This is a genomic window from Streptomyces sp. NPDC038135 (assembly GCF_055601245.1).
This window is the reverse complement of the sequence record NZ_JBVJXS010000012.1, coordinates 276,608-317,534: the sequence shown is the minus strand read 5'-3', so window position 1 is coordinate 317,534 and position 40,927 is coordinate 276,608. Positions and strand designations below refer to the sequence as shown.

Annotated in this window: 40 protein-coding genes and 1 pseudogene (1 of these 41 only partly in view); 19 read left to right on the top strand and 22 right to left on the bottom strand. The window is 70.9% G+C overall.

Annotated elements, in window-relative coordinates; translation table 11 throughout:
* Window positions 1-1,051: 1,051 nt before the first annotated feature.
* The 12 genes from ACZ7JA_RS32070 to ACZ7JA_RS32015 form a co-directional block, all read right to left on the bottom strand.
* Window positions 1,052-1,777: an alpha/beta fold hydrolase gene (locus ACZ7JA_RS32070; RefSeq protein ID WP_470811864.1), complete on the bottom strand. Its 726-nt coding sequence runs from the start codon at window positions 1,775-1,777 to the stop codon at window positions 1,052-1,054.
* Between the two features lie 42 nt (window positions 1,778-1,819).
* Window positions 1,820-2,353, bottom strand: coding sequence for a hypothetical protein (locus ACZ7JA_RS32065; RefSeq protein ID WP_470811862.1), 534 nt, complete (start codon window positions 2,351-2,353; stop codon window positions 1,820-1,822).
* Window positions 2,354-2,567: 214 nt separating this feature from the next.
* Window positions 2,568-4,379 (bottom strand): FAD-dependent oxidoreductase, encoded by a 1,812-nt coding sequence (locus tag ACZ7JA_RS32060; protein ID WP_470811860.1) that lies wholly within the window; start codon window positions 4,377-4,379, stop codon window positions 2,568-2,570.
* A complete protein-coding gene (locus ACZ7JA_RS32055; protein ID WP_351669387.1) occupies window positions 4,379-4,642 on the bottom strand; it encodes a UBP-type zinc finger domain-containing protein in 264 nt (87 codons plus the stop codon). The genes ACZ7JA_RS32060 and ACZ7JA_RS32055 overlap by 1 nt, the downstream gene beginning before the upstream one ends.
* Window positions 4,643-4,647: 5 nt before the next feature.
* Window positions 4,648-5,094 carry a thioredoxin gene (gene trxA, locus ACZ7JA_RS32050; RefSeq protein WP_389298356.1) on the bottom strand — a complete coding sequence of 149 codons (447 nt, stop codon included), beginning with the start codon at window positions 5,092-5,094 and terminating at the stop codon, window positions 4,648-4,650.
* On the bottom strand, window positions 5,091-7,730 hold the full coding sequence (gene clpB / locus ACZ7JA_RS32045; protein ID WP_389298354.1) for an ATP-dependent chaperone ClpB: 2,640 nt from the start codon (window positions 7,728-7,730) through the stop codon (window positions 5,091-5,093). Before clpB ends, trxA begins: the two co-directional genes overlap by 4 nt.
* A complete protein-coding gene (locus tag ACZ7JA_RS32040; RefSeq protein ID WP_389450630.1) occupies window positions 7,721-8,095 on the bottom strand; it encodes a chaperone modulator CbpM in 375 nt (124 codons plus the stop codon). Before ACZ7JA_RS32040 ends, clpB begins: the two co-directional genes overlap by 10 nt.
* Window positions 8,092-9,030 carry a DnaJ C-terminal domain-containing protein gene (locus ACZ7JA_RS32035; protein ID WP_470811857.1) on the bottom strand — a complete coding sequence of 313 codons (939 nt, stop codon included), beginning with the start codon at window positions 9,028-9,030 and terminating at the stop codon, window positions 8,092-8,094. The genes ACZ7JA_RS32040 and ACZ7JA_RS32035 overlap by 4 nt, the downstream gene beginning before the upstream one ends.
* Before the next feature lie 6 nt (window positions 9,031-9,036).
* Window positions 9,037-9,621, bottom strand: a complete 585-nt coding sequence (locus ACZ7JA_RS32030) for a nucleotide exchange factor GrpE (protein WP_470811855.1) — start codon at window positions 9,619-9,621, stop codon at window positions 9,037-9,039.
* 10 nt (window positions 9,622-9,631) lie between these two features.
* Window positions 9,632-11,536 (bottom strand): molecular chaperone DnaK, encoded by a 1,905-nt coding sequence (dnaK, locus tag ACZ7JA_RS32025; RefSeq protein WP_470811853.1) that lies wholly within the window; start codon window positions 11,534-11,536, stop codon window positions 9,632-9,634.
* A 507-nt stretch (window positions 11,537-12,043) separates the two neighbouring features.
* The gene (locus tag ACZ7JA_RS32020) at window positions 12,044-12,610 is read right to left on the bottom strand and encodes a type 1 glutamine amidotransferase domain-containing protein (RefSeq protein ID WP_389450621.1); all 567 of its coding nucleotides are present in this window, start codon (window positions 12,608-12,610) and stop codon (window positions 12,044-12,046) included.
* A 208-nt stretch (window positions 12,611-12,818) separates the two neighbouring features.
* Entirely contained in the window at window positions 12,819-13,268 is a 450-nt protein-coding gene (locus tag ACZ7JA_RS32015) for a DUF1931 family protein (protein ID WP_389298345.1), read from the bottom strand.
* A 715-nt stretch (window positions 13,269-13,983) separates the two neighbouring features.
* Here ACZ7JA_RS32015 and ACZ7JA_RS32010 point away from each other — a divergent pair.
* From ACZ7JA_RS32010 to ACZ7JA_RS32000, 3 genes are all read left to right on the top strand, one after another.
* Entirely contained in the window at window positions 13,984-14,361 is a 378-nt protein-coding gene (locus tag ACZ7JA_RS32010) for a DUF2267 domain-containing protein (RefSeq protein ID WP_389298343.1), read from the top strand.
* 213 nt (window positions 14,362-14,574) lie between these two features.
* Window positions 14,575-15,165, top strand: coding sequence for a DsbA family protein (locus ACZ7JA_RS32005; protein ID WP_470811850.1), 591 nt, complete (start codon window positions 14,575-14,577; stop codon window positions 15,163-15,165).
* 44 nt (window positions 15,166-15,209) lie between these two features.
* Entirely contained in the window at window positions 15,210-16,265 is a 1,056-nt protein-coding gene (locus ACZ7JA_RS32000) for an LLM class oxidoreductase (RefSeq protein WP_389450618.1), read from the top strand.
* A gap of 29 nt (window positions 16,266-16,294) precedes the next feature.
* On the opposite strand, the gene ACZ7JA_RS31995 is transcribed toward ACZ7JA_RS32000, so the two are convergent.
* The 3 genes from ACZ7JA_RS31995 to ACZ7JA_RS31985 all read right to left on the bottom strand — a co-directional run bounded on the left by ACZ7JA_RS31995 (window position 16,295) and on the right by ACZ7JA_RS31985 (window position 19,183).
* Window positions 16,295-16,903: an NADPH-dependent FMN reductase gene (locus ACZ7JA_RS31995; protein ID WP_389450615.1), complete on the bottom strand. Its 609-nt coding sequence runs from the start codon at window positions 16,901-16,903 to the stop codon at window positions 16,295-16,297.
* 13 nt (window positions 16,904-16,916) lie between these two features.
* Complete coding sequence (locus ACZ7JA_RS31990) at window positions 16,917-17,762, bottom strand: aldo/keto reductase (RefSeq protein ID WP_470811847.1); 846 nt, start codon at window positions 17,760-17,762, stop codon at window positions 16,917-16,919.
* A gap of 101 nt (window positions 17,763-17,863) precedes the next feature.
* The gene (locus tag ACZ7JA_RS31985; protein ID WP_389298336.1) at window positions 17,864-19,183 is read right to left on the bottom strand and encodes an MFS transporter; all 1,320 of its coding nucleotides are present in this window, start codon (window positions 19,181-19,183) and stop codon (window positions 17,864-17,866) included.
* Window positions 19,184-19,318: 135 nt separating this feature from the next.
* On the opposite strand from ACZ7JA_RS31985, the gene ACZ7JA_RS31980 reads away from it, so the two are divergent.
* Window positions 19,319-20,209, top strand: coding sequence for a LysR family transcriptional regulator (locus ACZ7JA_RS31980; protein ID WP_470811845.1), 891 nt, complete (start codon window positions 19,319-19,321; stop codon window positions 20,207-20,209).
* A gap of 127 nt (window positions 20,210-20,336) precedes the next feature.
* Here ACZ7JA_RS31980 and ACZ7JA_RS31975 read toward each other — a convergent pair whose 3' ends face one another.
* Together ACZ7JA_RS31975 and ACZ7JA_RS31970 are read right to left on the bottom strand one after the other, a co-directional pair.
* Window positions 20,337-20,717, bottom strand: a complete 381-nt coding sequence (locus ACZ7JA_RS31975) for a DUF2267 domain-containing protein (protein ID WP_389450606.1) — start codon at window positions 20,715-20,717, stop codon at window positions 20,337-20,339.
* 51 nt (window positions 20,718-20,768) lie between these two features.
* Window positions 20,769-21,173, bottom strand: a pseudogene (locus tag ACZ7JA_RS31970) (PucR family transcriptional regulator); the annotation flags it as partial.
* Window positions 21,174-21,186: 13 nt separating this feature from the next.
* Here ACZ7JA_RS31970 and ACZ7JA_RS31965 point away from each other — a divergent pair.
* Together ACZ7JA_RS31965 and ACZ7JA_RS31960 are read left to right on the top strand one after the other, a co-directional pair.
* Entirely contained in the window at window positions 21,187-22,971 is a 1,785-nt protein-coding gene (locus ACZ7JA_RS31965; RefSeq protein ID WP_470811843.1) for an FUSC family protein, read from the top strand.
* Between the two features lie 314 nt (window positions 22,972-23,285).
* On the top strand, window positions 23,286-23,819 hold the full coding sequence (locus tag ACZ7JA_RS31960; protein ID WP_470811841.1) for a GNAT family N-acetyltransferase: 534 nt from the start codon (window positions 23,286-23,288) through the stop codon (window positions 23,817-23,819).
* A gap of 432 nt (window positions 23,820-24,251) precedes the next feature.
* Here ACZ7JA_RS31960 and ACZ7JA_RS31955 read toward each other — a convergent pair whose 3' ends face one another.
* Window positions 24,252-24,848: an NADPH-dependent F420 reductase gene (locus ACZ7JA_RS31955; RefSeq protein WP_470811839.1), complete on the bottom strand. Its 597-nt coding sequence runs from the start codon at window positions 24,846-24,848 to the stop codon at window positions 24,252-24,254.
* 38 nt (window positions 24,849-24,886) lie between these two features.
* On the bottom strand, window positions 24,887-25,705 hold the full coding sequence (locus ACZ7JA_RS31950; RefSeq protein WP_470811837.1) for an inositol monophosphatase family protein: 819 nt from the start codon (window positions 25,703-25,705) through the stop codon (window positions 24,887-24,889).
* 137 nt (window positions 25,706-25,842) lie between these two features.
* Here ACZ7JA_RS31950 and ACZ7JA_RS31945 point away from each other — a divergent pair, with 137 nt between their 5' ends.
* The 4 genes from ACZ7JA_RS31945 to ACZ7JA_RS31930 all read left to right on the top strand — a co-directional run bounded on the left by ACZ7JA_RS31945 (window position 25,843) and on the right by ACZ7JA_RS31930 (window position 30,536).
* Window positions 25,843-26,748 carry a LysR family transcriptional regulator gene (locus ACZ7JA_RS31945; protein WP_470811835.1) on the top strand — a complete coding sequence of 302 codons (906 nt, stop codon included), beginning with the start codon at window positions 25,843-25,845 and terminating at the stop codon, window positions 26,746-26,748.
* Between the two features lie 298 nt (window positions 26,749-27,046).
* Window positions 27,047-29,248: a telomere-associated protein Tap gene (gene tap / locus ACZ7JA_RS31940; protein ID WP_389298313.1), complete on the top strand. Its 2,202-nt coding sequence runs from the start codon at window positions 27,047-27,049 to the stop codon at window positions 29,246-29,248.
* 13 nt (window positions 29,249-29,261) lie between these two features.
* Complete coding sequence (tpg, locus tag ACZ7JA_RS31935; RefSeq protein WP_470811833.1) at window positions 29,262-29,819, top strand: telomere-protecting terminal protein Tpg; 558 nt, start codon at window positions 29,262-29,264, stop codon at window positions 29,817-29,819.
* 144 nt (window positions 29,820-29,963) lie between these two features.
* A complete protein-coding gene (locus tag ACZ7JA_RS31930; protein ID WP_351669370.1) occupies window positions 29,964-30,536 on the top strand; it encodes a hypothetical protein in 573 nt (190 codons plus the stop codon).
* A 498-nt stretch (window positions 30,537-31,034) separates the two neighbouring features.
* Here ACZ7JA_RS31930 and ACZ7JA_RS31925 read toward each other — a convergent pair whose 3' ends face one another.
* Window positions 31,035-32,078, bottom strand: coding sequence for a hypothetical protein (locus tag ACZ7JA_RS31925; protein WP_470811831.1), 1,044 nt, complete (start codon window positions 32,076-32,078; stop codon window positions 31,035-31,037).
* A 102-nt stretch (window positions 32,079-32,180) separates the two neighbouring features.
* Between ACZ7JA_RS31925 and ACZ7JA_RS31920 the strand changes: the two genes are divergently transcribed.
* Complete coding sequence (locus tag ACZ7JA_RS31920) at window positions 32,181-33,170, top strand: magnesium and cobalt transport protein CorA (RefSeq protein WP_470811829.1); 990 nt, start codon at window positions 32,181-32,183, stop codon at window positions 33,168-33,170.
* A gap of 56 nt (window positions 33,171-33,226) precedes the next feature.
* Here the strand turns inward: ACZ7JA_RS31920 and ACZ7JA_RS31915 are convergent, their stop codons facing one another.
* Window positions 33,227-33,715: an ATP-binding protein gene (locus ACZ7JA_RS31915; RefSeq protein ID WP_470811887.1), complete on the bottom strand. Its 489-nt coding sequence runs from the start codon at window positions 33,713-33,715 to the stop codon at window positions 33,227-33,229.
* Window positions 33,716-33,907: 192 nt separating this feature from the next.
* Between ACZ7JA_RS31915 and ACZ7JA_RS31910 the strand changes: the two genes are divergently transcribed.
* The 6 genes from ACZ7JA_RS31910 to ACZ7JA_RS31885 all read left to right on the top strand — a co-directional run bounded on the left by ACZ7JA_RS31910 (window position 33,908) and on the right by ACZ7JA_RS31885 (window position 38,122).
* The gene (locus ACZ7JA_RS31910; protein ID WP_470811827.1) at window positions 33,908-34,339 is read left to right on the top strand and encodes a phage holin family protein; all 432 of its coding nucleotides are present in this window, start codon (window positions 33,908-33,910) and stop codon (window positions 34,337-34,339) included.
* A complete protein-coding gene (locus ACZ7JA_RS31905; RefSeq protein WP_351669364.1) occupies window positions 34,336-34,794 on the top strand; it encodes a DUF3618 domain-containing protein in 459 nt (152 codons plus the stop codon). Before ACZ7JA_RS31910 ends, ACZ7JA_RS31905 begins: the two co-directional genes overlap by 4 nt.
* 194 nt (window positions 34,795-34,988) lie before the next feature.
* Complete coding sequence (locus ACZ7JA_RS31900) at window positions 34,989-35,213, top strand: hypothetical protein (protein WP_351669363.1); 225 nt, start codon at window positions 34,989-34,991, stop codon at window positions 35,211-35,213.
* Between the two features lie 1,125 nt (window positions 35,214-36,338).
* A complete protein-coding gene (locus ACZ7JA_RS31895; RefSeq protein ID WP_450752883.1) occupies window positions 36,339-36,653 on the top strand; it encodes a hypothetical protein in 315 nt (104 codons plus the stop codon).
* Window positions 36,654-37,419: 766 nt separating this feature from the next.
* Window positions 37,420-37,683 (top strand): HU family DNA-binding protein, encoded by a 264-nt coding sequence (locus ACZ7JA_RS31890; RefSeq protein ID WP_470811824.1) that lies wholly within the window; start codon window positions 37,420-37,422, stop codon window positions 37,681-37,683.
* Window positions 37,684-37,735: 52 nt separating this feature from the next.
* Window positions 37,736-38,122 (top strand): SRPBCC family protein, encoded by a 387-nt coding sequence (locus ACZ7JA_RS31885; RefSeq protein ID WP_389298302.1) that lies wholly within the window; start codon window positions 37,736-37,738, stop codon window positions 38,120-38,122.
* A gap of 205 nt (window positions 38,123-38,327) precedes the next feature.
* Here ACZ7JA_RS31885 and ACZ7JA_RS31880 read toward each other — a convergent pair whose 3' ends face one another.
* Entirely contained in the window at window positions 38,328-38,657 is a 330-nt protein-coding gene (locus tag ACZ7JA_RS31880; RefSeq protein ID WP_351669360.1) for a WhiB family transcriptional regulator, read from the bottom strand.
* 282 nt (window positions 38,658-38,939) lie between these two features.
* Here ACZ7JA_RS31880 and ACZ7JA_RS31875 point away from each other — a divergent pair, with 282 nt between their 5' ends.
* On the top strand, window positions 38,940-39,866 hold the full coding sequence (locus tag ACZ7JA_RS31875) for an SDR family oxidoreductase (protein ID WP_351669520.1): 927 nt from the start codon (window positions 38,940-38,942) through the stop codon (window positions 39,864-39,866).
* Between the two features lie 156 nt (window positions 39,867-40,022).
* Window positions 40,023-40,927, top strand: partial view of a RecQ family ATP-dependent DNA helicase gene (locus tag ACZ7JA_RS31870; RefSeq protein ID WP_470811822.1) — the 5' portion only. The gene runs 790 nt beyond the window's last position; only the first 905 of its 1,695 coding nucleotides appear in the window; it begins with the start codon at window positions 40,023-40,025; the stop codon falls past the right edge of the window.

Genomic DNA, 40,927 nt, shown 5'->3' with positions numbered 1-40,927 from the left:
CACCGACCACATCCCGCTCGTCGACGCGGCCAACGCGGTCAGCCGGCTGGAGAACAAGATCGGCGACCCGATCCGCCTCATCCTCGTCCCCTGACACCCGTCAGCAGGACGACAAGCCACCCTGGGCAAGGGTGAATGGGCGCCGGTGCGTGAGGGCGCACCGGCGCCCACGCTTCCCGTAACCGTGGAGAGAAAGAACCATGCAGACGCCCGACATCCCGGGCATATAGTGCAGCGCAAGGATGCTCACTCCAACCGCCGACGGATCCTCGCGACCGCCCAGCAGAAACTGCGGGAGGACCCCGACGCGGAGACACCGGCCTCACGGCGGCGAACGAGCGCAGGCGGGAGGAGGAGCCTGGACGACCGGGGCCTCTCGGCCAGTAGCTCCAGTACGCGCCGGTAGGTCTCCTCCGGTGGCCGGTCGGGCAGTGCACGGGAGACCACCGCTAGTGACTGACGTGGGGGCCGGTCGGGCTCAAGGCGGTTGTCTTCAAGAGGCCGGACAGTGATTACCGACCGTCGGTGCGTGGGTGGCGGAAGTACGAAGTGCGCGAGACCGAGGAGGCGATCGTGACACGGCGCCGGGCACAGGCGTTCGTGCTTGGGTTGCTGTCTTACCTCCTACGCAGAACTGCTGGACGCTCGCCACGCACCGTGCTGGCGGAGGGGCAGCAGTAGGATCTGATCGCCTTCCTCGACCGCGGCCTGCTCATCGCCCAGTGGCCCATTCTGCGGACGTTGATCAGCCGTCCCCTTCGCGACGCGTGGGAGAACCGCTTCCCGGAGTTGCCCACGGACAAGGCCGCCACCACCGCGTGAGCCTCTCCGACCTGCTGCTTGCGCCCGGCCCCGGTGGCACGGCGCCGCTCGCTGCCCCGACGCTCACGCAGTGCGGACCCCGACGGGCCCGCCAGGCAGGAGCCAACTCCTCGAACCGCCGGGATGTGCACGGGAGATGCCGGTGAAGACAGGATGGGACAAGGCCGCACGGGCCCACTTGGTACTCACACCCGAAGAACCCGTGCGGGTGTCTCCACGTCACGGCCTGTCACTGTGCGTCCTTGGTCGGCGGGCATGGGCGGCGTTCCTGCTCCGTCAGCAGGAACGCTGAAATCGCTTCCAAGAACGCCTCCGGCGCCGCGCGGTGGATCAGGTGGCCAACCGGGATGGTGACCGTTTGCCCGCCGGGGATACGCCGGGCCAGCTCGGCGATACCGTCCTGGGGCACATGGCTGCGTGGGCCGCCGGCCACCACCAGGGTCTCGGCGGTGATTTCGCTGAGTCGCTCCAGCCACCTGGGGTCAGGCATGTCGATTTGGCGCCTGATGGCCAGCACCATCTCCCAGTCGAAGGTCAGGTCCCCGTCCGGCCTGGTCGGGGTGGTCTGCTCCCGGGGGCGCGGGATCGGAACGTCCTCCAGGACGAGCCGGCTCACCCGCTGCGGGTGGTCCTCCGCGAGCATGTAGGCCACGATCCCGCCCATGGAGTGCCCGATCAGTTCCACTTGGCCAAGCCCCAACGTGTCGAGGAACCGAAGCACGTCGGCCAGCATGAGTTCGAGCGAGTAGTCCCCCGGCCAGTCGCTTCGGCCATGACCGCGAAGATCGAGGGCGTACACCCGTCGGCTGCGGGCGAGGACGGGCACCACCGTCTCCCAGTCGGTGGCATCCTCGCCCAGCGCGTGCAACAGGACGAGCGGCGGAACATCCGACGGACCCGACACCTGATAGGCCAGCCGGACCCCTCCCACGTCAACCGAGCGTTGATCAACCATGTTCCGGACGATATGCGGAACAGTCCTGCCGGAGTCCGACGTTCACCAACGGCCGAAAAACACCAACCACGGTGAGACCTCGGGGGACTGAGCCGCACGGCCCGGCCCCCGGTCTTCAATAGGGTCGCGCCGGAACTCCTCGGCGATCGGGGCCGGCAGCTCCAACACCCGCTCGCCGCATCCCTGGCCCCCGGTCATGTCCACCAGGGGCCCCATCACGCGCCCGCCGCGCAGGTGCGGGCCGAGTACGCCGAGCGCGACGTCCACCCGCCCCGCCCGAACCAGCGCCTCGGCGTAGTCCCGCCACGCTTCGACCACGTTCTCCTGCGACCCCTTCGGGTGCGCCAGCTCCAGCGCCTGGTCGACGCGGCCCCACCGCAACAGGACGTCGGCACCCGCCCGCAACGCCGGCTGCCAACCAGTAGCCGCGAACGACTCCACCACCGTCCAGGCCCGTCCGAACTCCCCCACCGCACACGACCCCCGCACCGCACCCGCAGCACAGAACCAGTCCCCACGCTCCCGTGCCGCCTCCACCAGGGCCTCCAGGCCGCCGCGTTCGAGGATCTCGTCCACGTGCTCCGGAGTGGTCAGGCGCCACCGTCACCCCGCTGCTCGCCGCTGGGCAGCTCGCTGCTGCACGCTGCTCGGCATCAGCGCCTACGCCGCCACGGTGGCCACCCACGCAACTCGACACGCAGCCCCGGGCATGAAACGTCCGCGGAGTGTCCACCCGGCAGCGCGCCACCCCCGTGGCGCCGGACGGGCGCCATGCGTCATGCGTCATGCGTCATGCGAGCCATGCGGACTCCTTGTGACGTATCCGTGGGGAGACGTCCGAGTGGCCCGCGACAGCGGACGTGCCCGTGGTGCCGGGTACGGCCGAGTGCCCCAGGTGCCGGTGCACGAAGTGGATGGCCATCGCGCCCTCACCGGCCGCGGAGGCCACCCGCTTCACCGAGCCGCTACGGACGTCCCCTACCGCGAAGACCCCGGGCAGGCTGGTCTCCAGGGTCATGCACGAGCGCCCACGGCCGTGCCACACCTCGGGGTGGGCGCAGGCTTCCTGGGCCTCCGGCCCGGTGAGGACGAAGCCGCGGGAGTCGAGAGCGATGGTGCCGGCGAGCCACTCGGTGTGAGGTTCGGCGCCGGTGAAGACGAACAGGCTCCGTACCGCGAGCCGGCGGTGCCCGCCCGTGCGGTTGTCGACCACGTCGAGCTCCTCCAGCACTTCCTGGCCGATGACCTCGGTGACCTCGGTGTGCAGCATGACCTCCACCCGCGGGTGGCGCTCGACCTGGTCGACCAGGTAGCGGGACATGTTGGCCTCGAGGCTGGCTCCTCGGACCAGCAGGTGGACCTTCGGCGCGTACCCGGCGAGGAACAGCACCGCCTGGCCCGCGGAGTTGCCTCCGCCGACGACGGCCACCGGATCGGCGCCGCACTGCTGGGCCTCGTAGACGGTCGCCGAGTAGTGCACGCTCGTTCCCTCCAGGCGTTCGATGCCGGGCACCTGGAGCCGGCGGTAGCGGGCGCCCATGGCCAGGACGACCGCGCGGGCGGCGATCTCGCCGCCGTCGGCGAACGCCACGACGTAGTGGTCGTCGTCCTTGCGATGCAGACCGGTCGCCTCCAGTGGAAGGCTGATCCCGGCGCCGAACTTCTCAGCCTGGAGCACAGCGCGTTCGGTGAGTTCGGCACCGGAGATGCCGGAGGGGAAGCCGAGCAGATTCTCGATGCGGGACGACGTGCCGGCCTGGCCTCCGGTGGCCATCGCCTCCGCCACCGTGGTGCTCAGGCCCTCGGAGGCGGCGTACACCGCGGCGGCGAGGCCGGCGGGTCCGGAGCCCACGATGAGGACGTCGCCGTGTCGGTTTCCGGCGGGCAGTGACGGCAGGCCGATGAGCCGGGCCAGTTCCGCGTTGTTGGGATTGCGCAACAGGGTGGTGTCCCGCCAGATGACGAGTGGTGTCTCCGCCGGGCCGACGCCGAAGCGGCGCAGCAGCTCCTCGGCCTCCTCGTCGGTCTCCAGGTCGATCCAGCGGTGCGGCAGCCGGTTGCGGACGGCGAACTCGCGCAGCCGTCTGGTGTCGGGCGAGTAGCGCGAGCCGATGATGCGGAAGCCGGCGCCCTGGCCGACGAGCAGCGCGCGACGGCACAGACAGGCGCGCAGCACGATGTCCCCGATGGCGGAGTCCTGGGACACCAGGTGGCGCAACTGGTCCAAGGAGACGACGAGGACCTCGCCCGGGTCCCTGGCGACAGCGGTGTAGAAGGCCACTTGTCCGTACAGCAGGCCGAGTTCGCCGATGAAGCGACCGGGGCCGTGCACGCGCAGCACGTGCTCCTCGGGAGTGCCGTGGTCCTCGACGACGGCGACGGTACCGCTGAGGACGACGAAGAACGTCTCGCAGCGCTCCCCCTCCCGGATCAGCACGTCGTTCGGAGCCATGGTCCGGCGTTGCCCGTGCTCCGCCAGACGTGCTATCTGGTCCTCCGTGAGGCGCGGGTACGCGCCGTTGATGTCCGGGGTCTCCCAGAAGGCGGCCTCGTCCGCTTCCGGCACCGGTTCTTCGCCCGGCAGCGACTGGTCGCCGGGCATCAGACGAACGCCTCGTGAACGAAGCACCAGCGCCATTCCTCGCCGGGCTGGAACGACTGCACGACCGGATGGGCGACGGCAGCCGCGTGCTTGCGCGCGTGCTTGTTCGGCGAGGAGTCGCAGCAGCCGACGTGCCCGCAGGTCAGGCAGAGCCTCAGGTGGACCCACGGGGCGCCGATCATCAGACACTCCTGACACCCTTCTGGGGTCAGCGGCTGGACCGGCCGGACAAGCGCGAGGTGGGGGTCTGCATGCAGGGTCATCCGGATCACCCTTTCCGGGCGGTGATCGACTGTTCCACCCAGTGGCGCAGAGCGGGGGCGGGCGCCGCCCCCGCCTGCCGGGCGACTGTCTCGCCCTGGTCGAGGATCAACAGTGTCGGTACGGCCTGGACCTCGAAACGCTGCGACAGCCGCGGGTTCTTGTCGACGTCGACCTTGACGAGTTTGATTCGGCCGGCGAGATCGGTGGCGACCTTCTCCAGTGCGGGGCTGACCATGCGGCAGGGGCCGCACCAGGTGGCCCACAGATCAACCACGACGGGGATGTCGGCCCGCTCGGCGACCTCGGTGAAGTCGTCGTCGCCCGCGTCCACCATCCACGGTAGGTGCTGCTTGCAGTGGCCGCACTTAGGGCGGCCCTCCGCAGCCACGGGCACCCGGTTGGTGCGCCCGCAGTGGGGACATTTGACGGTCGTCGCCTGCATCGTGCTCATGCCGCCTGCGCTCCCTTCACGTCTTCGGGCTGGTCGTAGGTGACTACCAGCTCTCCGTGTTCGGCGTCGACGCGGACCGTCGCGCCGTCCTGGACGTCACCGCGCAGAAGGGCGCGCCCGATCATCGTCTCGACCTCGTGGGAGATGTAGCGGCGCAGCGGCCGGGCCCCGTACACCGGGTCGTATCCCTGGTGGGCGATCAACTCACGCGCCGCTTGGGTGAGTTCAACGGCAATGCGGCGTTCGGCGAGTCGGCGGCGCAGCTCGTCGAACTGCAGCTCCACGATCCGCTCGATCTGCCGCTCACCGAGCGGCCTGAACAGCACGATGTCGTCGACGCGGTTGAGGAACTCCGGGCGGAAGTGCCCGCGCAGCTCGCCCATCACCAGGGCGCGGGCGTCCGGTTTGATCTCGCCCTCGGCGGTGGCGCCGTCGAGGAGGTGCTCGGAGCCGATGTTGGACGTCATGATGATCACGGTGTTGCGGAAGTCGACGGTGCGGCCCTGGGAGTCGGTGATGCGGCCGTCGTCGAGGACCTGCAGCAGGGTGTTGAAGACATCGGTGTGCGCCTTCTCGATCTCGTCGAACAGCACGACCGAGTACGGCTTGCGGCGTACGGCCTCGGTGAGCTGGCCCCCTTCCTCATAGCCGACGTATCCGGGTGGCGCGCCCATGAGCCGGCTGACGGTGTGCCGCTCCTGGTACTCACTCATGTCGAGGCGAACCATGTTCTCCTCGGAGTCGAACAGGGCCGCCGCAAGGGTCTTGGCCAGCTCGGTCTTCCCCACGCCGGTGGGACCGAGGAAGATGAACGAGCCGATGGGGCGGCGCGGGTCGCGGATGCCGGAGCGGGCGCGGATGATGGCGTCGGCGACGAGTTTGACGGCCTCGTCCTGGCCGATGACGCGCTCGCGCAGGATCTCGTCGAGGCGCAGCAGTTTCTCGCGTTCGCCCTCCTGGAGACGGGCGACGGGGACGCCGGTCCAGGCTGCGACGATCTCGGCTATCTCCTCCTCGGTGACGACCTCGCGCAGCAGCCGGTTCTGCCCTTGTTTGGCGGCCAGTTGCTCCTCCTCGGCCTTCAGCCGGCGCTCCAGGTCCTGCAGGCGGCCGTAACGGAGTTCGGCGGCGCGGTTGAGGTCGTAGGCGCGTTCGGCCTCCTCCGCCTCGAGGCGGACCTGCTCCAGTTCCTGGCGCAGTTCCTGTACGCGGCGGATGGCCTGCCGTTCGGCCTCCCACTGGGCGCGCTTGGCGTCGGCCTCGCCGCGCAGGTCGGCCAGTTCCTTGCGCAGTTCCTCCAAGCGGTTCTTGCTGGCGGCGTCGGTCTCCTTGGACAGGGCCGCCTCCTCGATCTCCAGGCGGGTGACGCGGCGGGTGATCTCGTCGAGTTCGGCGGGCATCGAGTCGATCTCGGTGCGCAGCCGGGCGCACGCCTCGTCGACGAGGTCGATGGCCTTGTCGGGCAGGAACCGGTCGGTGATGTAGCGGTGGCTGAGGGTGGCCGCGGAGACCAGTGCGGTGTCCTGGATCTTCACGCCGTGGAAGACCTCCAGACGTTCGCGCAGTCCGCGCAGGATGGAGATGGTGTCCTCCACGCTCGGCTCGTCGACCAGGACCTGCTGGAAGCGGCGTTCGAGGGCGGCGTCCTTCTCGATGTGCTTGCGGAACTCGTCGAGGGTGGTGGCGCCGATCATGTGCAGTTCGCCGCGGGCGAGCATCGGCTTGAGCATGTTGCCCGCGTCCATGGCCCCTTCGGCGGCACCCGCGCCCACGACGGTGTGGAGTTCGTCGACGAAGAGCAGGATGCGCCCCTGGGCGGCCTTCACCTCGGACAGCACGGCCTTGAGGCGTTCCTCGAACTCGCCGCGGTACTTCGCGCCGGCGACCAGGGAGCCCATGTCGAGGGCGAACACCGTCTTGTCGCGCAGGCCCTCGGGGACGTCGCCGCGAACGATGCGCTGGGCCAGGCCCTCGACGATGGCGGTCTTACCGACGCCGGGATCGCCGATGAGGACGGGGTTGTTCTTGGTCTTACGGCTGAGGATCTGAGTCACGCGGCGGATCTCCGCATCACGGCCGATGACCGGGTCCAGCCGTCCGGACCGAGCCTCGAGGACGAGATCGCGGCCGTACTTCTCCAGGGCCTCGTAGGCCACTTCGGGGTTGGCGGAGGTGACGCGCTGGTTGCCGCGGACCTGGGTGAGCGCGCTCAGGAACGAATCCCGGGTCACGCCGTGCTCCTTGAGCAGGCGCCCGGCGGCGGTCGCCGAGCCCTCCTCGGCCAGGGCGAGCAGGAGGTGCTCCACGGACACGTACTCGTCCTTGAGGCGTTTGGCCTCCCGCTCGGCGGCGTCGAGCAGGCGGGACAGGCGCTGAGTGACGAAGACCTGGCCGGGTGCCGCGCCGGGACCGGTGACCTTCGGGCGGCGGGAGAGTTCCTCGCGCACGGCCGCGCGCAGCTCCTTCGGCTCGGTGCCGGCCTGTTGCAGCAGCCGTGGGATCAGACCGTCCTCCTGATCGAGCAGCGCGAGCAGCAGGTGTTCCCCGTCGACCTCGGTCTGCCCCATGCCGACGGCCGCGCTCTGGGCCTCCTGGAGGGCTTCCTGGGACTTCTGGGTGAGACGGTTCATGTCCATGGGGGTGTTTCACTCCTCGTACCGGCGCGGCGCAGGGCGGCTTCGAGCATGCTGATGCGGTCCAGCAGGTCGAGCACCAGGCCGATGGATGCGTAGTTGAGGCACAGCCCGGTGCGCAGCCGCTGGACGCGGGCGAGGACAGCCGGTGCCGTGGGTTCGAACACCAGCCCTCCGGAGCCGTCGCGCTCGGCCTCGACCAGGCCCAGAGCGACGAACCGACGTATGAGGTCGGGATGGACCCCGGAGAGGCGGGCCACGGTCTGCAGAGAGAGCCTGGGCACCGGCACGATCGCGTACCGGACGCGTGCCGACGCGGGAGCCGTCAGCCGAGACGCCTGGCGCGCCTCGGCGCGTGGGTCACTCATCGTGTCCTCCTGGGGTCGAACGAGGAGACGGCGGCGAGCTCCTCGAAGAGTGCGCGCTCCCGGTCGCCGAGCGTGGACGGCACCATGATCCGGAGTTCGGCGTAGAGGTTGCCGTTCGTGCCGCGCGGGTTCGGCATGCCCTCACCGCGCAGCCGCAGCCGCCGGCCGCTGGACGAGCCGGCGGGCACGTTCACCTTCGCCGTCTCCCCGCCCGGTGTGGGCACCGGAACCGTCGCACCCAGCGCGGCCTCCCAGGGGGTGACCGGAAGCTGCACATACACGTCCCGGCCGTCGAGGCGGAACTGGGGGTGCGGTTGGATCCGCACCCGCAGGTACAGGTCCCCGGCGGGGGCGTCACCGTTGCCCCGGCCGCCCTCGCCCGCCAGCCGGATACGCTGCCCGTCGACGACACCCGGTGGCACGTCGACCTCGTACCGCCGCGGCTGCCCTGTGGGACCGGCGAGCGTGACGGTGCGACGGCCACCCCGGTAGGCCTCCTCGACGGTGAGCGGCAGTTCGGCCTCCTGGTCCGCTCCGGGGACACGCACCCGTCCGGCGCCCCCGAAGAACGAGCCGAACAGGTCGTCGACGTCGACGCCCTCCGCACCGAAGCCGCTGGTGGCGTACCTGACCCGGGGGCCGTCCCCGGTGGACCAACGGAAGCCGCCGCCGGGCCCCGCACCGGCACCGACCCGCTCCTCCCAGTCCTCTGGAACCTTCCGGAAGTCCTCGCCGAAGCGGTCGTAACGGGCCCGCTGGTCGGGGTCGGACAGGACACTGAAGGCCTCATTGATCTCCTTGAACCGCTCCTCCGCCGCGGGGTCCTTGTTGACGTCTGGGTGGTACTTGCGGGCCAGCTTGCGATACGCCCGCTGGATCTCATCCTTGTCGGCGTCTCGCGGGACCCCGAGAACCTCGTAGAAGTCGCGTGCCATGGCCGCTCACTCCCGCTTGGCGACGGTCACGGCGGCCGGCCTCAGCTGCCGCTCGGCCTCGCCGTAGCCGGGGCGCAGCACCTGCGCCACGGTGTTCGGTTCGGCGTCGGGGTCCTGGACCACGCCGACGACCTCGTGCCGGGAGGGGTCGAACGGGACGCCGGTCTCGGCGTGACGCTCGAAACCGAGGCGTTCGAGGACGGACACGGCCTGGTCGCGCACGGCGCGCACCCCCTCGACGATCGCCCCGGAATCGGAGCCCGCGTGGGTCAAAGCGAGTTCCAGGTTGTCGATGACGGGAAGGAAGGCCGCGGCCGTGCGGGCGCGTTCGACCGCGCGCTCCCGGTCCAGTTCCCTGGCGTGTCGCTTGCGCAGGTTGTCCAGATCGGCGAGAGCACGCCGCCAGCGGTCCTCGACCTCTTTAAGCGCGGCCGCGTACTCGTCCTCGCCGCCGGCCGGACCGGTGGCCGCGTCGGGCCCCGGTTCGGCCTCCGTGGTCGGCGGCGCGGGCTCTGGCAGGTGGCCCTGCGGTGGTTGTGCGGCGCCTTCGGGCGGCAGGTCGGACGATCGGTCCTGGGGAGGGATCGGCATGGCGAGTACCTCAGCCCTTGTCGAACTCGGCGTCAACCACGTCTTCGTCGGCGCCGGCACCGCCCGGCCTGGAGGCGTCCGGCCCGGAGGCGTCCGAGGGACCACTCGCCGCCGCGGCTTCGGCCTGGTGGGCGGTGAGCCCGGCGTAGACCTGCTGGAGTTCGGAGATCAGCGGCCTGACCTTGTCCACTCCGGCCTCGTTCTTGACCGCGTCGCGGGCCTCTGCCACCAGCATCTCGGCACGCGCCTTTTCGTGCGCGGGCGCGGCGTCGGCCAGTTCGTTCAGACGCTTCTCGACCTGGTAGGCGATCGCGTCAAGTTCGTTTCGGGCGTCGACGGCCTCGCGGAGTGCCTGGTCCTGGCCCCGGTTGGTCTCAGCCTCCTGGACCATGCGTTCGACCTCGCTCCGGTCCAGGTTGGAGCTCTCGCTGATGGTGATGCCCTGTTCCTTACCGGTGTCCTTGTCGCGCGCGCTGACGTTGAGGATGCCGTTGGCGTCGATGTCGAAGGTGACCTCGATCTGCGGTTCGCCCCGCGGCGCCGGCCGGATGTCGGTGAGCTGGAACCGGCCGAGGACCCGGTTGTCAGCGGCCCGCTCGCGCTCGCCCTGCAGGACGACGATGTCGACGGCCGGCTGGTTGTCCTCGGCGGTGGAGAAGGTCTCGCTGCGGCGCACCGGGATGGTGGTGTTCCGCTCGATGATCTTCGTCATCACTCCGCCGCGCGTCTCCACGCCCAGCGACAGGGGGGTGACGTCGAGCAGCAGGACGTCCTTGACCTCGCCCTTGAGCACCCCGGCCTGGATCGCGGCGCCCAGGGCCACGACCTCATCGGGGTTCACGCTCATGTTGGGTTCCTTGCCGCCGGTCAGCCGGCGCACCAGTGCCTGGACGGCGGGGATGCGGGTGGAACCGCCGACAAGGATGACCTCGTCGATGTCGCCCTCGCCGACCTTGGCGTCGGCCATGGCCTGCTGGACCGGACCGAGGCAGCGCTCCACGAGGTCCCCGGTGATCTGCTCGAACGTGGACCGCATGATCGAGTCGGTGAGATGCTTGGGCCCGGAGGCGTCCGCGGTGATGAACGGCAGGCTGACCTGGGTCTGGGTGACGGAGCTGAGCTCGGTCTTGGCCTTCTCCGCCGCCTCGAACAGGCGTTGCAGCGCTTGCGGGTCCTTGCGCAAGTCGATGCCGTTCTCCTTCTGGAAGTCGTCCGCGAGGTAGTCGACCAGACGCCGGTCGAAGTCGTCGCCGCCCAGATGGCTGTCACCCGCCGTGGAACGCACCTCGACCACGCCGTCGCCGACATCGAGGATGCTCACGTCGAAGGTGCCGCCGCCCAGGTCGAAGACGAGGACGGTTTCGTGCTGCTTCTTGTCCATGCCGTACGCGAGGGCGGCCGCCGTCGGCTCGTTGATGATCCTCAGCACTTCCAGCCCCGCGATCCGTCCGGCATCCCGGGTCGCGGTGCGCTGGGCGTCGTTGAAGTAGGCGGGCACCGTGATGACCGCCTCCGTGACCCGCTCCCCCAGCTGCTTGGAGGCGTCGTCGGCGAGTTTGCGCAGCACCAGGGCGCTGATCTCCTCAGGCGCGTACAGCTTGTCACGCACCTTGAAGCGGGCCTCGCCGTTGTCTCCCGGGACGACGTCGTAGGTGACGGCCTTGGCCTCGTCGGGGATTTCGTCGAAATGCCGGCCGATGAACCGCTTGGCCGAGTAGATGGTGCCCTTGGGGTTGAGGATTGCCTGGCGCCGGGCCAGCTGGCCCACCAGGCGTTCCCCGGTGTCGGTGAAGGCCACCACGGACGGTGTCGTACGGTTGCCCTCGCTGTTGGGCACGACGGACGGCTCGCCGCCCTCCCACACGGCGATCACCGAGTTGGTGGTGCCCAGGTCGATGCCCACTGCCTTGGCCATGAGGAACTCCTTCCGCGGCGGTCGACGTCCGTCGGCGACCGTTCATCCGCCGGGCCCTGTCCGCCCGGCCTCGAAACTCGTTCAGCTGGGGGCGGGGACGCTGCGCGCGCGGCCACCCCTGGAGGAGGCTCTCTCCGTGTTCGCGGCGGCCCCGCTGTCCAGCCCAGCGACCAGCAGGACGGCCTCATCGGCGACGTCCTCGTCCACCACGGCGTCAGGGAAACCCTGGTCGGCGAGGTGATCGACGGCACGGACGGCTTCCTGGTGCGTCGAGTACGAGGCAACGGCCCTGCGGGGCTTGCTCGGTCATGGCCACTCCTTACGCCGACGGACCGCCGAGCGGTCCCGACAAGCCCCAGAATGGCTGTTCGCCCGGTCACCCCGCCTGCGCCCAGCGAGTCGAAAAGTGGCACCGGCGGTCGGTCTGCGAGGACAGGAGGCGGGAGGACGATTCGGGGTCGCGGTTCGGGAGAGGGGCTGCTCTTTCCGGTGCGACTGGCCCGTGGTTCAGCCGGGCATGGGATGGTGCGCCCGGGCGAACTGCTCCACCACGGCGGCGCAGAAGGCAGGCAGGTCGGCCGGACCGCGGCTGGTGACCAGCTGTCCGTCGACGACCACCTCCTGGTCGGCGACGACCTCCGCGCCGGCGTTGCGCAGATCGGTGCGGATGCTGGGCCAGGACGTCAGGCGGCGGCCGCGCACGGCGTCGGCTTCCGCCAACGTCCACGGACCGTGGCAGATCGATGCGACCGGTTTCCCGCTGGCCATGAAGTCCCTGACGAACTGCACCGCGTCGCGGTTCATGCGCAGCTGGTCGGGGTTCATGGTGCCGCCGGGCAGGAGCAGGGCGTGGTAGTCGTCGACGGAGGCGTCGGCGACCAGGCGGTCCACGGGGAAGGTTCCTGCCGCGTTGAGGTCAAACTGGCGGGCCTGGATCTCGCCGGGATGGAGCGAGACGATCTCGGTCTTCGCCCCTGCGCCCTGCAGCGCACCGCGCGGCTGGTCGAGTTCCACGCGCTCAACGCCGTCGGTGGCCAGAATCGCCACCCGCATCCCCTGCAGTTCCTGTGTCATTGTTACGGCTCCCTTCACGAGTCGCTGGTTGTACGACGCGAGCGGCAGGGACACCCGGCAGGGCCCGTCCGTCACCCGGACGGCAGCTCCGGCTGATACATGCTCAGGGCACCCTCGGCCGCGGCTCGCAGTCCCCGGTCCTTCGACACGCGCGCCGAGGACCTCGGCATGTCGGTTCGGACCGGTGACATGCACCGGGGCGCGACTGCTACAGCAGCCGGTCGAACACCGCGGTCACGCCGTCCCAGTGGCTGGCCTGCGGGTTCTTGACATCCGGGTACAGGATCTTGAACGTCTCGGCGAGGGCGACGCTGAGACCGCCGATGATCTCGGGGTAGCGCTCTTCGGTCTCCTGGGTGGGCGTCCTGTCGAGCGGAGGGTGCGCGGCGAGCTGGTCCAGGTTCGGCTTCAGATCGACCTCCTCGTCGAGCCGCCGGAACCGGTGGATGCTTTCCTGGAGGCCCTTGGTGATCGGTAGGTCCCACGGTTCGACGGTGTCCCGGCCGTTGGCCTGAGCCGAGGCCTGGCCGACGACCAAGAGGTCGTAGAGCTTGGCGTCGACGAAGTCGCCGTACCGCTTGAGGTCGTTCTTGTCCACGTCGAGCCCTGCGGCGGCGCGGAAGAACCTCTCGAACTTCGACACAGCCATCACGGTCATGCCTCTCGCCTCCTCACCGGGAACCGGACGGCGTCGTGCGCTCCGGCCGGCGCCGCCATCGGCTGTTACCGGTCGAGATTCGCAGAGCCCGCCTGCTGAGCGCCTCCGCATCCCAGGCCGAAAATGAACACCCCCTTCCACCCTGGCAGAGCAGCATGGCCGACTTGGCGAAGCGGGACCGTGTCGGGGCGCTCCGACGGGCAACGCACATCGGTCGACAGCCCGCCGTCGAACGCTCTCGACGCCGAGCGGGTCGGCCGGAAACGCGGCGAAGGGCTAGGCCGTGTCCGCAAAGTCGCGTCTGCGTCACGACGCCCGGCACGCACTCTCGCCGCACCGGCCGAAAGCCCGAGTACACCCAGTACGAGGGCATCCGGCCGGCACTCCCCCAGCCTTCGGCCGGGGGGACCCCCAGAGCACGCACCGGACGCCGCGACGCCCGCCCTACGGGCGAACGACGCGACTTTGCGGACACGACCTAGCCGACGCGCCTACACGTACGGTGCCCTGACACACATCCGGCAGACCGGCGCCGGTGTCCCCTTTGCCGCCGCGGAGGCCGTCTGCACTTGTGCTCGGAGGTCTATGGCTCCCGCGGCTTTTCCGCCCGCCGGGAGCAGGCATGGTGTGGCCCGTATCCGGAGCATGGAGACGGCCTCTGCTGAGGCGCCCGCACCATGGCGCGCATCAGCCCGCTTCAGGAAAAGGACCGCTCATGGACTACGACACCTTCCTCGACACCGTCACCCGGCGTGCCCCTGTCCCCTCGGAAAAGGCCGAGCCCCTCACTCGCGCCACCCTGGCAACACTGGCCGAGCGGCTCACCAGGGGTGAGGCGGAGGACCTCGCGTCCGAACTGCCCAAGCCGCTGAAGGAACCGCTGGTCTCTCCCACTCCGGAGGCCGAGGCCTTCGGACTCGACGAGTTCATCAATCGGGTGAGCAGGCGAGCAGAGGTGAGCCCGGACGAGGCCCGCGAGGGTGTACGTGCCGAGCTGAGCACCCTGAGGGACGCGGTCAGTGAGGGCGAGTTCCGCCAGGTGATGTCCCAGCTTCCCCGGGACTTCGAGGCTCTCGTCGGCGCCCCGGGCTAGGAGGAGCCAAGACCGACGAGGCCGGCGCCATCGGCGTAAGACGGAATCGGCCGTGCTCACGGAGGCCCGAAGCAGTGCCGCGGCACAGGCGTCTTCCCGGTGCCGCATGCGAGGGCCCGACGCATGCGGCGGGCTCTTGGCCCGTGGCCTGCTCGCCGTTCCCGTCGCGTGTCATGACACCCATTCCATCGACTTCACGACAGAGGATCCGGCATGAGTACTCAGACGCCCCGCATCAGCTCGCCCTCGCGCGTTCCGACCAGTTCCTCGCCGAGCGGGGACGGCATCGTCGTCGCAGCCGGCCCGGTACAGGTGGATGCCTTCATCGACTTTCTGTGCCCGTTCTGCAAGCAGTTCGAGGGTAAGAGCGGGCCGATCCTGGACGAGTTGGCGGCGAACGAGGCAATCCGTCTCGTCTACCACCCGATGGGTTTCCTCGACGGCCTGTCCACCACCCGCTACTCCTCCCGTGCCTCGGCGGCGTCGGGCTGCGCGGCCGATGGCGGCCACTTCATGGAGTACCTGTACGCGCTGTTCGCCAACCAGCCCCCCGAGGGCGGGCCGGGCCTGTCCGACGACGAACTGATCGAGCTCGGCCGCGCGGTGGGACTAGGGGACAGCTCGTTCGCCGCGTGCGTCCGGCAGGGCGTCTACCTCGACTGGAGCTCCTATGTGACGGAGACCGCCGTCCAGCGGGGCGTAGGGGGAACGCCGACCGTGGCGGTCCAAGGCGTACCGGTGCCGGCCAACCCGCACACCATCCTTGCCGCGGTGCGCGCCGCCCATGCCGGTGGCGGCGGATGAGGCGGGATAAGGACCCGGACACGGCCGATTCACCGGAGGTTCGCATGACAGAACCGACAGTTCCCTCAGCCAACGCACCCGTGGACGTCGAAGGCGCGACGCAGCGGCCGTTCTCCGAGCACGCAGCCATGGCCAGGGCGTATCCCGGCGGCAGGATGACCGTGGGCGCCATTACGCCCCTGGAGGGATTCGACGGGCCCGTGCCGTCCCTGGCCGGGCATATCGAGCGGATCCAGCAGGCCGAGCGGGCCGGCTTCGCGTCGGTGTGGGTTCGCGACGTGCCGCTGTTGGACCCGAGCTTCGGGGACGCCGGGCAGGTCTTCGACCCGTGGGTGTACCTGGGGCAGCTCAGTGCCCGCACCACCTCGATCACACTGGGGACCGCCAGCATCGTCATGCCGCTGCGGCATCCACTGCACACCGCGAAGGCGGCCGCCTCGGTGGACCAGCTGTCAGGCGGCCGGCTCCTGCTCGGGGTGGCCACCGGTGACCGACCCGTGGAGTTCCCGGCCGTCGGTCAGGACCTGGGCGACCGGGCCGAGAGGTTCCGGCGGTCGCTGGAGTACTTCCGTGTCGTCCTCGAGCACCGTTTCCCGCACGTGGAATCGCCGCTCGGCCGGATGCGCGGCACCGATCTGCTGCCCAAGCCGGTGTACCGGCGGATCCCCGTACTGATGACGGGACGCGGCAGGCAGGACGTCCGGTGGATCGCCGACAACACGGACGGCTGGCTGTACTACACCCCGCCGCTCCAGCAGCAGGCCGAGAACATCCAGCGGTGGCGAGAGCTGACCGAAGGCGACGGCGGTGGGTTCAAGCCGTACGCACAGGCCACCTATCTGGACCTGACCGAGGACCCGCTGACCCTGCCCCGGCGCATCCACCAGGGCTTTTCGGTGGGCCGGGTGTCGTTCCTGGCGATGATGCGGGCCTGGCAGGACATCGGCATCGACCAGCTGATGATCAATTTCAAGCACAGCCGACGTCCGGTCGCCGAAGTGATCGACGAACTGGCCGAACACGTGCTTCCGCACTTCCCGCCCGGGCATTTGGGCGCGCGCGGCGAGCACCGGCGGCCCGTGGAGCGAACCGGACCCTGAGCAAGCACGACCCCGGACCCCCTGTGTACTCAGTCCCGGACGGCCCCGGCCGGCCGCTCCTGCGCGTAGTCGCACGTGCCCTCCGCCCGGAACTGCAGGGCCGCGCTGGTCACCTCCGCGCCGAGGCCGCGCAATTGATCCGCGACCGCCTGGTCGGTGAGACGTCCGTCGCCGTCGAAGGCCCGGGAGGACCGCGGGACTGCGAACACCAGCGGCACGGCCCAGCCGCGCAGCGACCGCACGATGAACTCCATCGCGTTGATCGCCTGCAGGCCCTGCACTCCACCGGCGGTTGTCAGCATCCCCACAGGTTTGTTGCTGAGGTAGGGCGGGTCGTTGTCGGCCAGGAGGGCGAGCCAGTCCACCGCGTTCTTGAACGCGCCGCTGACCGACCCGTGGTAGGTCGGGCTGCTCCACAGCAGGGCGTCGGCGGCCTGAACGGTGTCCGCAAGCCGGCGGGCGGACGGAGGGATCCCGTGCTCGGACGTGTAGAACGGGACATTCAGCCGCTTGAGGTCGATCACCTGGGTGTCGGCGCCCGCATCGGCCGCCCCCTCGACCGCAACACACAGTGCGGTGAGGCTGGTCGACGGGGTACGCAACGAACCTCCCATTCCGACGACGAGTGGGCGCGCCATCCTGTCAACTCCTTCAGAGCATCTCCAGGGGCGTGGGCCCGCCGGGCGGCGGGAACGCCTCGTCGAGGGCGTCGAGCGCCTCGGTGGGAAGGTGGAGGTCCACCGCGCCGCGGTTCTCCCGAACGTGGCCGGGCGATCCGGAACGCGGGATCGCGGCCGCCCCCTGCTCCAGCACCCAGGCGAGTGCCACCTGGGCCGGCGTTGCTCCGAGGGCCCGGGCCACGGCACCCAGTGCCTCGACCTTCACGAGTCGGGCCTGCTCGATGGGAGAGTAGGCCATGACCGTCACCCCGGCCTCGCGGCACCAGGGAAGCAGATCCCACTCGATGCCGCGCCGGGAGAGGTTGTACAGCACCTGGTCGACGGCCGCGCCGTCCCCACCGGGGAGAGCGGTCAGCTCGACCATGTCGGCGACGTCCAGATTGCTCACGCCCCAGGAACGGATCTTCCCCTCCTCCATCAGGTCGGTGAATCCCGCAAGGGTCTCCTCGAGCGGCCACCGTCCCCGCCAGTGCAGCAGGTACAGATCCAGCCGTTCCGTACGGAGCCGCCGCAGGCTGCGCTCGCAGGCGGCGACGGTGCCCTTCCGGTCGGCGTGGCCGGGCAGCACCTTGCTGATGAGGAAGACCTCTTCCCGGTGTCCCCCGAGGGCTTCCCCGACAAGCTCCTCGGCTGCGCCGTCGCCGTACATCTCAGCCGTGTCGACGACGGTCATGCCCAGGTCCACGCCCAGCCGCAGCGCGGCGATCTCCTGTTCACGCCGGGCCGGGTCCTCGCCCAGGTACCAGGTGCCCTGCCCGAGCGCCGCGATCTCCTCACCGGAGGGGAGCGCAATCGTTCTGGCCGATTCCGCAGACATCCCGGGCCTCCCGTCCGCCGCGGATGCGTGTCACGCGCACCCGCACCGAGTGCCCAGGTCCGCGCCTCCCAGACAGCCGTGCCGCATCCGCCACACGGAGGTCAGGAGGGGCGAGCGGACTGCGCCGAGAGCTCGCCGGGACCCGGTGGGCGATCGCGCAACGCGACGGTCACCGACACAACGGCGCCGCAGGAGAGGACCGTCGCGAAGCCGATCATCGCGGTCTGCACGGCGAAGTGCCGCAGGGCGATGCTGAACAGGACGGAGGGCAGGCCCATTCCGAGGTACGCGACGACGAAGAACACGGCGAGGACCCCCGCGCGTGAGGCGGGCTCGGCCACTGAACCGGCACGTTCGACTCCTCCCTTGAACAGCAGCCCGGAGCCGGCTCCCGAGAGAGACACGGCGACCAGGTAGAGCCAGAGCGCGGGGTGGTAGAGGGCGACGGCGCACAGGACCAGGCCGACCGGAAAGACCACTGCCCCCACCGTCAGGACCCGAGGCAGCGGGAGGCGTCCCAGCACCAGCTGGGCGGCCGCCGCGGAACCGAACATGAGGAAGGCCGCCAGGCCGACCATGAGGGGAGAGTCGGTGTGCAGGGTGCCGTGGAGCACGCTCGCCCCGAGGGAGGAGATCAGGCCAAGGATCGCGAAGGCGAAGGCACCCAGCGCGCCGGCCGCGCCGAAGGCCCGCCGGGCGCCGGGGCGCAGGACGAACCGGGTGGGCGGTTCGGCCGCGGGCAACTCCCGGTCCACGGTCTCCGGGGTGCACAGCACCAGCGCCAGGCACACTGCCATGGCGAGCGTGAAGATCGCCTGGGCGGTGACCAGGGGGGTGGGAAGCCATTCGGCGGCGGCTCCGGCGACCAGGGGCCCTGAGGCCAAGCCGCCGAGGTTGGCGGCGGTGGCCACGATGCCGGGCAGCACCGAACCCGTCCGGTCCGGACGGGCCTCGTGGTGGAGGTCGTGCAGGTACGTCGTCGCGGTCGAGGCCATGAGCCCCAGTCCGGCACCGTTCAGGATTCTGCCCGCTATCAGCCCCGGCAGGTCCCGCCACACCATCAGTACGACCGACGCGACGATACCGACGAGCAGCGCCGGGACGATGATGCGCCGCCGGCCGAGCCGGTCCGACAGGTGTCCCAGTCCTAGGAAGGCGGCCGCTGCGCCCACGACCATCGAGGCGTACGCCACCGTGACCGTGGTCGCGCCGAAGTGGTCCCGGGCCTCGTACAGCGGCCACAGAGGGGTAGGCGCGGTGCCGAAGGCCATCAGCACGGTGAAGGCCACCGCCACGAACCAGAAACCGGTCGTGTGCGTGGCACGGCGCCGGGCGGGGGCGCGCGGCGGCAGGCCGTCGGGAGCGGGCGCTTGGATTCGGTGGGTCGGGTTGTCGGGAGCGTCGGCTGTGGGACGGCTCAACGGCGTCGGTACGGCAGGCAGGAGTACCCCTCCTCGAGCGGAAGCGGATGGCGTTCCTCCATCCTCCTCACCAGCCAGAATCAGCGCCAACGAATGTTTTTGCTCGTCTCCAGCAATGCGAGTGATACTTGTGGTGTGGAGCTACGTCAGTTGGAGCACTTCATCGCGGTCGCCGAGGAGCTGAGTTTCACGCGTGCCGCCCGTCGGCTGCATGTGGTGCAGTCGGGGGTGTCCGCCGCGATCCGCTCCCTGGAGCGCGAGCTCGGCTGCGCGCTGTTCGAGCGCACGTCGCAGCAGGTCCGGCTCACTGGGGCGGGCGCGGCGCTGCTGCCGGAGGCCCGGGCCACCCTGCACGCCGCCCAGGCGGCCCAGGACGCCGTGCGCGCCGCACAGGACACGCTGCGCGGCACGGTGAACGTGGGCGCCATGGCCTCGGTCGAGGTGGTGGACCTGCCCGCGCTCCTGGGGCAGCTGCACGCACGGCATCCCGCGATCGACGTCCGGCTGCGGCTGGCGACGACCGGCTCGGCGGGACTGGCGCACGCGCTGCTCAGCGGGGACCTTGACGTGGCCTTCCTGTCGCTGCCCGAACGCAAGCCTGCCGGGATCGACGCACGGGAGCTGACCACTGTGCCGCTCGTCCTGGTGGTCAGCGCCGGCCATCCGCTCGCGCAGCGGGAAAGGGTGGCACTCGCGGACCTCGCGGGGGAGCCTTTCGTGGACTTCCCGCCGGGCTACGGCAACCGCGAGGTGGTCGACCAGGCGTTCGCGGCAGCGGGCGTCGTACGCCGGGTGGCACTGGAAGTGCCCGACATCGACATGGGGGCGGCACTTGTCCGGCACGGACTGGGCATCGCCTTCCTGCCCGAGTTCGCCGTGGCCCGCACCCCCGGCCTGCACGTCCTGGACGTGCGCGGCACCGCGCTCCGCTGGAGCATGCATCTCGGCACGTCGTCGACCCGGCGGCCCACCTCGGCCCTGGGAGCGCTGCTCGACCTGGTGGACCTGCACGCCATCCGCCTGTGACGTCCGGGCGTCTCCGACGGCGGACCGCGGTCGGAGACGCCGCAGGACAACACGCGGCTCTGCCGGAGGACGTCTCGGTCACGCCAGCCGTCATGACCACACGGCGATCCCGCGGGTGGCCCCGGGGTCACCCGGCTGATTCGATGGCCTGCGAGAAGTCCGTTCCGAGCTGCGACATCAGGTCGTTGAACTCCTTCTCGCTGATCGCCTCCCGGAGCACGGCCAGTACGGTCCTTACACCCCGGTCGGCTTCCTCCTCCTTGAGCATGGTGCGTTCGGCCACGCGCCGCACGCCGTCCTGGTGCCCGAAGCGCTCGATGCGGTCCGTGGCTCCCCGGCGCACCGCCTCCGCGAGGCCCTCGGGGAGCTCGGTGATCAGGTCCCTGGCCTCCCCGGCGCTCAGCCTGTGGGCCAGCGTCTCGAGCGTGGCCCGGGTCAGGTCCGCCGCCTCCTGCCGGCTCAACCCGGTGCGCTCGGCGACGGTACGTACGAAGTCCTGCTCATCCATGCGTCGTCCTCCTTCGCTGCTGTGTTGCGACGAACGGCGCGGACCCCGGCGTCAGCCGGGCCCGCCCAGCATGATCTTCCACACTCGGGTAGCCACCTGGAGGTTCAGCCGGTCTTCCACGTTCGCGAGGTCGTTGCCGCTGATGTCGCGGATGCGCTGAAGCCGATAGCGCAGCGTGCTGCGGTGGATGCCGAGGGACTCTGCCGTCTCGTCGTAGTTGCCGCCGAAGTCGAAGTACTGGGACAGGGTCTCCACCATGGTCGCGTGGTGCCGGGAGTCGTAGTCGATGAGCTGCCCGAGCCACTCCTGGACGAACGTCTCCAGTTCCCGGCGACCGCTGCCGGGTCCCAGGATGCGATAGAGGCCGAGCTCGTCGAAGAACGACGTGCCGTAGCGCTCGCGGGAATGGTGGCGCGCTTCCAGGGCGCGTAGCGCCTCCTGGTAGCGGTGGGGGACGACCGTGGGCAGCATGCTGGTGACCATCACCTTGCCCACGAGCGTCGGGCGAGCACTGGAGCACGCCGGGGTCATCGCACTCGGGGGCGTGACGCAGGCCGTGCTGATCTTGCTGTTCCCGATCCGGCGTTGGGGGGCGCATCGTGACGCCCTCGCCGACGCCCTGGCCGCCGTTGCGGACTACGCCCGCCGGTTGCGGCACGACCCGACCGCCCCGTTCGACCCGGAGCCGTTGATGACGGCCCGGGACGCGGCTGCGGTGACGCCGTCCCAGGCCCGCACCCGTCCCCCCGTCCTGCACGGCCCTCGGGGACTCGCCGAGCGCATTCGGCCGGTGGTCGCGGCGCTCGCCGACCCGCACGTGGGCGCCCCGGCGGAGGGACCCGGGCGGGACCGCGCGCGAGAGTTGCTCGACGCGGCCGCCGACGTCCTGGATGCGGCCGCTCGTTCGATCCGACGCGGCACGCCCGCCGAGGTACGGCCCGAGAGCATGGACGTCCTGCGCGTCGACCAGGAACACGAGGTGCTGGAGGGCCCCGCGCGGCAAGCCGCCGAGCGGCTCGTGGAACTGCTCGGCGAGGCGTTGGAGATCGCCGGGAGCGGCTGCGCACACGGGAGGACGGCCACGCCGCCCGGCACCGCCGGCGCCCAGTTCCTGGTGCGCCCGACGCTGCTCCGGCTGGTCCCGGTCGTCGTCCGGGCGGTCCGCCGTGAGCTCCGCCGGGACTCGCCCGTGTTCCGGCACGCCGTCCGCCTGGCGGCGGTGGCCACGCTCGGCTATCTGATCGCCGCCCGGCTACCCCTGGGCCACGGCTACTGGGCGCCCATCGCCTCGGTGATGGTGATGCGGCCGGACTTTCACCGGACGTACGCGCGTGCAGTGGCGCGTTTCGCCGGGACCCTGGCGGGGGTCGCACTCGCCACCGGCACGGTGCGGGCCCTGGGCACGGATGCCCACGTGTCTGGCGCGCTGGCGGTGGTCTCGGCGGGCCTGTCGTACACGCTCAACCGTACCGGCTACGCCTACTCCCAGTGCTTCACCGCCGCGTACGTCGTCTTCCTGCTCGGCATGGGCGGCCAGGCATGGGAGCAGACGGTCCCGGAGCGGGTGGTACTCACCCTGCTCGGCGGGGCCCTGGCAATGCTGGCGTACGTGGTGTTCCCCGCATGGGAGACACCCCGACTGCCGAGTCGGCTTGCGGACTGGCTCGCCGCCAACGGCCGCTACGCGGCCGCAGTGCTCCGCAACTACGCCAAACCGACTCGGGAGCATCACGCCGGCATGCGCAGGGCACTGCTGGAGAGCAGGGAGGCACGTGCCGCCTGGCAGGAGGCATACGACCGGGCAAGGCAGGAACCGGTCCGCCCCAGGGGTCTGACGTCGCGCGAGGCGCAGGAGGCGCAGGAGGCGCTCAAGGGGTTCGGCCGGGCAGCGATGCTCATGGAGAGCCACGTCCCGCGGGCCGACAGCCGTTTCGTCCCCGGAGCGGAACGATTCGCCGAGGCCCTGGAGACGGACACCGCGAAGGCAGCAGTCGCCGTGCGCGAGCACAGGAATCCGGACTGGGGACGCGTGGAGGAGGCGCTCCGCGCGTGGGAGGACGCCGCCGCCGGCAACGGGAGCCCGGTCCTGCGGCGCGAAGCGGAACTGCAGAAACGGGCCCTGGACAACCTCTCGACAGCCGTGAGCCGCACCCCCCTGGAACGGGACGTCGGCTCTGCTCGCGAGGAGCAGCGGGTGCGGGCCGCGGTGGCGACGCAAGGTGACAGATCAGGGCCATCGCACCGGCGTGGGTGACGAAGTCGGCCACGGGGAGCGCCTCGCCTCCTGAGTTCAGAGAGCCGGTGTGGCCGAGCTGCGCGGTCGGTGTGACCGGCCGGCGGGGCGTGGCCGGGGGCGGCGGTGCGGTGGCCGGCGTGCGGGCGGGGGTCTTGGTGCCGGCGAGTGTGACGGCGGTCTGGGCTGCGGGTGTGGCGGTGCGTCCTTGCCGGTGGTCAGCTTGGCGATCTCCTTGCCCCGGGTGTGCTTGCTGGACGTGTCGAGGGTGTCGGCGGCAGCGCGGGTGAGCGCCGGATTACCGGTGGGGCGCTTGCCTTGGGCAGGATGGGCGCATGACCGAGATCCGCACACCCCGTCTCCTCCTCCGTAGCTGGCACGACGACGACCTCGCGCCGATGGCGGACATCAACGCGGACCTCCGGGTCATGCGCTGGATCGACGACGGCTCGGTGCACGACCTGGACCACACGGCCGAGGACATTGAGCGATGGGAGGAGGAGTGGGACGAGGAGGGTTTCGGACTCTTCGCCGTCGAGCTGCTGGCCTCGGGCGAGCTGATCGGCTTCACGGGACTGTCCGTGCCCGAGTTCCTGCCGGAGGTGATGCCCGCTGTGGCGATCAGCTGGCGGATCGGGTCACAGTTCTGGGGCCAGGGATACGCCTCCGAAGCCGCCCACGCCACGCTGGAGTTCGCTCTCCAGGACCGCGGCCTGGACCGCGTCATCAGCATCAACCGGGTGGGTGACAACGCCTCCGAGAACGTCATCCGCAAGCTCGGCATGGTCCCCGAGCGGGAGACGGCACACCCGGTGTACGGCTACCCGCTGCGCGTTCACGCCATCGATCTCACCGAGTTCCAGGCGTGAAACCCGGCCGGGCCGTCGATCAAGACAGCCGACCACTGTCCCTACGTCCGTGAGCGCGTTGATCGCGACGGTACGGAGACCGAGGGCACTCGTGTTTTCCTGACATTGTGCCCACGGAGCGGGATGCATGCGGGCTTGGCCGGGGCATCGCCCGAGGCCGCCGGCTGTCGCGGCGACCGCAGGACCGCGTGCCCCGGTGAACGCCGGGCGGCGCGGCGCCGGGTGCCGGGGAGTCCCTCGCTCCCGCAGGAACTCGGCACGGTGGCACGGGGTTTGGGACGGAAGGCTGTCGCCCGGAATTCGTCGCGGCGACAACTCACATGACCGGACCGGCGGTTGGAGGGCGACAACTCACATGACCGGCCCGGCGGTTGGAGGGCGACAACTCACATGACCGGACCGGCGGTTGGAGGGCGGTGCCCTGCGTGCGGATCAGCGGGCGATCGAGATCGCGAAAGGCGCGAATCCGCCGGCCCGGATCACGTGCGGTACGAACAGGATCGCGGCCTCCGTGGCGCGGGCGGTCCGGATGCCGCCGAGATCGGTGATCCACTCCGTGCGCCAGCCGAGGCTCACGAGGAGTTCGCGGACGGCCTGCTTGGCCCGGGGGTCCTCGCCGGAAAGGAAGGCGTCGGGCGACCGGGTCAGTGTGGCCGGAGCGGTCATCACCGGAAAGAGCATGGTGTTGAGTGTCTTGACGACGCGTGTTTCGGGGAGCGCTTCCTGAAGTTGCTCGGCGAGACTCGAGCCGGGGTAGAGCAGGTCTGCGGGCAGTCCGTCCGGTCCGTCGAGGGTGGCGTTGGAGACGTCGACGAGGATCTTGCCGCGCAGTTCCTCGCGCAGGGCGGTGAGCCGGTCCAGCGAGCCGGCGCCGGGGGTTGCGTTGATGACGATCTGGGCCGTGCGGGTGGCGTCGGCGGCGGCGCCCTGCGTACGGTCCGCCACTCTTACCTCGTGCCCTGCCCGGGTGAGGGCTGCGGCGAGGTTGCGGCCGACGCGGCCCTTTCCGAGAACTGCGATCGTGCGCATGGTGGTCTGGTCCCTTCGAACGTGCGGTCGTGGTGCGGTCAGCGGGAGAGGGTGGCGACGGCCCCGGCATGGACGCCGGGCGCGGCCGCCAGGAAGCTGTCGCTGCGCGGGGTCCAGGGGCGGCCCTCGGCGTCGGAGATCTGTCCGCCTGCCTCGGTGACGAGCAGCGCCCCGGGCAGCAGGTCCGCGCGGGCACCGGCGAACTGCCAGAAGGCGTCGATCCGGCCGGCGGCCACGTGCAGCAGGTGCAGGGTCGCGGGCACGGAGGTGCGGACGACGAGTGCGTCGAAGAGCATCGCGGTGATCGAGGAGCCGACACGCCGTACGACGTCGTCGTCCTCGTCGGGCCGGGCCTGGCTGGTGGCCACGATGCTCAGGGCGAGGTCCGCGGTCCGGGAGACGCGCAGCGGCCGGCCGTCCAAGTAGGCGCCCGCGCCGGTGAGCGCGGTGTAGGTCTCGCCGGTCAACGGCAGGTGGACCGCGGTGAGCACCGGCTGGTTGTCGCGCACGAGGGTGGCGGTCACCGCCCACTCCGGCAGGCCGTGCAGGTGGTTGACGTTGCCTTCGGCCGGGTCCACGACCCACCATTCGCCGGGCGGCAGCGCCCCGCCGTCCAGCTCGTCCTCCACCCACCCGGCGTCCGGGCGCAGGTGCGTGAGGCGGGGGCGCAGGATGGCGAGGGCCGTGTCGTCATTGGCGGCGAGCGCGCGCATCAACTCCTCGCGACTCTGGTGGCTGACCACCTCCCCGAAGCGCTCGCGCAGCGCCGATCCGGCCGTGCGCACGGCGATCGCCGTCTGGTCCAGCAGGTCGGCGCCGGTGGCGGTGATGTTTGCGGTCCGAAGTGTTTCGGGCATGGTGAACTCCTTTGTGAGCAGGGGGTGATGAGGTCGTTCGGGCCGTGCGGTGGGCGCTGTTCTGCGCTCTGCTCTCGACGGTATACAGCCCCGTGATTAACCTCAAATGCATGTAAAGCACGGCTAGGATTACTCGCATGCAATTGGATTTGAACCTGCTGGCCGCGCTCGACGCGCTGCTGGAGGAAGGCAGTGTGGCCGGGGCGGCCGCACGCCTCCATGTCACCGCCCCCGCGATGAGTCGGAGCCTGGGCCGCATCCGGCGTACCACGGGAGATCAGATCCTGGTGCGCACCGGCCGCACGATGACCCCGACGCCGTACGCGATCTCCGTCCGGGAGCAGGTGCACGAGCTGCTCCACCAGGTCCAGGGAGTGTTGGCGCCGAGCCGTGAACTCGATCTGGCGACACTGGAGCGCACTTTCACTCTCCGCTGGCACGATTCCCTGGTCGCCTTGAGCGGCCCCGCACTGCTCGCGGCCGTACGTGCGGAGGCGCCGGGCGTGCGGTTGCGCTTCGTCGCGGAGTCGAGCACGGACACACCGGAGTTGCGGCGCGGTGAGGTGGACCTGGAGGCGAACGCCAACCGGCCGAGCGCACCGGACATCCGCGCCGAGAAGGTGGGCGAGTCCCCCCTCGTGATCGTCCTGCGGCAGGGGCATCCCCTCACCCGCGGCAGGACCGTCACCGCCCGGCAGTACGCCGCCGCCGAGCACGTCACCGTTTCGCGGCGGGGAAACCTCGGCAATGCCCTCGATGACGCCCTCGAGCGGCTCGGCCTCACCCGCCGGGTGGTGGCGACCGCGCCCACGGAAGCGGCCGCGCTGGAGTTCGCGCGCGGTTCCGATCTCCTGATCAGCGTCCCCGAAGCCACCACTCGATCCACGGTCGCGGACCTCGGCCTGGCCGTGCTCCCCCTGCCGCTCGAACTACCTCTCGCACCGGTCTATCTGTCGTGGCATCAGCGCTACGACACCGACCTCGCCCACGCCTGGCTGCGCGGGCTGGCGCGGACCGCGCTGACCATGCGCGGGGCGTCATAGATCGGCGCCGTACGGCCGCTGTCGTCCACGCGACCGCCTCGGTGGCGCGGGGCCGGCCACCGTAGCCGCTCCTCGACCCGATCAGCCTCGCGGAGCACCGGTTAGGCAGAGCGCCGGGTCGGTCGTCAACGTCGCAGCTGCCGGCGGGGCTGTGTAGGCGGCGGTTGCCATCATGCTTCCACCGTCGCGGACCGTCCCCCGCTGCGGTCCGGCCCGCCGACCACGTATGCACGGTGTTCGTACGCTGAATGGACGCATCATGACTGTTCCAGGTCTAAGGTGGGGCCGGAGGTGCTTCATGTCCGAGTTGTTCGACGCGGTGGACGCACTGGTGGCGTCTCGGTCGCCGCTGCCGCCGCCGGCAGAGCGTAGGCGGCTGCGTCAGGCTCATGCGCTCACCCTTGATGAAGTGGCCGCCGCCCTGGGCGTGCGACGCGCGACCGTCGGCGACTGGGAGGCGGGCAAAACGGAGCCTCGGCCCCCGCAGCGGGAGGCGTACGCGCGCCTGCTCGAGCAACTCACACAGCTCTATCCCGCTGGCGCACCTCAGGAAGACACCGCTGCGGCGCCAACCGCACCCCGCGCAGTGTCGAAGGCTCCGACCGCGCTGACAGGCCCAGAGCCCTTGGCCGCGGCCCCGACCGCGTCCGATGCAGCCCGGGCAGCCACCTCCCGTCCGGCGCCTGCCGCCCGGCCGTCGACGACGTCGCGCCGCCCGGGCGCGAAGAAGGCGGCCCCGGTGAACTCGCCGGCGGCCGGCAGCGCGTATGCGCACGGTCCGCTGCTGGTTCTGGACGCCGATGCCGAGCGCAATGTGACCGGCTACGGTGTCGGCGGCCTTACCGTGGACGTGCCCGCCAAGTCCCTGTCCGCCTTGCTTGAGTGGACGCTGACCGAGGCGCAACTCGGGGCGGAGCGGCTGCACGGCTCGGGCAAGGACGCCGATCCGCTGCTGGTGCTCACCGCGGCGGCGTGTGAACGCTACGGTCTGCCTGCGTCGCTGTCGCACGAGGAGCGGCTCGCCGGGCGACTCCCAGAGGGGCACAAGGTCGTCAAGCAGCTGCAACGGGCGGATTGGCAGCTGACCAAGCGGGGGCTGGGGCCGTGGGCGCGGATCTACCGGCCCGTTCAAGGGGGTCGTCGACGGTGCGTGCAGCTGTGCATCCCCTCCTGGCACGCCCTGGACGACCGCGCCTGGGGGCATGCCGCGCAGTTGGAGCCCGCGGAGCTCGCCCGGGTGCTGGGCGTCTACGCGGCCAGGGTCATGACGCCGGTCGGGTCCACCGCGGTGACGGGCTTGCAGCTGATGACCGCGCTCAACCCGCCGACCCGCGCCAGCCAACCGGACGCCGACGGCAAGCGGCACCGCGAGCACCGGCCCGGCTCGCTGGGTACGGAGCCCCTGGACCCGGCACCGTGCGAGGCAACCGACGGGCACCCCGTCCTCGCGGGCCTTCCACGGTTCCATGTGCGGGGCCCCGGCGAGCGCCTGTTCGAGGAGGCCTATGACTGGGCCAGGGACCTGACCGACGAGGAGTGCATGAAAAGCCACCTGGTCGGCATCGACGTCAATCTCGCCTTCGGCGCGGCCGCCAACGGCGCCGTCGTCGGCCTCGCGTCGCCGCCCGTGCACGTCACCAACCCGACCTTCGATGCGGCGCTGCCCGGCTCGTGGCTGGTCGACCTCTCCCACGTCGACCTGGGCCGGGTGAAGGTCGGCAAGCAGTGGCGCGACCTCGACGGTGATCTGCTGCCCAGCCCGTTCACACCGACCGGCCAGTCGCCCGAGGGCCCCGCCTGGTACGCCACCCCCACCGTGGCCTATGCCCTCGAGCTGGGCTACGACGTCGCTCCGCTCGAGGCGTGGGTGCGCCGCGAGAGCGGCCGGTTCCTGGACGGCTGGTACACGCGGCTACGGGACGCCTACGTCGCGACCATGGCGGATTTGGGTGTCTCGGAGAAGCTGTCTCCCGCCGACTTCTTGGAGGCGATGGACGGCTACAAGACCCGTGATCCGGAGTTGGCGCTCGTTCTCAGCGCCGTCAAGATGACCGTCAAGGGCGGCATCGGCAAGCTGCAGGAGAAGGCACGCGGCGGCGGATGGAAGCCCGGACAGGCGTGGCCCGCCCTCGCACGGCCGACGTGGCGTCCCGACATCCGCGCCACCGTCATCTCCCGGGCCCGGATCAACATGCACCGCAAGATGCTGAATTTGGCCGCGGCCACCGGACGGTATCCGGTCGCGGTCCTCTCGGACTGCGCCGTGTACGCCGCCGACGGCCCCAGCCCGCTGGATGTCCTGCCCTACGACGCCGCCGGCAAGACTGTGCCCGGTTCCTTCCGGCTCGGCGTCTCCCCCGGCATGGTCAAGCACGAGGGCACCCAGAGCGTGCTGTGGGGAGCCAACGTGCTCGAGGAGCTGGCCGGCGACGGCCACGTCGCCAACCTCGCTCGCTACATCAAGACCGGCGAGATCACCGCCAAGGACACCGGAGAATAGGGCAGTTACGGCGATGGCCACGATCGGCGAAGGACTCGACAAGGCGGTCCAGGGCGCGTTCACGCGCCCCATCCCGAAGACCGCAGGAGCGCAGATGCGCTACCTGGTCAAGCAGCATCAGCGCAGCACTCGGCGCGTGGCCGAGCTGCTCGGCATCAGCCAGCGGACCGTCGAACGCTACGTGAAGAACCAGCTCAAAAGGCCCCGCCCTGAACTCGCCGACCGCCTCGAGCGTGAGGTTCGCTCACGCTGGCAGCCGCAGATTCGGGCCAAGGCGAAGAAGACCGCGGCCACCACCGCCGGCATCATGATCGACGTCCGCGCCCGATTCGGGTACACCGCCGCTCCCGGCAGCACCGACGACGCGCGCGTACGGCACCTCACCCTCGCGCTGCCACCCGATCACGCCGCACGCCTCTTTCAAGCCCGGGAAGCCGGATCCACCGAGGAACAGCTCCGCCAGATCGCCGCCGAAGCCCTCGGCGAGGTCTACTTCCGCGACAACGGCCGCCGCGCCCACGGCCTCGAAGTCGAACTCACAAATCTCCTCAACCTGGAGTTCGAGCTGTAGCCGGCCAAGACGCCGAACAGGCACCGATGCAGCGGGGCGCCCCATATCGGTGGTCCGTGGGGCCGTGATCGACCCACAGCCCGGACGGTCAGCCTTTCGTAAAGACCGCTGGTCCATCCGGTGGTGACGAGCAGGATCAGCGGCGTGCAGATGACTGAGCCGTTCGCCACGACAACCGCCGCCGTAGCTCCCGTGATCCTGATCGCCGCAGCCCTGGAGGTCACCGCCTACCAGAGAGCCATTCAGGGGTGGGTCGCGCACTTAGTGCGGGAACTTGAGCCGGAACTGCTGCCGTTGCTGGATCTCTCCGTCGACGACCGTCGAGCGACGATACGAAGGGTGGTGGAGACCCACGCCGTAGGCATCGGACTCGGAATGATGAAAGTGGCTGTCCGATGGGCGGCCGGCTTCCTCTGGGCGGCGATCATGGTGGCTCAGGCGGCGGTCACGATCATCTGTCTGGCGTGGCTTGCGGACCCGAAGCGCCCAGCGGACCCAGGACATGCAAGTGCCTGCCTGTTCGTCGTTGGAGCGGGCGCTGTCGCTGTCGCCTCGTTCCCCATGTACCGGCTGATGAACGCACCGTGGATGCTGGTGGGCGAGCGCGTGATCGAGATCCAACTGCGCTATCGCCTCGCAGAGGCCCGCCGGCAAGCCCAGCAGAGTGACGCGACCACGGCTGGAAGTGCTGACTCGACGGCAGCATCTGCGAGCTGATTCACACAAACGAGGGGGCCCGCGCAGCCTCGCACCGGGCCGGCCCTCGAAGCCAGGGAGACGACCTACGCCGCCTGCTGCGTGCCGGTGGTCGAGCGGGAGCTACGCCCGCGGGCGCGGCTCGTAGGAGGGGCTCACGCCACAGCGGGGATCAGCGTGGGCCGCTCGCCTCACACGAGGACGTCGAGGACATCGAAGGTTGCACGCTGGAGCGGCTCAGGCACAGGCGTTGAGCCAGGGCGCACAGCATGAGGACGGCGGTGTATCCGTCATCCAGAAGGCTCGCCGGCGGGGCCACGGTGTGGAGGAGCTGGAGCGCTGCTGTCCCGAGCGGTCGGGCCGGCGCGCTCCTGCCTCGGTCTCACGGCCGATGGCGCCGCCCAAGACGCGTACGGTGAGGGCGCGCCACCGGAGAAGCTGGGTCAGCAGCTCAGGGAGGCGGGGGACCTTCGTGGCGCACCGCTCGGGGAGACGTCGAGCGGTGCGCCGCGTGCGCCGTCAGTTCCAGCGGACGGCGTGGAACAGGCTCGCGTCCTGGGGGTCGTTGACGCCGCACTGGCCGACGGTGCCGCCGCCCGCATCGACCGCGGCCGGTGCGCACGCGTTCTTGCTGTTGGCCGGCGCGCCGAGAGAAGTCGCGGTGCCGCCGGAACTCCATCGCACGGCACGTGGGTTGAGACCGCCGCTCGTGGACTCGCCGACGACGGCTCCGAGGTCGTCGACGGCGTGTGCCTCGCCGCCGTCGTCGCCGCTGAGCACCGGCAGGGCGGTGACCGTTCCGTCTGCCTTCCACCGCACCGGGGTCCGCCGGGTCGGTCCCATCGGGGTGCTGAGCCCGGACATGCCGACGATCTCCCCGTCGTCGTTGATGCCGCCTGCCCGGCCGGCCGTGTCGCCGGGCAGTGGGGGTAACTCGCGCACCGTGCCGTCGGGATCCCACCGCACCGCTCGCAGGCGGAGGTCGGGGCTGAAGGAGACGCCCACGGCCACGCCCGAGCCGTTGACGCCGAGGGCCCATGCCTGTCTGTCGCCCGGCAGCGCGGGCAGGACGGCGCTGCTTCCGTCGGGGTTCCAGCGCGCGGCCCGGGTGAGACCGCTCGTCGCGTCGTAGGTCTCGCCGACGATCACCCCGTTGCCGCTGACGGCCCGGGCCACGCCGCCCTTGCCGCCCGGTGGCGCCCCGAGCTCCGTGACCGTGCCGTCGGTGTTCCAGCGCACCGGCACCTTGCCGTTGCCGCCGGTCGCGTCGCCGACGACGACACCGGCGTCGTTGACGGCGAACGCCTGGCTTCCGGTGCTCCCCCGCGGGCCGGTCAGCCGGGTGATCGTGCCCTGCGCGTTCCACCGGGTGGCGTAGGTGGTGGCGGAAAGACGGGCCCAGCCCACCGTCAGGCCCGCGCTGTTGACCCCGGTGGCGCTGCTCTGCGTCCCGCCGGGGAGGGTGCCGAGGTCGGTCGTGGCCGCGGACGCGGGCGTGGCCAGCGCGGCGACCGTGGCCGTGGCCAGGCCTGCGCCCCGGGCGATGTGTCGAAGAGGTCTCATGGCCGCGAGCCTGTTCGAACCCGTTCCCGCACGACAACAGGATCTTGAGTCAGATTCCGCTCCGGGCGCATGGAATGCGGCGGCGGAAGCACTCGATGGGGCATGGAGTGCGTGATCTACCAGGAGAAGACGGGTGAGGGCGAGAACATCGACTGCGGGCGGGCGGCCGGCGGGGGCGAGGCCGCTCTGGAGCGTCTGGCCGAGCTGAGGCCGGACGAGTTCGCCTGGATCCGTATGGACGAACCCGGCGAGGAGGAGCTGCGCAGACTGGGCAAGTACGTGCCGCTGCACCCACTGGCCATCGAGGACGCGGTGCAGGCCCGACAGCGGCCGAAGCAGGAGCGGTACGGCGACGTGCTGGCGGTCGCCGTGAAGACGTTGTGGTTCGTCGAGCGGACCGCGGACGTGGAGACCGGCGAGGTGATGATCTTCCTCGGGCCGTCCTTCGCGCTGACCGTGCGGCACGGTGCGGACGATCCGACCGTGGAGGCAGCGCGCCGGCTCGCGGAACAGCCCGAGATGGCCCGGCTCGGTCCCGCCGCCGTCCTGCACGCGGTGACCGATGTGATCGTCGACGCCTACGCCCAGGCAGCGGTCCAGGTGCGCACGGACCTGACGGAACTGGAGCGGTGCGTGTTCTCACCCGCCCGCGAGGACCTGACCGAGCGGATCTACTCGCTCAAGCGCGAGGTGGTGGAGTTCCGCGACGCCGTGCAGCCGCTGGTGCCGGTCATGGAGCTCTTCACCAGGGCGCGGGACGACTGGCCGAGGCAGATGGTGCCGTACTTCCGCGACGTCACCGACCACCTCGCCCGGACCGACGCCGAGGTCCGCGCCCTGGACGATCTGCTCGGCTCCGTCCTGGACGCCCATCTCGCGAAGGTGGGCGTCTGGCAGAACGACGACATGCGCCGCATCAGCGCCTGGGCGGCCATCTTCGCCGTCCCCTCGGTGGTCGCCGGCATATACGGCATGAACTTCGCCCACATGCCGGAGCTCGACTGGCGCTACGGCTACCCGTGCGCGCTGGGCGTGATGCTGCTCGGGTCGGGACTGCTGTACCGGGTCTTCCGGCGCAACGGCTGGCTGTGACAGGGAGGTTGAGTGAGCACCGGCCAGGCGGGCCGGCCCTCGGAGGGCCGGCCGCACTACCGGGGCGGGGCTCCGGGTGCGGCGGCGCCGGGGTCGTCGAACAGCGCGATGCGCGCGGTGATGCGTTTGCCGACCGGCTGCCGCTGCGCCTCGAAGTCCTGGGCGACGGCCATGACGATCTCCAGACCGTGCTGGCCCACCCGGCCGGCGTCCGCCGCCCTTGCCGTGGGGAGTTCGGGGTCGGAGTCCCACACCACGACCTCGACGGAGTCGCCGACGACGCACAGGTCCAGCAGCACCGGGCCGGGGGCGTACTTGCGGGCGTTGGTGACCAGTTCGCTGACCACCAGCCGGGTGAGGTCGACGGCGCGCTCGGAGACGGGCAGCCCGTGTTCGGCCCGGACCCGGGTGAGGAAGTCGACGGCCATGTGCCGGGCCTGGGCTATGTCGGCGCCGTCCGTGTCCAGGGCGACGGCGGTCCGGACGGCCCGCTCCCCCGGCGTGACGCCGTCCTCGCCCACGGGCGATGATTCCATCGCGGTCATCTTCTGCACCCCGTTCGTCCTTCGCGCGTATACCCGCGTCTATGTGAAGTGACGCCGGAGACCCCTGTGCCGGATCCGTCCCGTGGAGGAAATCGGGGTCCTGAACTGGTCCGTTCGGGGTACCCGCGCGCTCACCGGGGCGCTCGGGTGCGCTTTCGGAGGACGGAATCCAGTACGGAGGAGGTGATCGCCTTGTCGTCCAGTACACAGCCGCGCCAGGGTCCGGGCAGCGAGACGACGGGATCGGAGCCCGTGGGCGAGCTCGTGCAGCGCGCCTCGCAGCAGTTGACGGAGCTGGTGCGCGGCGAACTGCGCCTGGCACAGGCGGAGATGAAGGAGAAGGGCAAGAAGTACGGCAAGGGCGGCGGGCTGTTCGGCGGCGCCGGCCTGGTCGGCTTCCTGATGCTCGAGGCCCTGGTCGCCACCGCGATCGCCGGGCTGGCGGTGGCGCTGCCGGTGTGGGCCGCCGGCCTCATCGTGACCGCGGTCCTCGCGGTGATCGTGGTGGTGATGGCGCTGACGGGGAAGAAGGAGTTCGCCGAGGCCGCGCCGCCCGCGCCCGAGGCGACCATCGAGAACGTGAAGGCCGACGTGGCCGAGATCAAGGAGAGTGCACACCGATGACCCAGCCGCCTCACGACGAGCCGACCGCCGAGACCCCGGAGGAGCTGCGCGAGCAGGTCGAGCAGACACGCCAGGAACTCGGAGACACGGTGGAGGCGCTCGCGGCCAAGACGGACGTCAAGGCCCGCACCAAGGAGAAGGCCGCGGAGGTCAAGGACCAGGCCGCCGTCAAGGCGGGCGAGTTGAAGGAGCAGGCGGTGCTCAGGGCCGAGCAGGCCAGGGCCGCGGCCGCCCAGGCGGTGTCGCGCGTGCAGGACCGGCTGCCCGATCCGGTCCGCGAGCAGGCCGCACAAGTGGCCGGGCAGGCAGGCCAGTTGTGGGAGGAGAAGGTGCCCGAGCCGGTGCGGGCCAGGACGGCCCGGGGCGCACGGATGGCGCGGGACAACCGGGGCCTGGTGCTCGCCGCCGCCGGAGCGGCCGCCGTGCTGTGGCTGATGTGCCGCAGGAAGGGATGACGCGCTGACGTCGTCCGGGATCGCCTCCGGGGCGGCCGGTGCCGCCCCCGGCGCCGGCCTCCGCTGCCCGAGCGGCACCCGGCAGGGCTGACCGGCGATCTCACGACTCACGGGCGGGGCCGGCGACTTCTGCCGGCCCCGCCCGTCCGGCGACACGCCCTGCCCGGCCGTCGCCAATGCCTACACTCGCGCCCATGAATGACTACGCGTGCACCCATTGCGGCACCGTCGGCCTGGTGGAGGGCTTCATCGAGGACGCCGGCGAGCATTCGCGCGGGTACGCGCGCTGGATCGAGGGCGCGTTGGAGCGGGGCATCTTCGGGGGCGCCAAGCGGCTGGGCCGGCCCCGGCGACAGATAGAGGCGTACCGGTGCCCCAAGTGCGGGCACCTCGAACTGTTCGCCACCGGCACGGTCTGACGGCCGCTTCGGCAGCGGCACTCCGGCGGCACGACGGCTCGCTTCGGCAACCCGAAGGCCAGCCTCACTGAACGGGCTCGTAGACGCCTTGTTCGGCCCCGAGGACGGCAGGCGGCCGGCCGCAAAACTCTGCGGAATGAAGTGGCGTCTGACATGACAGGCGCGGGGCGCGGTGTCCTCAATATCGACGATGGGCATGCGAGCTTCAGGGGATGCTCTCAGGCGCACACGTGATCCTCTACTCCCAAAATGCTGAGGCGGACCGGGCCTCTGCGTCTCCCCACCGGCAACGAACTGCCCCTGTACCAGCCGCTGCACCCCGTCGCGCACAGCCTCGACCGAGGTTCGCCCCTTCTGTGGCGCCACTGAGCGTGATGTCGGTGGACCATGCAGCCAAGTCCACGTCCGGGGAACTTTCGGCGTCCGCCATCAAGCCCGGCGGTTGGCGACTTTCGGGCGTCCTGCCCATTCCCGGGCACGCGCCTCGTTCATGCGGCCGGCGACCCTGGCGTACTGCAGGGCCCGGTCCACGGCACTGGCCCCATAGTCCAGACGCCACTGGGTGCGGCGGACCGGCTGCTGGAGGCGGGTGCGGGAAGCGACCGACCTCTTCCTGGGCCACTCGCCGTGCCACACGGCGGGGGTTTTCCTGGGGAGCGCGGCTCGGGGTCAGTGGGATGCTAAAGGCGCGGAAGTCGATCGCCGTCCGGCGGGCACGGTAGGCCCCCTGCAGGAACATCTGGGTGCTAGCGGGGTGGGGGGCCAGCCGTCAATGTCCGCCTCGCCCCTGTCCGTCTCTTATCGATGTGTCGGCGGGCTGGGCGTTCCATGCACGCATGCGAGTGAAACCTGTGCGCGCCGCGGCATGGATGGCGTGGCCTGGGCATAAATTGGTGTGTTTTCCCCACAAGCAGGCGCAAGCCAGTTTCACTGGAGAAGGGAGCGCATAGGGTGAAAGAGAAGCGCAGGGTTGCCGCCTCGTTGGCCGCCGCACTCGTTGTGACGTTCGCCGGAGTCGGAGCAGCGCATGCTGCGAAGCAGCCCGGGTCAGCAGGCGACACGACCACCCGCGTAGGCATCGCACCCGTTGGAGGGTGCGAGAACGGGCACGACTGTCCGAAGCCCGTGCCCGTACCCACGGGATGCTTCGACATCGACTCGGCGGTGCAGGATCCGGACAAGTACCTCTCGGTGGTGTGTGACGGGCGGGTGTATGTCCTGACGGTCAGAGAGACGCCGCCCTCGGCTCCTCAGCCTGTGGGCGGCTGGCAGTTCGTGGGCGGCCCGACCAACGTTGTCGACGCCACACTGGCGACACGCGCGAACCAGGTCTACGTCAGCGTGCTGACCGCGACCGGCACCGTCTTCCAGGGCGTGTGCACCGCGACCGAGCCGCTCACGGTGCCGTGCACCTTCACCCAGATGCCCACACCTCCGTGACGAGGCAACGGGCGGAGCCCAAGCAGAGCGCCGCATGGTGACGGGATCCTGCGGCCCGAACGTGGGTGGTCCCCCTCGCTGATGCCGAAGGCCCCGGACCGTGATCGGTCCGGGGCCCCTTGGCGCCTGGGGGAAGTTGGACACCGGTGATGTGGGCGTCTTGTCTTCGACAGGCCGATGCCCAACAGCGCGGCATCGCCGTCCTCGCCATCGCGGCGATCGCCGTAAGTCCGTGGCTCGCGCCGGGTTCGGCATGGACCCCTTGATCGAGATCGGCGCGTCCACCGTGGTGACCTGGGAGCTGTCCGGCTGTACGGGAGGATCCCGGTTGGGGAGGACGCTGCGTTGTCGTCGCGGCACCCGCGCTGGATCGCTCAGTTCCCGTTCGACCTGGACGAGCCGCCGGCGAGCCGACCCGTGTCGTGGTCCGGTACTGGACGCGGAGGCCCTGTGATTGGCCCAATGGTCGGCGATGAGCTCCGCGTGACGGATTCCCTACCATCCGAGTTGCCTGACAGCCGGCGATGCTGGAGCCAACCCGTAGCCAGCAGCCTTCCACGTCACGAGGTGGGACCGCTGTTGCCGACCCCGGTTCGTGGCCACTTCAGCCTCGGCCGGGCGCCGCGGCGTCCGGGGTGCGTCGTGCCGGCGGAACGTGACCGGTCCAGGCGCACCCGAGCGCCCGGACGGAGATGCGGCCGGGCCGACGCCCCGCGATGGTGGAAGCGCCGAGCACCATCACCGGGACACGACGAGGACTGAGCGCATGGACAAGACGAAGCTCACCGAAATGACCGCCCGCCGCCATGCCGAGCGCGCGGACGGCGGGCAGCTCGCCGCGGACGACATCGGCCGGGTTCTCGACACCCTGTTCGGCACGGTGGAGCACGCCGGGACCATCGCCGAGGCGCTCAAGGCGCACGAGACGGTCACCCTGGGCAGCTTCGGCAGCTTCCACGTCGCCGACGGCGCGGCCTCGTTCCGGCCCGGCAAGGCCCTCACCGAGTACCTGCAGGACCGCACCGGATGACGACCGGCACCGCACGGACAGCCTCCCCGGCACCGCGCCGCACGGATCCGCCATGGGGCGCCTGACCCTGCGGGCCGCGGGCCGGGCCCGCCCGGAGACGGTCTGGCGACGCTACGCGTGCGTCGACCGCTGGGCGTCGTGGTCCCCTCAGATCAGGGCGGTGCACACGCCCGAACGTCGGCTGGCCGCCGGCATGCGCGGGACGGTGGAGTCGGTGGTGGGCCTGCGCGTCGCCTTCCTCGTCGAGTCCGTCGACCAGGCCCACCGCACATGGACCTGGCGGGTGCGTCTGGGACCGACGAGGCTCCGGCTGCGCCATGACGTGCGGGGACAGGGGCACGGCAGCATCACCAGCCTCACGATGCACGGCCCGTGGCCGGTCCTGCTGGCCTATGCCCCGTTCGCCCGGGCTGCCCTGCGCCGCCTGGTGCGGCCCTGACCCCGACCGGCGCGGCCTGATCCGGCCGGCGCGGGCGAAACCCGGCCGGCGCGGCCCCGACCCCGGCCGGCGCGGCCCCGACCCGGCCAGCGCGGGCGAAACCCGGCCGGTGCGGCCCCGACCCCGACCGGCGCGGGCCTGACCCGGTCGGCGCGAGCCTGGCTGACGCGCCCGATGCGCCCGGCAGCGTCGGCCCGGCGCTGCGTCAGCCCGCCTCCTCCAGCGGATCGTCCGTGGGGGCGCGGGACCGGCGTCGGCCACGGCTGCCGGCCTCCGGCGAAGCCCGTCGGATGGCCCGGCGCTGCACCGCCGTCGTCGCACCCCATATGCCGTCGTCCTCCCCCTGCTCGATCGCCCAGGTGCGGCAGGCGATGATCACGGGGCACCGTCGGCAGATGGCCCGTGCCAGGGATGCTTCGGCACCGGGGGCGGAGAAGTCGGCGAGCGGGAAGAAGACCTCGGGGTCCTCGCCTACGCATGCGGCCTGGTCACGCCAGTCGGAGCGGTCCGGGTGCGGGGGAAGGAAGCCGGTCATGGGGCACCTCTGCTAGGCCCGGCTGCTGGCAGTCGGGGGCGGCTGCGGCGAGGAATCACGTCGCAGGCCCGGCAGAGGTTCGGTCCAGAATAATGGCGCATGCCCGGTTTGCGGTAGTAGCTCCTGGCACTCGCTGAGAGTTCGGTGGAGTGAAGTCGAGGAACGCGCACGAAAAGCCACGAATGGACCAGGCAGGGCGAATCAGGACGACCTGACCGGGTATGTGAGCTCGGGCGGGGCGTCCGATTCCGCCTACGGGAACGAGGGCTGGAAGTGCGTGAGATCTTCGTCGCGGCCGGGCACCGACCCCGTGCCGACGCACCTCTGCGCGGGCGGGTCGCGGTCGTGACCGGGGCCGCGCGGGGAGTGGGTGAGGCCCTGGCGCGTCACCTGTCCGACGCCGGGATGAGCGTGGCGCTGCTCGGACGTGAGAAGGAGACCCTCGCCCAGGCGGCCGGCTCGCTGCCGAACCGGACGCTCTGCGTCGAGGCCGATGTCACCGACCGCGCGGCGCTCGAAAGCGCCGCCCGCAGGGTGGAGCTGGAACTGGGTCCGGCGAGTGTGGTGGTGGCCAACGCCGGCATCGCCGCCGGTGGCCCGTTCGCCGACACTCCGGCCGACCTGTGGCAGCGGGTCGTCGACGTCAATCTCGTCGGCGCCGCCAACACCGCCAGGGCCTTCCTCGGCCAGCTGGCGCGTACGCACGGCTACTTCCTGCAGATCGCCTCCACGGCCGCCTTCGGCTCCGCTCCCATGATGAGCGCCTACTGCGCCTCCAAGGCCGGCGCGGAATCGTTCGCCCTGGCGCTGCGCGGCGAGGTCGAACCCGACGGCATCGGCGTGGGTGTCGCGTACCTGCACTGGACCGGCACCGACATGGTCGCCGGTATCGACGATCACCCCGTCCTCAGCGCCCTGCGCCGCAACCAGCCCCGCTTCGCGCGCCGCGTCGACACCCCCGACCAGGTCGCCGAGCGGCTCGCCGCCGGGATCGTCCGACGCGCCCACTCGGTCTACTCACCGCCCTGGCTGCGCTGGTGCCAGCCGCTGCGGCCGCTCTTCCCGGCCGTCGTGGCCCGGATCAGCCGGCGCGAACTGCGGCGCCACTCCCCCTCCGAGCTGGCGGCCGATCTCGCCGTGCTGGGCGCCGGCGGCCGCGCCGACTGGGACGCCTACCGGTCCGCCGATCGCCGTCCCGGCCGGCCGTAGGACTGCCGGCGCCGTCTGACACCGGTGCGGCCGGCGCCCGGTGTCCCGGCCCCGCCCGGTCACAGGACCGCGTTTGCGGGGAACGCACCAGGTCACCCGGAGCAGCGCCGCGTCGAGCGGCGCACTGTGCACCGCCGGATGGATGGGCTGCGAGCCATGACGGATGAAGGACGACGGACGGGCGGCCGGTCGACCCGGCGTCTGCGGGAGACGGCGGCCGAGGTGTTCGGCTGGGACGAGCTGCGTCCGGAGCAGCTCACCGCCATGCGGTGGGTCCTGGAGGGCCGGGACGCCCTCGTCGTCATGCCGACCGGATCCGGCAAGTCGGCCGTCTACCAGGTTCCCGGCCTGCTGCTGCCCCGGCCGGTGGTGGTGGTCTCACCCTTGCTCGCGCTGCAGCGGGACCAGATCGCCGGACTGCCCGGCGGCGACCGCGGTCCGGGCGCGGTGGCCGTGAACTCCGACCTCAGCGCGATAGAGGCCGACGCCGCCTGGGAGGCGGTCCGGGACGGCTCGGTGCGCTTCGTCTACCTGTCTCCCGAGCAACTGGCCAACGACGAGGTCGTGGACCGGCTGGCCGAGGTCCGCCCCAGCCTCTTCGTGGTGGACGAGGCCCAGTGCGTGTCGTCCTGGGGCCATGACTTCCGCCCCGACTACCTGCGCCTCGGCCAGGCGGCACGGCGTCTGGGCCGGCCGCCCGTGCTCGCGCTGACCGCGACCGCCGCGCCGCCGGTGCGGCAGGACATCGTCGAACGGCTGGACATGGACCGGCCCCGCCGGCTCGTCACCGGCTTCGACCGCCCCAACATCCGGCTCGAGGTGCGCCGCCACCTGGACGACGCCGAGCGGCGGCGGGTGGTCGTCGAGGACGCCGCCGCCGCCCCGAAGCCGGGCATCGTCTACGCGGCGACACGGAAGGACAGCGAGTCGTACGCCGAGGAACTGGCCTCCCTCGGTCTCGCCGCCGAGGCGTACCACGCGGGCCTGCGCGCCGCCGAACGCCGGCGCGTGCACGAGGCGTTCCTGGCGGGCGACACGGACGTCGTGGTGGCCACCTCGGC

Bases quoted from the DNA above. Each gene is read 5' to 3' on its own strand.
- ACZ7JA_RS32070 (WP_470811864.1), bottom strand. From the start codon at position 1,777: ATGGTTGATCAACGCTCGGTTGACGTGGGAGGGGTCCGGCTGGCCTAT.
- ACZ7JA_RS32060 (WP_470811860.1), bottom strand. From the start codon at position 4,379: ATGCCCGGCGACCAGTCGCTGCCGGGCGAAGAACCGGTGCCGGAAGCG.
- ACZ7JA_RS32055 (WP_351669387.1), bottom strand. From the start codon at position 4,642: ATGACCCTGCATGCAGACCCCCACCTCGCGCTTGTCCGGCCGGTCCAG.
- trxA (WP_389298356.1), bottom strand. From the start codon at position 5,094: ATGAGCACGATGCAGGCGACGACCGTCAAATGTCCCCACTGCGGGCGC.
- clpB (WP_389298354.1), bottom strand. From the start codon at position 7,730: ATGGACATGAACCGTCTCACCCAGAAGTCCCAGGAAGCCCTCCAGGAG.
- ACZ7JA_RS32040 (WP_389450630.1), bottom strand. From the start codon at position 8,095: ATGAGTGACCCACGCGCCGAGGCGCGCCAGGCGTCTCGGCTGACGGCT.
- ACZ7JA_RS32035 (WP_470811857.1), bottom strand. From the start codon at position 9,030: ATGGCACGCGACTTCTACGAGGTTCTCGGGGTCCCGCGAGACGCCGAC.
- ACZ7JA_RS32030 (WP_470811855.1), bottom strand. From the start codon at position 9,621: ATGCCGATCCCTCCCCAGGACCGATCGTCCGACCTGCCGCCCGAAGGC.
- dnaK (WP_470811853.1), bottom strand. From the start codon at position 11,536: ATGGCCAAGGCAGTGGGCATCGACCTGGGCACCACCAACTCGGTGATC.
- ACZ7JA_RS32020 (WP_389450621.1), bottom strand. From the start codon at position 12,610: ATGACACAGGAACTGCAGGGGATGCGGGTGGCGATTCTGGCCACCGAC.
- ACZ7JA_RS32015 (WP_389298345.1), bottom strand. From the start codon at position 13,268: ATGACCGTGATGGCTGTGTCGAAGTTCGAGAGGTTCTTCCGCGCCGCC.
- ACZ7JA_RS32010 (WP_389298343.1), top strand. From the start codon at position 13,984: ATGGACTACGACACCTTCCTCGACACCGTCACCCGGCGTGCCCCTGTC.
- ACZ7JA_RS32005 (WP_470811850.1), top strand. From the start codon at position 14,575: ATGAGTACTCAGACGCCCCGCATCAGCTCGCCCTCGCGCGTTCCGACC.
- ACZ7JA_RS32000 (WP_389450618.1), top strand. From the start codon at position 15,210: ATGACAGAACCGACAGTTCCCTCAGCCAACGCACCCGTGGACGTCGAA.
- ACZ7JA_RS31995 (WP_389450615.1), bottom strand. From the start codon at position 16,903: ATGGCGCGCCCACTCGTCGTCGGAATGGGAGGTTCGTTGCGTACCCCG.
- ACZ7JA_RS31990 (WP_470811847.1), bottom strand. From the start codon at position 17,762: ATGTCTGCGGAATCGGCCAGAACGATTGCGCTCCCCTCCGGTGAGGAG.
- ACZ7JA_RS31975 (WP_389450606.1), bottom strand. From the start codon at position 20,717: ATGGATGAGCAGGACTTCGTACGTACCGTCGCCGAGCGCACCGGGTTG.
- ACZ7JA_RS31965 (WP_470811843.1), top strand. From the start codon at position 21,187: ATGCTGGTGACCATCACCTTGCCCACGAGCGTCGGGCGAGCACTGGAG.
- ACZ7JA_RS31960 (WP_470811841.1), top strand. From the start codon at position 23,286: ATGACCGAGATCCGCACACCCCGTCTCCTCCTCCGTAGCTGGCACGAC.
- ACZ7JA_RS31955 (WP_470811839.1), bottom strand. From the start codon at position 24,848: ATGCGCACGATCGCAGTTCTCGGAAAGGGCCGCGTCGGCCGCAACCTC.
- ACZ7JA_RS31950 (WP_470811837.1), bottom strand. From the start codon at position 25,705: ATGCCCGAAACACTTCGGACCGCAAACATCACCGCCACCGGCGCCGAC.
- ACZ7JA_RS31945 (WP_470811835.1), top strand. From the start codon at position 25,843: ATGCAATTGGATTTGAACCTGCTGGCCGCGCTCGACGCGCTGCTGGAG.
- tap (WP_389298313.1), top strand. From the start codon at position 27,047: ATGTCCGAGTTGTTCGACGCGGTGGACGCACTGGTGGCGTCTCGGTCG.
- tpg (WP_470811833.1), top strand. From the start codon at position 29,262: ATGGCCACGATCGGCGAAGGACTCGACAAGGCGGTCCAGGGCGCGTTC.
- ACZ7JA_RS31925 (WP_470811831.1), bottom strand. From the start codon at position 32,078: ATGAGACCTCTTCGACACATCGCCCGGGGCGCAGGCCTGGCCACGGCC.
- ACZ7JA_RS31920 (WP_470811829.1), top strand. From the start codon at position 32,181: ATGGAGTGCGTGATCTACCAGGAGAAGACGGGTGAGGGCGAGAACATC.
- ACZ7JA_RS31915 (WP_470811887.1), bottom strand. From the start codon at position 33,715: ATGACCGCGATGGAATCATCGCCCGTGGGCGAGGACGGCGTCACGCCG.
- ACZ7JA_RS31905 (WP_351669364.1), top strand. From the start codon at position 34,336: ATGACCCAGCCGCCTCACGACGAGCCGACCGCCGAGACCCCGGAGGAG.
- ACZ7JA_RS31900 (WP_351669363.1), top strand. From the start codon at position 34,989: ATGAATGACTACGCGTGCACCCATTGCGGCACCGTCGGCCTGGTGGAG.
- ACZ7JA_RS31890 (WP_470811824.1), top strand. From the start codon at position 37,420: ATGGACAAGACGAAGCTCACCGAAATGACCGCCCGCCGCCATGCCGAG.
- ACZ7JA_RS31885 (WP_389298302.1), top strand. From the start codon at position 37,736: ATGGGGCGCCTGACCCTGCGGGCCGCGGGCCGGGCCCGCCCGGAGACG.
- ACZ7JA_RS31880 (WP_351669360.1), bottom strand. From the start codon at position 38,657: ATGACCGGCTTCCTTCCCCCGCACCCGGACCGCTCCGACTGGCGTGAC.